The following is a 57,183-nucleotide window of genomic DNA, read 5'->3' as shown; positions in this document are numbered from 1 at the left end:
CGTCTTCGAATTCGGCATGGACAACGATGCGCTGCCCGCGACCTTGAACTATCGGGGATATACCAAGTCGTCCTGCACCTCGATCAACCACGTCGTCTGCCACGGCATACCGAACGACAAGCCCCTGCGCGACGGCGATATCGTCAACATCGACGTCACCTATGTCGTCGATGGCTGGCATGGCGATTCCAGCCGGATGTACCCGGTCGGCGAGATCAAGCGCGCCGCCGAACGGCTGCTCGAGGTCACGCACGAATGCCTGATGCGCGGTATCGCGGCGGTTCGGCCCGGCGCCCGCACCGGCGCGATCGGCGAGGCCATCCAGATCTATGCGGAATCGGAGCGCTGCTCGGTCGTCAGGGACTTCTGCGGGCACGGCGTCGGCCGCCTGTTCCACGATGCTCCGAACATCCTTCACTACGGCAACGCCATTGAGGGGCCGGAACTCAAGGAGGGCATGATCTTCACCATCGAGCCGATGATCAATCTCGGCCGGCCGCATGTGAAGGTGCTCTCGGACGGCTGGACGGCCGTAACGCGCGACCGGTCGCTTTCGGCACAGTACGAGCACACGGTCGGCGTCACCGCGAACGGCTGCGAAGTGTTCACGCTTTCACCGGCCGGCCTTTTCATGCCCGGTGTCAGCGCATTGGGCAACGCGTGACGAAGCCTCCCCCTTTTCCCGAACCGGACGAGAACGAGACCGCCGACGAGCGGCAGTTCTTCGTGCAGCAGAAGACGCGGAAACTCGACAAGGTGCCGACGCTTGGCGGCAACGGCGAGGCGCACTATCACGGTCACCGCGATCGGCTAAGGGCCCGCTACCGGGAACAGGGCGATGCGGCGCTCGCCGATTACGAGATTCTCGAACTCATCCTGTTCCGCCTCATTCCCCGCCGCGACACGAAACCGATCGCCAAGGAGCTCCTTGCGCGCTTCGGCACGCTTGCCGGGGTCTTCGGCGCGCCGCAACACCTGTTGCAGGAGGTCAAGGGCGTCGGCGAGTCGGTCGCGCTCGACCTGAAGCTGATCGCGACCGCTGCGCAGCGGATGCTGAAAAGCGAACTCCGCAACAAGCAGGTTCTGTCATCCTGGAGCGCCGTGATCGACTACTGTCACGCCGCAATGGCGCATGAAACGAAGGAACAGTTCCGCATCCTCTTTCTCGACAAGCGCAACGCACTGATTGCCGACGAGGTCCAGCAGCAGGGAACGATCGACCATACGCCCGTCTATCCGCGCGAAGTGGTGAAGCGTGCCCTGGAACTCTCCGCGACAGCCTTGATCCTGGCGCATAATCATCCATCGGGCGACCCGACGCCGTCGCGTGCCGATATCGAGATGACCAAGCTGATCGCCGAAGCGGCCAAACCGCTCGGCATCACCGTCCACGACCACGTGATCATCGGCAAGGACGGACACGTCAGCATGAAGGGCCTGCGACTGTTCTAGGCTCGCGCAGACCAGCACCCCTCCCTGACTAAAGCCAGCGCGCCCGCCGGAAGAACCGGTAGAGCGTGCCGCACAGCCCGAAGATCACGGCCAATACGACGAAATAGCCATAGCGAAACCTGAGCTCCGGCATGTCGTCGAAGTTCATGCCGTAGATTCCGGCGATCGCCGTGGGGACTGCCAGAATCGCCGCCCAGGAGGCAAGCTTGCGGGAGATTTCCGTCTGCTCGGACTGGCCGATCATCAGGCTTGCCTCGAAGGTGAAGGCCAGCACTTCGCGGAGTGCGTCGATGTCCTCCTGGACGCGGCGAACGTGATCGGTGACATCGCGGAAAAGCGGCTCCATGGCCGCGTCCATGCCCGGCAGTTCGAGATGCTCGTGGCGGCGGCAGACATCGACCAGCGGAACGACGGCATTGCGCAGCTTGAGCAGATTGCGCCGCATCAGGTAGAGCCGCTCAATATGTGCCTTGTCCAACCTCGAGCGCAGCAGACGATCTTCCAGTTGCTCCACCTCCGCGTGGATCGCCTCCACCACCGGCATGTAGTTGTCGACGATGAAGTCGAGAATCGAATAGAGGATGTAATTCTCGCCATGAGCCAACGCGGCCGGCGACGATTCGCAACGCTGCCTCACCGCCATGTAGGACGTCGAAGCGCCGTGACGAACGGAAACGACGTAGCCGCGCCCGACGAAAAGGTGCGTTTCTCCGAAGGCGATCTCCTCCTCGACCATATGGGCGGTGCGGGCGACGACGAAGATCGCGTCGCCGTAGATTTCGAGCTTCGGACGCTGATGCGCCTTGCCGGCATCCTCGATCGCCAGGTCGTGCAGGTCGAATTGCTTCTGCACCTGCCGCAGCAATTGCTGTTCCGGCTCGTGCAGGCCGATCCAAACGACAACGTTCTCTTGATTGCGCCACTCTCCGGCCTCTTCGATCTCGATGTCTCGAACTCGACGGCCATTCTGATAGACGGCGGCAGCCACGACTCCGGGCCGATTGCTCGCCGTCCCTTCGGCCGCATGGCCGACGCCTTGCTGCGAGCCTTCCACCGGACCATTCATCCACTCGAGCGCCATGCCTTTCCTTCCTCGCTTTCCGAACGCGGGCAGCATAGCGATATTTGGCATCGGACGCATCCAGGACAGATCGTTGCGGCCTTGCCACTTCATCAAACCGTCCGATTGACGATATAGATGTCCCTGCGCAATTTTTGCCGCATCGCAAAACGAGTCTCGCTTGGCTCAAGGGAACGTTCATGAACCAATTCGATCTTATTGTCGTCGGCAGCGGTCCGGCCGGACGCAGAGGCGCAATTCAGGCGGCCAAGCTCGGCAAGAAAGTGCTCGTCATCGAGCAGGGCAAACGCGTCGGTGGCGTATCCGTCCACACCGGTACGATTCCCTCGAAGACGCTGCGCGAGACGGCGCTCAACCTCTCCGGCTGGCGCGAGCGCGGCTTCTACGGGCGTTCCTACCGGGTGAAGCAGGAGATCAGCGCCGAGGATCTGCGCCAGCGCCTGATCATCACGCTGAACCATGAAGTCGAGGTGTTGGAACACCAGTTCGCGCGAAACCGGGTGCAGCACATCCGCGGCAAGGCGAGCTTCGTCGATCCGACCACGCTCGAAGTCATCAAGGACGATGGCGAGAGCGTGCATGTTTCCGGCACCAGCGTCCTGCTTGCCGTCGGCACGAAACCCTTTCGGCCGGATTATATTCCGTTCGACGGGAAGACCGTTCTCGACAGCGACGAGCTCCTCGAAATCGGGGGTCTGCCGCGCTCGCTGGTGGTCATCGGCGCCGGGGTTGTCGGCATCGAGTATGCAACCATCTTCAGCGCGCTCGACACACAGGTGACGGTGATCGATCCCAAGGCGACCATGCTCGACTTCATCGACAAGGAGATCGTCGAGGACTTCACCTATCAGCTGCGAGACCGCAACATGAAGCTCAATCTCGGCCAGAAAGCCGAGAAGGTGGAGCGGCTCGATGATGGTAAGGTTATGCTTACACTCGACAATGGCCGCAAGATCACGACGGATATGGTGCTGTTTGCCGCCGGCCGCATGGGAGCCACCGAAGCGCTCAATCTCCCGGCTGCCGGTCTTGAAGCGGACAGCCGCGGGCGCCTGAGCGTCAATCCGGAAACATTCCAGACGACCGTTCCGAACATCTATGCCGCTGGCGACGTGGTGGGCTTTCCGAGCCTCGCCTCGACCTCGATGGAACAGGGCCGTGTCGCAGCGCGCGTCGCCGTCGGAGCCATCGCCAAGGAGCCGCAGAAGTACTTCCCCTACGGCATTTATGCGGTACCTGAAATCTCCACCTGCGGGCTTTCCGAAGAGGAAGTGAAGGAACGCGGCATCCCCTATGAGTGCGGCATCGCCCGGTTCCGCGAAACGTCGCGCGGCCACATCATGGGGCTCGATGCCGGGCTCCTGAAGATGATCTTCTCGCTGAAGACCCGGCGCCTGCTTGGTGTGCACATCATCGGCGAAGGCGCCACCGAACTCGTCCATATCGGCCAGGCGGTCCTGAACCTGAAGGGGACGGTCGAATATTTCGTCGAGAACACGTTCAACTATCCGACGCTTGCAGAGGCCTACAAGATTGCCGGGCTCGACGCCTGGAACCGGATGGGCGAGCTCAAAGCCGTGTAGTTGTGGCGCAAGCGCTGGTGGGGGACCACCTTTCGGCACTGAGTTCGAGCCAAGACGCCGGCATGGATCAAACGCGATCTAGGAACTCGAGCACTCGGATGGTGAGTAGTGCGGTTGCATCCGCGTCATACGACGGGAGCGAGCTATCGGCGAAGTAGTGCTGATCGCCGGGGTACAGGAAAAGCTCCGCGTCCTCGACCTTCTCCACGATCTCGCGGGCGGCGTCGATGTCGCCCTCGCCGACGAAGATCGGGTCGTTGTCCATGCCGTGAATCTGGACCGCGATGCCGTCTGGCCAGGGTCCGAAGGCCCACTCGCCGCTGATCGGCAGACACGAGTAGAAGAGCAGGGCCCCGCGGGCTCCGGGCCGTGTCTGTGCCAGCTTCTGCGCCGGCAGCACACCGAACGAGAACCCGGCATAGACGAGCTCGGGAGGCAGTTCGTCGGCGACGCGGACGCCGCGCTCCCGCATGTCGTCGAATCCGATCTCACCGATGTAGGCGAGCCCCTCATCAATGCTCTGGAATGTGCGTCCGTCGAACAGGTCCGGCGTGTGCACAATGTGACCGGTGGCCCGCAAGTCGTCGGCGAACGCGCGCACACCCGGGGTCAGCCCCTGTGCGTGGTGGAACAACAAGACCTCGGCCATACGGAGCCTCCGGGTGGGATGGTCGGGCGCACGTTCGGCCACCCTACAGCGTCATCGCCTCGCCGGGAAGAGTGCGGACACGTTACAGAAATGAAGAACCGGAAGATGGGGTCAGACCAGCGCTTGCGTTCTGGCCGCCGCCTTGCGATCCGGGCCGCCATTCGGCGGCCTTCCTTTTGCTGATATGAAAAGGCCGCCCGTAGGCGGCCTTGAAGGTATGGAGAGTGCCGATTACTCGGCGCTCTCGTCCGCGGCCTTCTTCTTGGCCGGAGCCTTCTTCTTCGGAGCTGCGGCTTCTTCGCCTTCGCCAGCTTCGGCCTTCGCAGCCGCCTTCTTCTTGGCCGGCGTCTTCTTTGCCGGCTTGTCTTCGGCTTCGTCCTCGGCCATCAGCTCGTCCTTGGAAACCGTCTTGTCGGTCACCGCAACTTCCGAAAGCAGGTGGTCGACGACCTTCTCCTCGAAGAGCGGGGCGCGCAGCGAAGCGGCCGCGCCCGGCGTATTCTTGAAGTAGTCGAGGATCTGCTTTTCCTGGCCGGGGAACTGACGCAGCTGCTCGAACAGCGAGCGCTGCATTTCGTCATCGCTCACCTGGACGCCGGCCTTCTCGCCGATTTCGGAGAGTACGAGGCCGAGACGAACGCGACGCTCAGCGAGCTTGCGGTACTCGGTGCGGGCTTCTTCTTCCGTCGTATCCTCATCGGCGAAGGTCTTGCCGGCCTGCTCGAGGTCGGTGTTGATCTGGCGCCAGATGTTCTCGAATTCGGCGTTGACGAGGCGCTCGGGCGTTTCGAACTGATAGAGCTCGTCGAGTTGGTCGAGAAGCTGGCGCTTGACCTTCTGGCGGGTGACCGAACCGTACTGGCTTTCGATCTGACCGCGGACGATTTCCTTCAGCTTGTCGGCCGATTCGAGGCCGAGCTTTGTTGCGAGCTCGTCGTTGATCTCGATCGGAGCGGCGGCAGCGACATCCTTGACGGTGATGTCGAAGGTCGCTTCCTTGCCGGCGAGGTTGGCGGCCGGGTAGTCGGCCGGGAAGGTGACCGTGATGGTCTTCTCGTCGCCGGCCTTGACGCCGACGAGCTGCTCTTCGAAGCCGGGAATGAAGCGGTTGGAGCCGAGAACCAGTTCGGCGTCCTCGTCCTTGCCGCCGTCGAAGGCTTCGCCGTCGACCTTGCCGAGATAGTCGATGGTGACGCGATCGCCGTCGGCAGCCTTGCCCTTCTTCGATTCATAGGTCCGGGCGCTTTCGGCGATGCGCAGGATCTGCGCGTTGACTTCGTCTTCGCCGATCTCGACGACTTCGCGGGTCACCTTGATGCCGGTCGCATCCTTGAGCTCGATCGCCGGGATGATCTCGTAGGCGAGCGTGAATTCGAAATCGGCTTCGGCCTTGAGGATCTTGTCGGCTTCGGCCTCATCCTCGGTCATGGCGACTTCAGGCTGCGTGGCGGACTTCTCGCCGCGGCCCGTCAGAATTTCGGTCGGCTTATCGCGAACGATCTCGTTGACGAGTTCGGCCATGATCGACTTGCCGTAGACCTTCTTCAGATGGGCAACCGGCACCTTGCCGGGGCGGAAGCCGTTGATGCGGACGCGGTCCTTCACCTCGGCCAGACGCTCGTTCATCCGAGTTTGCATTTCATCGGCCGGGATTACGACCTTGAGTTCGCGCTTCAGCCCTTCAGCGAGCGTTTCGATAACCTGCATGTTCAAACCTTCACTTCACGTTGACAGTGCTCTTGCCCCGAAAGGCCTGGCGAGCACTTGAGCCGATCCATTTGCCGGGAGTGGCTTTACGCAATTCCGCAACCGTTTTGCAAGCAAAATGGCATTTTGCCTGCCCTCCTCACCGTCGAATACCGACATGTGGCCGCGATATCGGTCCGATCCAACTGGCGAGACTTCCAGCTTCTCGCCTCGCCGCACCAGCGCCAATTCATCGCCACGCAATGTCGGTCCACCAGAGGACAGTGAATTCAATCACTTAATCGCGACCGCCACGTCGCTGTCGACAAGGCGTCACGAAGTCATGGCACATTTCGCGGTGTGTCACGGGCGCCAAATACACCCGATAACCGCCGAATGGCAAGTATTTCCGGTGCGAGAGCCGCTAGGAGTTCCATGCTGCACCGGCAGCGTCACATATCGACAAGGCGCCAGAGCCGCGCCTGCTCCGAGCCGCTCGCCGCCTCTCCACGCAAGACTTGCCAAAATGCCCGTCATTGTTCTACAGGCATCGCAAGCCCATCCGTTGCCCGGTTGGTGGAATTGGTAGACACACTTGGTTTAGGTCCAAGCGCGAGAGCATGGGGGTTCGAGTCCCTCACCGGGCACCATTCATTGACATATCCGCGAACACTTGCGTCATCGATGCCGCCGTCCCCCGCGCACGACCTCCCTAAACCGACTCCTTCAGATGATCCGCAGCCTTCTCGCCGATCATGATGCACACCGCATTGGGATTTCCGGAGATGAGGGTCGGCATGATCGAAGCATCCGCCACCCGGAGACCTGAGACGCCGCGAACCCGAAGCTGCGGATCGACAACTGCCGTTTCATCCTGCCCGACCCGACAAGTTCCGGCCGGGTGCAGCGCCGCGTGAGCCTCGCGTTGGCAGAAGTCTCGGATCTCCTGACGGGAAGAAACAGAAGCGGGAACATGCCGACCGGCGAGATACCGACGGATCGCCGGCTGATCCATGATGTCCATGGCGAACATGGTGCCGTCCGTCAAAGCATCCAGGTCTTCCGGCTCGGCGAAGTAGTTTGGAGCGATTCGAGGCGGTTCGACCGGATTGGCGCTGTTGAGACTTACTTCGCCTCGCGAACGGGGGCGTATCTGTCCGAGATTGATCGTGCAACCGTTGCCTCCCGGCACGGCGTCCACGCCTTCCTCGATTCCGGCGCCCACGACCATGAAGTACTGGATATCCGGAACCGGCTCATCTCTATTGCCCCACCAGAAGGCGCCACCTTCGATCAGGTTTGACGACGCTGGCCCTCCTCTGAACAGGAGATAGTTCAGGCCTGCGAGCGCCTTCCAATGCGGCTTTTTATATTTGTCGTAGCTGTGGGGCCCGGTAAGCTGATAGATCAGGGATATCTCGATATGATCCTGGAGGTTCTGGCCGACACCGGGGAGATCGGCGTGCACTTTGATGCCGTGCTTCTCGAGATGCCGAGCCGGTCCAATGCCGGACAACATCAAGAGCTTCGGGGAGTTTATGGCCCCGGCCGACAGGATGACCTCCCGGTCGGCGCGCAGGACCTGGGTTCGCCCGCCTTTCACGTATTCGACCCCGACTGCCCTTCCCTTTTCGATGATAATTCGTGTGACGCGGGCGCCGGTCTCGACCCGCAAGTTACGTCTCTTGCGCGCCGGCCCGATGTAGGCGACAGCAGCGCTGCTCCGCCTGCCGTTCCTCGCGGTGATCTGATACAGGCCGCAGCCCGCTTGGTTGCCCGAATTGAAGTCCGGATTGTAGGGAAGACCCGCCTGCTGGCAGGCCAGCAGCCATGCTCGCGTCAAGGGATGAATATATTCGATGTCCGAGACGCCCAACGGACCGCCAACCGCGTGGCTCTCATTGCAGAACCGGTTGTTATCCTCGGCCTTCAGGAAATAGGGAAGAACGTCACTGTAGCTCCAACCCGTCGCGCCGAGGTCGACCCATCGATCGTAGTCGGAGGGAACGCCCCTGATATAAATCATGGCGTTGACGGAGCTCCCTCCCCCGAGAACGCTTGCCTGCACCATTGTCGGGTCCTCGGATCGACCCTGTTCCGGCCTCGGGATCCATGGCATGCGCTTCAGCAAAGAGCCTTGTGCGGTCTTGTAGTAGGCGCCAGGTATGTGAATGTACGGATTTATATCTCTGGGCCCCTCTTCCAAAAGCACCACAGACCTGTCGGGATCTTCGGACAGGCGAGAAGCAACCACGCAGCCGGTGGAACCGCCGCCAATGACGATGTAGTCAACCATTCAAGTCCTCCCGACCGTCGAACCTTGCCCTGATCGACTGCCCCGCCTTGATCGCGAGCGCCGCGATCGTCAGAGCCGGATTGACCGCAGCAGATGTCGGCAGCACCGAAGCATCGGTGACATAGAGATTGTCGAGATCATGTGCGCGGCAGTCGAGCGACACGACCGAGCTCTTGGGATCATCGCCCAGCCTGGCTGTGCCGCATTGGTGAGAAGTCGTCTTCCGACCGAAAGTGCGCGTCAGGACGATGGGAAAGCCGGCCCTGCGCATGACGTCGCGGGTTCTTTTGATCAGCGTTTCATGGGCCCGCATGTTGGAGCGCACCCAGTGCATCACGATCTTGCCGTCCCGCACCATGACGCGGCTTTCGGGACTCGGCAGATCCTCGCTTGTCAGGAACCAGCCATAGGCATAACGCGCCATGAGCCCCGCCATCCATGCGGGCACCGTCGGCGTTTGAGCCTTCAGGATGTTGCCGGTGATGTGGCCGAGCAGTTGAACATTGCCCAGCGGAAAGCCCGTGTCCGGATCCTTGTTGTAGAAATCGTTGAAGGCCAAGGTCTTCTGATAGACGGCGGTGTTGCGAGACCTTGGGTCGATTGTCAGCATCGCGGTCGTGTTGTGATTCATGAAGTTGCGGCCAAGCTGATCGGAGCCGTTGGCGAGACCCCGAGGATGCGCCTCATTGGCGGACCTCAGCAGCAGCGCGGCGGACTGAACCGCACCGGCAGCGACCGCGAAAGTGTCGGCGCCGATCCGCTGCTCTCTACCGTCTTTGATAAACACGGCGGCCGTCACTTTCGTGCCGGAGGGGTCCGTTTCCAGTCGCACCACGTTGGCGCCCGTGATGACGCTTACGTTCGGGTGCGCCAAGGCACTGGCCAGCGGGCCGACCTCCGCGTCGATCTTGCCACGTCCGGTGTTCGGGAAAGCGTCCCAACCCGTCTTCGCGCGCCGGAGCCATTCCTCGATATCGATCGCCAGCGGTAGGCTTGCCGGGTGGACGCCGGCCTTGCGCAACCGGTCACGAACTGCGGCAATGGCCGGCTCATCGGGAACAGCCGGGAAGCGGTACGGATGCGATCGGGGCGGCTCCGTCGGATCCTGCTCCCCCGTACCGCGGACGCTGTAGATTTCCTCAGCCCTCTCGTACCAGGGCTCCATGTCGGCGTAGCTCAACGGCCAGCCAGGCGACCTGCCTTGCATGTGCGGCCGCGGCTCAAAGTCCTCGGCCCTGTAGCGGTACATCACCGCCCCGAAGAACTTCGAATTGCCTCCGACATAATAGTAGTTGCCGGGCAGGAACGACTGGCCATCGGTACCGAGCCATTCTTCAGTCGACCTGAAGAAGCCCTTCTGGAAAATCGCCACGTCATCCCGAGCCTCGGGCGTGTCCTTGAGATACTCCCCGCGTTCGAGAATGACGATGCGCTTTCCGCAGCCCGCAAGACTGTAGGCGAGAGAGCTGCCGCCGATGCCCGACCCGATGATGACGATGTCCGCTACCTGCTGCATGGAATATCCTGTCAATTGATCAGTTCTTCGCTGTCCGGATCGAAGAGAACGACTTTCGAAGTATCGACGGAGAGCGTCGCCGGGGTGCGTGCACTCACCTGCTTGGGCGGCAATCGGGCCGTGACCTCCACACCGCCAAGCTGGAACACGGCGAGCGTATCGGGCCCGGTGGGCTCCACCACATCGACGTCCACGGAGACTGCCCCCTCGGTCTGGCCATTGCCGACGCTGAACATTTCGGGCCGGATGCCGATGAGGACTTTTCGGTTGGCATATTTGGACGCCGCCTGGCTGGACAGATTGATTCCCGAAACGCGCGCAGCCTGCCGGTTCGCGACTTCGATGACGGCGGTTGCGGACCCTCCCTCGATTTCGATCTTGCCTGGAATGATGTTCATGGCAGGCGAACCGACGAACCTGGCGACGTAAACGTTCGCCGGCCGGTCGTACACCGTCTGGGGTTCGTCGAGCTGCTGGACCACGCCGCCCTTCATGACGGCGACGCGGGTAGCCAGGGTCATCGCTTCGATCTGGTCGTGCGTGACATAGACGATCGTCGTGCCGAGCCGCGCGTGCAGACGCTTTATTTCCGTGCGCATGTCGACCCTGAGCTTCGCGTCGAGGTTCGACAACGGCTCATCGAACAGGAAGAGCTTGGGTTGGCGCACGATGGCGCGTCCCATCGCAACACGCTGGCGCTGACCGCCCGACAGTTGCGAGGGTTTGCGATCCAGAAGGTGCGTGATCTGCAACAGCTCCGCGGCAGCTCGAACGGCCTTCTCGCGGTGAGCCGGCGGTATGCCGCGGATCTTCATGCCGAACTCGATGTTCTGTCGAACGGTCATCGTCGGATAAAGCGCGTAGGACTGGAAGACCATCGCGATGTCGCGATCTTTCGGCGACAGCTCGTTCACCACCTTGCCGGCAATCCGGACCTCTCCGCCTGAGATGTTTTCCAGACCGGCAATCATGTTCAGAAGGGTGGACTTGCCACATCCGGACGGACCGAGAAGGACAAGGAAGTCTCCCGTTCCGATTGAGATGCTCACCTCCTTGAGGACTTCGAGGTTGCCGTAGGTTTTGCGAACGCGATCGATTTCAAGAGTGGACATTGGATCAGCCTTTCACGGCGCCGGCCGTCAGTCCGCGGACGAAGTAGCGTCCTGCGACGATGTAGACGAAGAGTGTGGGGATGGCGGCGATCATGGCTGCGGCCATGTCGACGTTGTACTGTTTGCGCCCAGTGGTCACGTTGACGATGTTGTTCAGCGCGACCGTTATCGGGCTGTTGCCACCGGACGTGAACGAGACTCCGAACAGGAAGTCGTTCCAGATCTGCGTGAACTGCCAGATACAGGAGACAACGATGATCGGAATCGATGTGGGCAGGATGACGCTCCAGAAGATCCTGAAAAAGCCTGCTCCGTCGACCATGGCGGCCTTGGTGAGTTCGTCCGGCAACGAGACAAAATAGTTGCGGAAAAACAGCGTGGTAAAGCATATGCCGTACGCGACATGGACGAATATAAGGCCCGGAATGCTGCCCGCGAGACCGAGCAGGCCGAGGGTACGCGCCATCGGAATCAGGATCGCCTGATACGGCAGGAAGCAGCCGAAGAGCAGCAAGCCGAAGACGAAGTTCGCGCCCGGAAACCGCCATTTCGTCAGGATGTAGCCATTGATGGCCCCGATGCCGGTCGAAAGGACGACCGCCGGAATCACCATGAGCAGCGAGTTCACGAAATAGGGCTTCAGACCGGTGCATTCCGTGCCGATGCAGGCCTGTGACCAGGCTGCACGCCAAGCGTCGAGGGTGACGGTCTGCGGCGGGCCGATGAAGGAGCCGCCGTAGATTTCATCGAGCGGCTTGAGCGATGTCACGACCATAACCCATAGGGGCATCAGGTAGAGAACTGCCATGACAGCGAGCGGGCAATAGATGAACAGACGACCTAGTCGCATCCGATTTTTCTGCAAGAGGGCGTCACCGATTTGCGTCTGCTGCGAGAGGGCGTTAGCCATTGTTGCGCTCCCGAAGTTCGGAATAGAGATAGGGGATGATGATTGCCGCGACGGTCATGAGCATCATGATTGCGCTCGCCGCCCCGACCCCCATCTGGTTTCTGCGGAACGTCGCCGAGAACATGAAGGTCGACGGAAGTTCCGTTGCGGATCCGGGGCCGCCGTTGGTCAGCGCCAGCACGAGGTCGAAGCTCTTGATCGCGATATAGCTCAAAAGAACAATCACGCTGAGCATCGCCGGCCGCAGCATCGGGATGATGATCTGCCGATAGATAAGCGGGAGGCTTGCGCCTTCGATCTGCGCGGCCTTGATCACCGAATTGTCGATTCCTCGCAAACCGGCCAGGAAAATCGCCATGGCGAAACCCGAGGATTGCCAGACGCCAGCAATCACGACTGTGTAGATCGCCATGTTCGGATCGGTGATCCAGTCGAACGTGAAGCCGGTCCAGCCGAGTTCGTTGACGACCTTCTGGATGCCAAGGCCGGGGTTCATGATCCACTTCCATGCCGTCCCGGTGACGATGAACGACAGGGCCATCGGATAGAGGTAGACCGCCCTCAAGAGCCCTTCCGAGCGGATGTTTTGGTCGAGGAGGATCGCCATCAGCAGGCCGATGCCGGTCGAGAGCACCAGGAAGAGGGCGGAAAAGATAAACAGGTTCGCAACGGCAGTGTGCCACCGCGGCGTCGCCCACAGCCGAACAAATTGCTCGAGACCCACGAAGTCGTAGACCGGCACGAACTTCGAGGAGGTGAAGGAGATCACGCCGGTCCAAAGGATGAACAGGTAGACCGTGACGATGACGACGAGCAGGCTGGGAGCAACGACAATGCGTGGAAGCCAGCCTGCCAATCGTGATGAAAAACTCTTGGCGGCGTTCATGAGCTAGCTCCGATGACCAATCCATTGAGGGGGCCGGGTGCTGGGCACCCGGCCGTTGAGTCAGCGGGCGTTGTCGATGCCTTCGACGAGCATCTTGACGGCGTCTTCCGAAGACATTTTGCCGACAAAGAACTGTGCGGCCACATCGCCGAACACCGATGCGAATTCCGGCTTGGCGGCAAAGCCGTGCGTCATCGCTCCCAACATGCTACCCGCCTCGATGGCTTCGGCCCGTTCATTGAAACCGAGTTTCGCGCAATCATCGAAGTCGTCCACGGAGACGTCCGTTCGAGCCGGGATGGAACCCTTGATCAGGTTGAAGCCCTTCTGGACCTTGGGATCCATGATCGTCTCGGCCAGAGCCACCTGGGCTTTCTGGACGGTCTCGTCCTTCACGGTGAACATGCCGAAGCTGTCGATGACGTACTGGAACGAGGTCACCTTGGCCGGCGTCGCGAAGCAGTAGAAGTCCGTATTCGGCTTCAGTCCCTTGGCGAGGAACTCGCCCTTCGCCCAGTCACCCATGAACTGCATCGCAGCTTCGCCGTTGATGACCATGCCGGTGGCGACAGCCCAATCGCGGCCAACGAAATTGTCGTCGACGAGACCACGGACCTCACGCAGCGCGTCGAATACCTTGACCATTTCCGGGCTGTTCAACGCCGCCGGATCGAGGTCGATGGCTGCCTTCTTGTAGAATTCCGGGCCGTTCAGGTCCGACAGCAGCGCATCGAAGATGATCCCGATCTGCCATGGTTCGTCGCCCATCGCGACTGGTGTGACGCCTTTTTCCTTGAGCTTCTTGCCGGCTGCGATCAGGTCCGCCCACGTCTTGGGAACCGCGATACCGGCCTCGTCGAAGATCTTCTTGTTGGCCCATACCCAGTTCTGACGATGCATATTGATCGGCGCCGCAATGAACGCGTCTCCGGAGGTTACGAAAGCAAGCAACTGCGGGGGAAGCGCCTCACGCCAGCCGCCGGCCTTGGCAAGGTCGTTCAGATCGCGCACGACGCCCTGCTCCGCCCACTGGGGACCTTCCCAGCCCAGGAACTGCATTGCCCCCGGCGGGTCACCCGACGTCAGGCGAGACCTCAGGGCCTGCTGCGCGTTTGCGCCGCTCATGCCCCCAACGGCGGAATCCTTCCACTGGAAGCCCTTTGTTTCTAGGTCCTTGCGGATGACGTTCAAGGCGTCAACCTCGCTCTGGGAAACCCAGTGGTGGAGAACCTCGATCGTGCCTTCCGCACGCGCGGCCGCTGGCACCAACATCGTGGCAGCGACAAGACTTGCAAGAAACTTTGACATCTATGTATTCCTCTCTGGTTGCGGTTGATCGCGGGCCCTTGGCAGGCTCTTTGCGCGAAATTGTTAGTTGGGGTCCGCCGGCATCGCGTAGCCGACGTTCTTGCGGCCGTACCGGCGAACACGGATGTTCGATTGCTCTGCGTGGCCGGCAAATCCTTCCATGAGGCAAAGTCGCGAGCCGTATTGCCCGATCAAAGCGGATGCCTCGTCCGTCTCGATACGCTGATAGGTGCAGGTCTTGAGGAACTTGCCGACCCAGAGACCGCCGGTGTAGCGGGCGGCTTTGTTGGTCGGCAGCGTGTGATTGGTACCGATGACCTTGTCTCCGAACGAGACGTTGGTGCGGGCACCCAGGAAGAGCGCGCCGTAATTCCTCATATTGTTGAGGAAGTAGTCGGGATCGCGGGTCAGCACCTGAACGTGCTCGGAGGCAACCCGGTCGCCTTCGGCGACCATCTCGTCGACCGTGTCGCACAGGATGATTTCCCCGAAGTCTTCCCATGCCTTTGCGGCAATCGCCGCAGTCGGCAGGATCTTCAGGAGGCGATCGATCTCGCTGAGGGTATCACGAGCGAGCTTTTCCGAGTTCGTGATCAGGACCGCAGGCGAGTTCACGCCATGCTCTGCCTGTCCCAGAAGATCCGTCGCGACCAGTTCGCCATCAACGCTATCGTCGGCAATGACAAGGGTTTCGGTCGGACCGGCGAAGAGATCGATGCCGACCTTCCCGAAGAGCAAGCGCTTGGCCTCGGCGACATAGGCGTTGCCGGGACCCGCCAGCATGTCGACCGGTGCGATCGTTTCCGTCCCATAGGCCATCGCCGCGATCGCCTGGACACCACCCAGGCAATAGATCTCGTCGGCGCCCGCCAGCGCCTGGGCCGCGACGATCTTCTCGGAAATCCTGCCCTGGAAAGGCGGCGCGCAGGTGATGACACGCTCGCAGCCGGCAACGCGGGCGGTCAGGACGGTCATGTGCGCCGAAGCCAGCAACGGATACTTGCCGCCCGGCACATAGCAGCCGACATTCTGAATCGGGACATTGCGATGACCCAGGATCACCCCAGGAAGGGTCTCAACCTCGAGATCGGTCAGTGTTGCCTTCTGCGCTTCCGCAAACCTGCGAACCTGGTCCTGCGCGAAGTCGAGGTCTTCCCGCTCCTGTTTGGTGAGGGAATTGATCGCCCGATCGATTTCCTCCTTCGAAAGACGATAGGATTCGCGATCGAATTTATCGAACTGGATCGACAGTTCGCGAACGGCCTTGTCCCTGCCATTTCGGACTTTTGCGAGAAGCGCTTCGACTGCTTTGGTCACCGCGCTGTGGGTACCGCCTTCTTCTACCGGGGCCCGCGCTGTTTTAATGTGCCGTATCATGACAAAGACTCTTCGTTTACGGACGCCGCAAGCGCCGCACTCTCAACGTGATGGATGGTGAGGTGCGAGGGTGGCCTGCCGCCCCCTCGCGAAGTTCTGCCTAGAGGTGCTGCTCGCGTGCACGCATCTCGGCGTAGGCAGCCTGTTCCTTCTCGTAGTAGGCCGGCGACGGGAAGTCCCACCAGCCGGTGGCGAACGGGCCTGCCGCATCGCGCGATACGATGACTTCAACCAGGGCCGGACCGCCGCATTCCAGCGCCGCCTTCAGGCTGCTTTCGAGGTCCTCGTCCTTCTCGACCTTCCAGGCCTCCAGGCCGAAGGCGCGCGCCGAGGCCGCAATGTCGGCCGAGTAGGGCTGACCATTGCCGGCGTGACGGTTGAACTCCGATGCAATGTGACGCCCCATGAACTTGCGCTGGCCGCCGCGGATCGACATGTAGCCCTGGTTGTTCAGCACCAGGAACACCACGTTGATGCCGTTCATCGCTGCCGTACCCATTTCCGGCAGGGACATCATGAAGTCGCCGTCGCCGACGATCGCCACGACCTGACGGTCGGGGCAAGCGAGCTTCGCGCCAAGTGCGGCCGGGACTGCCCAGCCCATCGGGGAATAGGAACCCGATGTAAGATGCGTGCGCGGTTCATAGACCGGGAAGCTCTGCTTGACGGAGCCTTGCGTGTTGCCGGACCCGACAACGACGATGCCATTGCGGTCCAGAACCCTGCGAAGGGCCATGAGCGGACGTTGGGAGGTGAAGGGCGTTTCGCGGCTGTTTTCACGCGGCTCAACTTGGGCGCGCCAGTCGTCCTTTGCTTTTTGAACGTCGGCAAGGAACGTCTCGCGACGTGACAGCATCTTCTTAGAATCGGCGTCGGAGATCATCGCCAGCAGCGCTTCCAGCGCGACCTTCGCATCCGAAACGATGCCGACTTCGGTCTCGTAGTTCTTGCCGATCTCGCGCGGATCAAGGTCGATGTGGATCAGCTTGGCCGAGGGGATCGAGAACGAGACGCCCTTGGCGTAGGACGATGCCGACCAATCGGTGAAGCGGCAACCGACCGAGACGACGACGTCAGCCGAGGCGGTGATCTTGTTGCCGCAGGTCGTGCCGGTCTGACCGACTGCGCCGATGAACAGCGCGTGATCTTCCGAGATCGCTCCCTTGCCGTTCCAGGTGATCGACACGGCCGCGCCGAGCTTTTCGGCAAGGCGGGTCAGCTCAGTCGAGGCGTTTGCGGTGATCGCGCCGCCACCTGCGACGATGACCGGACGCTCGGCATTCAGCAGCACTTTGATGGCCGCCTCGATCGCCTTCGGGTCCGGATAGGCAACGCCGATCGGCAAGCGCCTCTCCAGCGGGTGAATGGTGACATCTGCCGCCTCAACCTGCACATCCATCGGCACTTCGACATGGACGGGGCCCGGACGGCCCGTCATCATCGCGTTGAAGGCACGATGCATGATGCTCGGCAGGACCTGAACCGAGTTCGCCTGCCAGGCGCGCTTCGTCACCTGCTCGGTAATACGTGGGAAGGCGTTGTCCTGCTGGCGCTCCAGCTCCTGCATGGTGCCGTGACCATGCATGTAGGTCTGCGGCGAACCGGAGACATAGAAGAGCGAAGTGGAGTCGCAATAGGCCGTTGCCAGACCGATGATCGTGTTCGCGGCACCCGGACCCACTGAGGTCGAGCAGGCCATCGGGCGTCCCGAGGCACGGAAATAGCCATCCGCCATATGCACGGCGCTCTGCTCATGCATGACCTGGATGAATGGAATCTCAGAGCCTTCTTCAAGAAAGGCGTCAAAAAGCGACCAGATGCCGTGGCCCGGAACACCGGCCACATATTCCACTCCGTATTCCTTAAGCGCTTTCGCGACGACTTGACCGCCCGTGAGCTTCATCTGATCTACCCTCCTCGGTGTGTTCCTGCCTGCGAGCCTTCATCAGCGCGGCTCTTCCGACTATGGGAGAAACAGTCCGTCTTTCGGGTAGGTCTTACAAGTTCGCAGCACACGATTAGCTGACGCAGACTGACGCAAGACCTGCTGAGGTCTGCATCACACGCATGGCGCCTTCCGCATGATAATCTTAGATCAGTATGAGCCCCTGGTGGGTCTGGGACCTGTGCGCCGCTCGGCGGCGGGTTCAAGGGGATTCGCAACTAGACGCACTGTGCGCGTATACTTGCGTGGCAAATCAGAGTCCCGCGCAATAGGCATTTCGTTCCTGTCGTGGCTTCCTTTGAGGAAAGTAGCCTTTGCAGGAGGAGTTCGCCGTGGAGAACAAAATCAGAGATCTCGCGTTTGCCGACGAGTTCATTTACGCGAAGCTCATCGAGAACGTTGTTGACTATGAGGTCGACGACGCGATCGTCGTCAACCTCAGCCCGCGGCCGCTTGTAACGGGTGATGAGCATCCGGCGATCGTTCCCGCCTGGAAATCCACCTGGCTGCGCGGCGGGCGCATCAAGAGCGCCGAGCGGGTTGCACTGCTGAAGGTGCAGCGTGCGACCAATCTTGGAGGAGCTATGTTCCGGGGCTGGGACTGGCTCGGCAACCGGATCCGCAGTTTTCCGAGAGACACTCCCCTCTTTATCTCGAAGCAGGACGAGGTCGGCTCGGTCACGACGGATCCCCGTGTCTTCACGAACGAGCGCGCTGAACACGAGGCGCCGCAGTCGTTCACATTGAAGCTAAATCTCTGGTGGGCACCCGGCGACACGGACTGCTTCATTCACCATGAGCACCCATTCCTGGAGACGCATACGCAGATCCATGGCTCCGGCCGAATGCAGAAGTTCAAGCAACGTGACCCGTCGACCTTGTATGAGGACGTGGTGATGCCCGTCGGCTATTCGCATGATCCGTTCTGCAGGGTGACGGGGAAAAACGAGTGGACCTATCCCTGGCACCGCTACTACGCCGACACCGACTCCGTCTGGTTGGCGGTGGAGTTGCATCCCTGACGACTCTGCGGCGTCATGCGTCTCGTCAGAGCAATTAAAGGAAACATGCAGGCCCGGCCATGCGGTCGGGCTTCAGCCCATCTGGATCATGTCGGACCCGTCACCCAGATATTGCAAGGCTTCCCGTGGTATGGACGGGTCATTCCGATCCATCACCGTCAGGTTGTTGAGGTGCTCGCGCTTCAATAGCCCCGGTCCACGGTAGTGGAGCGCCACTTTCGTGGAATATGGCGACCTGAACATGTTCGCGGCAATCCCGCTCGCGATGCCGAACATGAAGTTCTTGGAATTTCGCTTGACCTGAGCATAGACCCCGAAGGTCAGCTCGTTGCGCTGGATTCCCTCAAAATCGGCCGTGAAGATGCGATCGGCGACGGGAAAACAGAAGCCGTAATATTTGAACACATACTCCGTTTTCTTTGGATCGTCGAAGCTCGGGAACCGCTCGACATAATAGTGCTGAAGGAACTCCTTGTTGCGATAGATGCAGAAGGCGGACCTGAGAACGAAGCCCTTGTAGATGGAGGAAAACTGATACCTGTCATAGACACCCAGAATGTCGCTATCGAGCGAATTGTTCTCGACGATCATGTTCGACACGAAGCGCGAAAACTCCGGTAGCTGGCGAGCGGTGGACATCGCATGGAAGAAATTGCCGTCGACGAGCGTGCGAAATTCGTCCGGATCCGAAAACAATATAGAGACGCTTAGGCCGAAATAGTTCGCGATCATCCTCAGATTGGATGCCGAGGGGACGTGAGCGCCCGAAAGATATTTATTGAATTGCTGCCGATTGACGTTGATCTTTCGACAGACCGCCGCGATCGATCCATGCCCTTCGCAAAGGGTTCTGAGATTGGCCGCCAGAGCCGCTGCATTTCCCCCGAACTGATCCATCAGTCCATGTCCCAAAACTGAAGCAACGAGAAGCACACTCTACTTCTTTTCGCGAAGGACATCAATGGGATGCGAAATTGCCGCGTGAGCGGCCATGCCTCACACTGCGTCAAAAGCTGACATGCGAGGCACCATGGCAGTGCGACAGAACGCCGACGAAGGGTGGTCCGTTATGGGCACCGGGACAATCGCAACCGAGCACATGGTTGCAGGCATCCGTGCGATGGGGCACTCGCCGCTTTGGGTGGTGAGCCAAAGCCGAGCAGACGCCCTCCATTTCTCCAATGACTTGGGTATTCCCCAGGCGACGACCGATCTGCAGCGGGTGTGGTCCGATCCGGCAGTCAAGTTCGTCTACATCAGCGCCACTCTCAAGCGTCGGCCACATTACGTTCTCGCGGCGGCCGATGCCGGAAAGCACATCCTCTGCGATGGCCCGCTATCGCAAGACAGCAATACCGCAAAAAGACTCGTCAAGCACTGCGCGGACGGTGGAGTGCTGCTCGCAGTCAACCAGCCCCTTCGAGCCTCCGCTATTCACCAGACGATGCGCCGGTTAATTCTCGAAGGAGAGATCGGGTCGGTCCAGTCCCTATCGATCTTGCGCGGCGGCCCCTTTCAGTCCCCTCCAAATCGGAGGAGGGAGATGCCCCACAATGGCGGAAACGTCTATCTCGACGTCTGCGCCGAGGACATCGATCTCGCGCGCTTTCTTACCGGTGCTGAGCCGGTCGAGGCGATTGCCTTCGCAAAGGAATCGAACGGCTCGCCCAACCATCTCGCTTATACAATCCGTATGGATGATGGTGGCCTTCTCCAGGCGCATGAGAGTTTTGGCACAGCCGACATCGAAAGCATGGTGGTGGCAGCCGGCACCGACGGCGTGCTGATTGCAAGCGGTACATTGAGCTCGCGCGGCTCCGGTGTTCTGGTGCGTCGGCTCGCAGGCCGTAACGAGCTCGTTCCCGTGCGTGAACGAGATCTGCACACCGCCACATTGGAAGAGTTTGTCGGCGCGGCGAGAAATGAAGCTTCCCCGCTGGCGACTGGCATGGACAGTTTCGCGGCGCTGGTCGCTACCGAAGCAGTGGCTTTGGCGGCGAGAACCGGCCGAGCGACGGCGATCCGACCAGATGCGAGCTCATGAACACACAGCGCGCGTGTCGGTCCTACCCTGGCGGCAACTGCACATCTGGAAAGATTGATGACCATGACCAAAACGAACCAGCTCCTGCTGCACTCCCTTGTCGCAAAACATTCTACGCTCGCGACCGATCTCGACATCGCTGAAAAGGTCGGATTCGATGGGATAGAAGCGTCCGCGGCTAAGCTAAGGGGATTTCTGGAAGCAGGGTTTTCGGAGGCAGAGCTGGCGGAGCTGCTCCGGGGCGTGAACGTACCGGGGATGGGCTTCCTGATAGACATAGAGCGCCAGGGCGAAGCGAAGAAAGAGCTCATGCAAGAAGCGGAGGAGCTCTTTCGTCTCGCTTCCGTGGCCGGCGCCAAAGGGGTTCAGGTGCTGACTGGCCCCGTCAATGTGGAGGCGGTGCTGCGCCACGAAGCCGGCCGTCCAGCGAACCTTTACAGCGGGTTGCTCGGCCTAACTCTGGAGGAGCAAATCGCCCTCACCGCGAGGAATCTATCCGAGATCGCCGACCTCGCTCGCAGCTATGGGCTTCTCGTTTACCTCGAGGCGCTTTCCTGGACGCCGCTGAACACGATTGAAAAGCAACTGATGATCATCGAGACCGCCGCCCGCGACAATATCCGAATGGTCATCGATTTCTGGCACTGCTTTACGTCCGGCGATACTCCCGACGACGTCGCCCGGCTCGACAAGGACATCATTTACGGCGTCCACGTGTGCGACTCGTTGGCGTTTTCCGGCGGAGTTCCCAATGAAGTGGTCTTGAGAGACGTCCCGACCGGCGCCGGAGTGATCGACCTGAAGCTCTGGGCTGACGCTGTCAAAGCCACCGGTTACGACGGGTGGTGGAGTTGCGAGCTCTTCTGCCGGAAACAACAGCAGCAGAACAGCTACGAAGTGGCGCGAGGACTGCACGCATTGATGTCGAAGCTCGTCCTTGGCTGATTTCCCTCGGGTATCACAGGCGACCCTTCGAGCCATCATTCGCAACTGACGGAACAATGTGCGTCACATTGCTTCATGTATTTTAGACGTGAGAAAGCGACCTCCGGCGCCCGTTGTCTTATCCTCGAGTGGTGTTTAGCGGAGGGAGGGGAACTTGACGCTGCATAAAATCACCGTGCTAGCCACCGTGGCTATCCCCACCGCACTCTGCTTGTGGTGGTCGGGACTGCTTGTGGGCCAGTTTTTTGCCCAGATCGCTTCCCTTTACGAGATTCAGGCCATGCTAAAGAGAGATGCAGTGTTGACCATCCTGCAGGGAATCTAGCTACGAGCTTGCCACCCGCTGTACGTTACCAAAATTGCAAAGGGTGGCAGGCGGCGGTGGTTCTCCCCACCGCCGCCAACTTTTTGTCTGACCGCCTTCTGCAGTTACACTGAGACGCAGTCCCCCAACTGAGCGAAGCTCGGACGGGCATATGATCAAACTTCCGATTGTGCCGATCAGTGACGCCCTCGCCTGCCCCGCCTGAAGAGCAGCTTTGCGATCCAACTGCCGAGCCAGAGAGGTCCGCCTCAACGATGTGCCCTGTGTCTAGCCGCTACTGTGCGGCTTGGCGCGCGCCAGGTGCGGCTCGGTGTTGACATCGACTACGGCCGGCTTTGACACGTCGATGCCACCGTCCCAACCACCGCCAAGCGCCTTGTTCAGGGCGATGAAATAGATGGCGATATCGGCGCGGCTCCTGATCAGTGCCTCTTCGGCGGTATAGAGCGACCGTTCCGCATCGAGCACGTCGAGGAAATCGACGGCGCCAGCCGCGTTGAGGGTGCGCGACAGTTCGGCGGCGCGGCGGTAGGAGGCGGCCGAGGACGAGAGCTTCGCATAGCGTGTCCTTGTCTGCGACAGTGACACGATGGCGTTCTCGACATCCTCCATCGCGCTGAGCACTGCCGCTTGATAGGCGACGTAATATTGGTCGCGCTGGGCCTTGGCGACGTCGACGGCGGCCTTGAGCCGTCCGCCCTCAAAGATCGGCACGGTAAGGGTTGGCCCGAAGCTCCAGCCGATCGTCGACTTCTTGCCGAGGTCGCTCGTGCTCAGCGCCGAGGTCGCGATATTTCCCGTCAGGCTGATCGACGGATAGCGGTTCGCCTCGGCCTGGCCGATCTTCGCTGTGGATTGCGCAAGCTGCCGCTCGGCGAGCCGCACATCCGGGCGGTTCACGAGGAGCTCGGCCGGGATCCCGGTCGAGACAGGTGCTTTCGGCAGCGGCACCGCGCCGCCCTTCTTCAGCCGTCCCTCCAGTGCCGCTGGTGGTTGGCCGAGCAGAATGCTCAGGCGATGAATGGTCTGGGCGTAGGAGATCTGATAGGTCGGGATATCAGCCTCTGTCGACGTCGCCTGCGCGTCCGCCTTCGCGTCGTCGACGCCTGTTGCCTCGCCGGCCGTGAATTGCTCTTGGGTGAGCTTCGCCGTCTCGCGCTGCGACGCGGCCGAGCGCCGGGCGAGCGCAAGAAGCGACTGGTATTCGCGCGCCTGGATATAGTAGGAGGCAACATCGCCGACGAGCGTGACGAGGGTGTCGCGCAGTTCCTCCTCGGCCGCCTCCGCCCCGTACCGGGCAGCCTCCAGACCGCGCCTGTTGCCGCCGAAGAGGTCGAGCTCCCAGCTTGCATCGAAGCCGCCCTGATATTGGCTGTAGACGCTCGGCTGCGAACCGGCGACCGACGACGTCGAGCGCGTCCGCGTTGCCGAGACTGAACCGTCGACGGAGGGAAAAAGCGTTCCCTGCTGCTCGCGATAGGTCGCACGCGCCTCGCGGATCTTCGCCTTGGCAAGGGCGACGTCGAGGTTACCCTCGACTGCCTCGGCAACAAGCGAGTTGAGCAACGGATCGCGAAGCTGCAGCCACCATTGTGACAGCTCGGGCGGCTTGGCGGGCTTCTGTTCCTCTTTGCTTCCCCAACGGGTCGGGAGCGCGAGCCGGGGTTGCTCGTAATCCGGCCCGACGACGCAGCCCGCAAGCAACGAGATGCTCAAGAGACTGAGCGCAAGCTTCGTCGTTCCGGTTCTGGAGGACGGCACCTTTCGTCTGGCGGGGAGGATCGTCATGTCGGTTTCTCGGTCAGGGAGCATTGGAGAGATTCGGTTGTTGTTCCGCGGCACCGCGACCGCCGTGGGACGCTTCCCTCCCCCGCGCCTTTTGCGACTCGACGCGTCATTTCCAATCGCTCAGGTGAGGACGTTGCATCTAGGGAGGAAAGTGACAGCCTGAACTGTCAGGCCAAGGGCTTTGCTTCATCGCTTCCACTTAGCTGAAAGGGGAATAGCAAAGTCTTCGCGGCCCTTCGTAGGGCTGGTAGGTATTGTCGTATGCCCTGTAGCTGCGGTAGCGGTGCGCGCACCAGTCCGAGTGCCTCGGATCATATCGGCGGGCGTAGTCGGGCTCCGGCGGAGGCGGCGCGACAATCGGTGGCGGGCCAGGTAGCAATGGTGGAGGAAGCAGCACGGGAGGCGGGACTTGCGCCACGGCGGCCGACTGACCCAACAGTATAAACGACACCGAGACGATCATCGCTGCGTATTTCATCGAAGTACCTCATTTCGCTTTCACGCGTGAAGCGGCACCAATACTTCCGAGAATTTCGGTCGGATTGTCCGATTGGCACACCCTGGGAATTGTTCGGGATCTGTCTCTAACGGCTGAACTTCAGGTCGGGCTTGTCGCCGTCCCAGCCCTGAAGCCCTCCGGCAACCTCGTTAAAGCGAAGGCACCTGGTGCCCATTTTGCCGTTGATGCACACCCCATCCCCCTTGACCGTCCAGGTGACGGACAGCGTAAACGGCAGAGGGCCGCGGATGCTTCCGGTGCCGTCTTTCTTAAGGGTGACCTTGAGGGTCTTGCCGTCCGGCGCAAGCGCCGACCAGGGCTGTCCGTCGGCGAGGACGGCGGCGGCCTGCTCCGGCGGGAGGAAAGCCTGCCCCTCCGCGGCGATGCTGGGGCCTGCTGCAACAATCGTGGCGCACGTGACCGCAAGCCGGAGATTTGTCTTCATGTCAATTATCCTTTATTCGCTCGATCTGCTTGATTTACTTGTGGATACCCAAGAGCGAGTCGTCCGCATCCTCGGTCGCCGAACGAGTGCTATTTGGGAGCTGACGCGCCCTTGTCGGTCCAGCCAGGCGGCAGGCCGAACTGACCGGCGACCACACCTTTGATGCCAGGAGCCGAGCCGAACGCCCTGCATGCGTCGTATTTCGGATCGCCGCCGAGCGACGTCTTCATCTTTTGCATAGACGGCATCGCCATCATCCCCTTGAACGGGTCTCGGCCGGTGACCAGCATGCGGCTGAAGTCGGTGCCGAAGGCGGACGAGCGCGCCGCGCGACCAGACCATCGCCGCCTTTTGCGATCCGTCCTGGCCGACCGCCTCGGCTTCGACGGACAAGCCGCCGAGCCCGATCGGCAGCCTCGGAACTGGAACCGGGAGCATCGCTGCGACGCCGAGCGAGGCGACCGTGGAGGTCGCCGCGGCCGCCCGGTTCGTCGCGACGATGTCGGTGACCGTCGCGCGGACGACGAGGTCTGCCGGCTGGTTTGGAGCCACGACCTTGAAGCGGTCGCTGAGACCGGTACAGAGCGCCCGGTCGATGGTGTTGGTGACGAGCGCCAAGTCTTTGGGGTCGAAGGCGGTGCCGCTGCCGATTTGCGCCGACGTCGGCACGATTCTCACTGTCTGCGCGGCGAGAACCGGTGCCGGATCCACCCGCAGTTTCGCCTTTGTCAGAGTGCCGCCCGAGGCGGTCATTCCCGCGTAGGAACCGAGCGTCGCGCCCTGATGCAAGGGTACGTTTGCGCAGGAGGAGACCGTTAACAGCAGGAACACGCAGAGCACTGCCTGCGGACGTATTTCGGGTAGCTGGAAGCTAAAGAGCATTTGCGAAATCTCTGAACCGGGATCGTGGTTCAGGTTCTAGCGATGCCAGCGTTAATGGCGGTAAAGGCAGTGTAAAGTTGGGTAAAATCCAAAAGCCGGCATCTGTCGCCAGCCGGGGTCTCCATTCGGATTCAGGCTTGATCGTCCGATGCACGATGTGCAGTCGGCTTGCGCGGAAGTTCGAGAGTGATGGCGAGACCGCCGCCGTCCGGCAGCGATGCGTAGACTCGCCCGCCATGGCGTTCGACGGCCTGCCGGGCGATCGCCAGGCCGAGTCTATATCCGCCGCGTGGGACCGCGTCTTTCCCGCGGGAGAACGGCTGGAAAATTCGTTCGAGTTCGTCTCGTATCACGCCCGGTCCCTGATCTGTAACGCGGATCTTGAGAAGGTCGGCCGTCGTCTCGCAAATCACTGATATTCGTGAATGCTCGGCCGTGTACTTGACGGCATTGCGGACGACGTTTTCAAGCGCCCTGTAGATCAGCTCACCTTCGACGTCGGCGAGGAAGACGCCGTCGACACTCGTGGTGATCGAGACATCCCGCGCCTGGGCTTCGAACGCCGCGTCGCCGAGGATTTCGTTGAGGAGCTCTACGACGTCCAGAGTCTGCGTTGTCAGCGGCAGGCCGGATCTGGCCGTCAGCCTGGCCAGCGTCAGGACTTCGCCCACCAGCGCATCGAGCCGTTCAACTTCGCGGTCGATGCGGTCCAGCATGGCATTGAGCTTTGCCGGGCTCTGCCGAAGCACGCCCACGACTGCCTGCAGACGAGACAAGGGCGAACGTAGTTCATGGGAGACGTCGTGGAAGAGCCGCTGCTGTGCATCCTGAAGCTCCTTGAGCCGCGCGGCACTGGAATCGAAATCATGCGCAAGCGCGGTAACCTCGTCCCTGCGCCCAGCCATCTTGTCCCCGATACGGACGTCGAAGCGGCCGTGGGCGAGGGCACTCAAGCCATCGCGGAGATGTACGACGGGACGAATGAGGTACCGCGCGAGTGCTGCCGCTGATATCGTGCTCGAGACGAATATGGCGATCCACGGCATCAACAGGGCGAGGTAGTCGAGAATGGCGCTGGCCCCTTTGGAAACGGAGATCCGGTAGCAAATTCCGTCTTTCACGATGGATCTTACCTCTGCCCTGCCCTCGTCCGCACAAGCACCAGATGCCGTAGTCTCCGATATCGTCAGGCCGAGCGGTAGCGTTTCCTCGCTGACGCGGACGAACCGCGCGGCGGCATCCCCGCCATCCCTCGTCAGCACGTTCGCGGTCAGGTTCAGAATGACCGTTTGCTCCCGGTGTTCCTGTTCGCGCGCGGGAGGCGGGATCTCAAAGATGTTGATCATGAGGATGATGATCGCGACCGTTGTTGCGAGCGTCAGCCAGATTGTCGCGAAAAACTTCCAGAAGAGCCGAGGCATGGTTAGTCCAGCAGAAGTTGGTAGCCCTGGCCACGGACGGACTGGATCCAGGACTGTCCGTCCTCTCTGAGCCCGAGCTTCTGGCGAACGCTGCTGATATGGACGTCGATGCGGCGATCGAATGGGGCCAGCGGCTTTCCAAAGGCCCGCTTCGAGATGTCCTGCTTCGACACCAGTTGGCCGGCATTGCGGGCGAGAACCTCGAGCAGGCTGAATTCCGTGCCGGTAAGCTCCAAAGGCTCTCCGAGCCATTCGGCGGTTCTGTTGCCGGGGTGCATGGCGAGCCGGCCCGCTTTCAGCGTATCGGTGGAGGTGCCGACCACGGACTGGCTCGCGCGACGAAGGATTGCGCGCAGCCTCGCCGCGAGTTCCCCCGGCGAACAGGGCTTCGGTACGTAGTCGTCAGCGCCGAGATTGAGACCCGATATCCGATCGACGTCATCGCCTCGCGCAGTGAGCATCAACACCGGTACCTGGCTGATCTTTCTGATCCTCTGCAGCACCTCGATCCCGTTCATTCGAGGCATCATGATATCGAGCACGATGATATCTACAGAATTGCCGGCGGCAGCAGCGATGGCCGCGCGACCGTCCGTGTCCGTCGCGACATCATATCCTTCTTCGGCCAGGTATTCCTGCAGAAGTGTCGTCAGTTCGACGTCGTCGTCGATGAGGAGAACCTTGTTCATCTGCTTTCGTCCGTCATTCATCTCAGCCACCCATACAGCACAAACGCGCGCGAACGACCGGATTTTACCCAGCTTAACACTAACTTGACCGCACTTAACGTCGTCCGGCTACTCGTGGAGCACGCGACATCGGTCGTGGGCCTGGAACGACCCGCCACCGATGCCGTGAAGTATGAGGAATACCGTTGAGAAGATCGTTTATCCCACTCGCCGCCGCCCTTGTCGGGGCAGCGCTTTTGCTTCCCTTCCATAGCGCCATGGCGGATCAGACCGCCGCGCCTGCCCTCACCGTCTCGCTGGCGAGCCCGGCGCAACGGGCGTGGCCCGAAACGGTTCCCGCAAGCGGCTGGCTGAAACCATGGCAGGAAGCGATCATCGCCTCCGAGACGAGCGGCCTACGCATAACAGACGTTCTGGTCGATGTCGGATCCGTTGTGACCAAGGGGCAGACGCTGGTCCGGCTTTCCCAGGACAGTGTGCTGGCGGACCTTCGAAAGCAGGCGGCGGCCGTCGAGACCGCCAAGGCAAATCTGGCCAAGGCCAAGGCAGATGCGGACCGAGCCCGGCAGCTTCGTACTTCGGGCGCTCTTTCCGCCCAGAACATCACCGAACGGCTGACCGATGAGCAGACGGCAAAGGCAAGCCTTGAATCGGAAGAAGCGGCGCTCGAAAGTCAGAAGATCAAGCTCGCCCAGACGACAATCACGGCCGTTGACGACGGCCTCATAACGTCGCGCTCGGCCGAACTCGGCGCCGTTGTCTCCTCTGGCACCGAGCTGTTCCATCTGGTCCGCCAACAGCGCGTCGAGTGGCAGGCTGAAGTTTCGGCGCGCTACCTTTCGCGCATTTCGGAAGGACTGACGGCCCATATCAACGGGCCGGATGAGCGCCCCATTCAGGGCAAGGTGAGGCTTGTCGGACCTTCCGTCAGCACGGGTACAGGCCGTGCGATCGTCTACGTCGCGCTTCCCGTCGACGTCCATCCGCCCGTCGGCCTGTATGTCACCGGCAGCATCGAGCTTACGACCACACCAGCGCTCACGGTTCCAGAGGCGGCGATCGTCTACCGTGACGGGATCAATTACGTCTTCACAGCCGAGGAAAACAGACGCGTGCGAAGGATCCGAGTCGAGACCGGCCGCCGCAACAACGGCGAAGTCGAGATTATCTCCGGCATAGACCAGTCCGCAAAGGTCGTGACGTCTGGCGGAGCATTTCTGTCCGACAACGACCTCGTGAATATTGCGGGGTAAGGCAGATGAACTTTTCCGCCTGGTCGATCCGCAATCCTGTACCTTCGATACTGCTGTTCGCAATGCTTACCGTCGGTGGGCTCCTGGCGTTCAAGCGCCTGCCGATCCAGAACTTCCCCGATATGGACCTCCCGACCATCAGCATCACGGCGACGCTTGAAGGCGCGGCGCCGACGCAGCTCGAGACGGAGGTTGCCCGCATCATCGAGGACCAGCTCGCCTCGCTCAGCTATCTTGACCACATCACCACGACGATCACCGACGGGACCGTCTCGCTCAAAGTCTCCTTCAAGCTGGAGAAGGACAGCGAAGAAGCCCTCAACGAGGTTCGGAATGCCGTGGACAGCGCAAAGGCCGATCTGCCGGCGCAGATGGAGTCGCCGAGCGTCACCAAGGTGACGCTACAGAGCGCCGCACTGGTCACCTATGCAATCCGCTCGACCCACCTTAACGAGACCGAGCTTTCCTGGTTCATCGACAACGATATGACAAGGGCGCTCCTGTCGGTACCGGGAGTAGGAAAGGTCAGCCGCGTCGGCGGGATCGACCGCGAGGTTCATGTCGACCTCGATCCCGCAACGATGGCGTCGCTCGGGGTCACGGCGGCCACTGTCTCGGCGCAGTTGAAGTCGGTCCAGGCGGACACTTCGGGTGGCCTTGGGGAAATCGGCGGCACCCGGCAGACCCTGCGGACGCTCGGCGCCGTCGCGTCGGTCGACGCCTTGAAGGGGCTCCGTATTCCGCTCGCCAACGGGCAGCAGGTTCGTCTCGACGATATCGCTTCCGTCACGGACAGCTTCGCCGACCGGTCGTCGCTGGCCTATCTCGACGGCCAGCCCGTGATGGCGGTCGAGGTCAAACGCTCGAACGGCTTCTCGGATACCGGCGTCGCTGCCGACGTCGAGAAGGCCATGCAGCAGTTCGCCGCCGCACATCCGGACGTGCAGATCGATGAAGCCTACAGCACCGTCGGGCCGATCCTCGACAACTACGACGGTTCGATGCACATGCTGTTCGAGGGAGCGATCCTCGCGGTCGTCGTCGTCTGGCTCTTCCTTCGGGATTGGCGCGCGACAATCTTGTCGGCTGTGGCGCTGCCCTTGTCGGTCATACCGACCTTCCTCGCCATGTACCTCGCCGACTTCAGCCTGAATATCATCACGCTGCTGGCACTGTCGCTGATCGTCGGCATCCTCGTCGACGATGCCATCGTCGAGGTCGAGAACATCGCCCGCCACCTGCAGATGGGCAAGCGGCCGATCGACGCCGCGCTCGAAGCGGCCGACGAGATCGGATTGGCGGTCATCGCCACGACGCTCACGCTCGTCGCGGTCTTCCTGCCGACGGCTTTCATGAGCGGCATACCGGGGCTTCTCTTCCGCCAGTTCGGCGTCACCGCCGCGGTCGCCGTGCTCGCCTCGCTCGTCGTCGCCCGACTGCTGACGCCGATGATGGCGGCCTATTTCATGAAGGCCCATCCGATCGAGGAAAAGGATGGCCGCATCATGCGTGCCTACATGGCGGTCGTGAAGGCATCCCTGAGCTACAGAAAGACCACCGTCTTCGTGACGGCCGTCTTCGTCGCCGTTTCGCTTTCCACCATCCCTTTCCTGAAATCGGGCTTTCTGCCCGCCGCCGACGACGCGCGGACGCAGGTGACGCTGGCCCTGCAGCCCGGCGCCACCATCGATCAGATGGACGCAACGACCAGGAAGGCGGCGGATATCGTCGGCAAGCTTCCCGACGTGACGCATGTCTTCTCCGCGGTCGGTTCCGCATCGTCGGGCGGCGGTCCCGATGTCACCAACACCAGCAGCGTCGGAACGGCCACGCTCGTCGTCACGCTGACGGCTATTGACGAGCGGGACCGGAAGCAGTCGGAGATCGAAAGCGACATCCGCTCGGCCCTCTCGGCCCTCCCCGGCGTGCGCGTTGCGGTCGGAAGCGGCGGCAATGGAACGCAGCTCGATATCACCCTTGCCAGTGACGATCCCGGTGCCCTCGATGGTGCAAGCACGGCGCTGGAGGAGCAGCTCCGCACGCTCAGTGGTATCGGAGCGGTGACGTCGAGTGCCGCCAAGCAGGCCCCCGAGGTTCAGATCACCCCCGATTTTGCGCGCGCAGCCGCACTTGGCGTGACGTCCAGCGACATCGCCGAAGCCGTGCGCGTGGCGACAGACGGGGAATATTCCTCTGCCTTGCCAAAGCTCAATCTGCCGCAACGGCAGGTCCCGATCGTCGTTCGGTTCACGCCTGAGGCGCGCACCAATCTCGACGACATCCGGAACATGAGGGTGGCCGGAACGACTGGCAGCGTCGATCTCGGGTCGATCGCCGACATCCGTATCGGCGGCAGTCCTTCCGAAATCGACCGCATCGATCGAATGCGCAATATCACTCTTTCCGTCGAGCTCAACGGCCGCATCCTGAACGACGTCTATCGTGAGGCAAAGGCGCTGCCGGCTCTTCAGCATCTGCCGCCGGGCGTCACCCTCGTCGAGCAAGGTGAACTTCAACGCAGTTCGGAGCTGTTCCAGAGCTTCGCTCTTGCAATGGCAATCGGCGTGTTCTGCATCTATGCGGTTCTCGTCGTGCTGTTCCACGACTTCCTGCAGCCGTTCACCATCCTGATGGCCCTGCCGCTCTCGCTCGGCGGCGCGCTGCTGCCGCTGGTGGTGACCGGAACGAGCTTCTCGATGCCGGCCGTTATCGGGTTGCTGATGCTGATGGGTGTTGTGACAAAGAACTCGATCCTTCTCGTCGAATACGCGATCATGTCGCGCCGCCAGGGAATGTCGAGGTTCGATGCGCTCGTCGATGCCTGTCACAAGCGCGCGCGGCCGATCGTCATGACCACCATCGCCATGGGATCGGGCATGCTTCCGGCCGCTCTCAGCCTGACGGGGGGCGATTCAAGTTTCCGACAGCCAATGGCGATCGTCGTGATCGGCGGGGTGATAACGTCGACGCTGCTCAGCCTCATTGTCATCCCGGTCATCTTCACCTTCGTCGATGACCTGCTCGCGGCACTGAAGGGGCTCGTGAACCGGACCGGGCCACACCACGACATCGCCGGCGAGGAAACGCATGTCCCGAATGATCGCGAGCCGATCGACTTCGAGCGCAGGCCCGCGAAGCGAGGTCATGGCCAGAGATGACCGTGTCCCAGCAGGAAATTCATGACAGCCGGCGCGGCCGCCTCGTGACGAGCTTTGCCCAGGCCCTGACCAGAGCGCTCGTGGCTTTGGTTCCAATCGTATTTATCCTGTCAGGCTGCATGCAGACGTTCGACAGGGCGCTTGACGCGCAGGAGGCAGACAGGGCCTCGATCACCGGCTATGGCGATATCCGAAGCTATCTGGACGCCCGGCTCGACGAATTTCCGCGCAACGCCGGGGATTGGGCGCCGGCGACCAAGTCCAGTGGCCTTGATGTCCTGATGATCTCAGGCGGCGGTTCGGCCGGCGCCTTCAGTGTCGGTGTACTCTCGGCGTGGAGCGCGTCGCAGACCCGCCCTGAGTTCGATGTCGTCACCGGCGTCAGCACGGGAGCACTGATCGCACCTCTGGCATTCCTCGGATCGGCTTACGACGATACCCTGGTGCATCTCTACACGAGCGGCGTCGCCAAAGACCTTGCGCGAAGCAAGAGCCTTGGCGGATTGTTGGGCTCGAGCTTGCTGAGCGCCGAACCATTGTCACGGATGGTCGAGCGCTTCATCACGCCCGAGGTCCTTGAGCAAGTTGCTGCCGAGCACCGAAAAGGCCGTCGCCTCTTCGTCCTGACCACCAACCTCGACACCCAGCGTGCCGTTATCTGGAACATGGGCGCCATTGCCGGCAGCAATCGCCCGAACGCGCTGAAGCTGTTCCGGAACATTCTCGTGGCGTCAGCCAGCATCCCAGGCGTTTATCCGGCAGTAATGATCGAGGCCGAGGCGGGCGGGCGCCACTTTAAGGAGATGCATTCGGATGGAGGGTCCGCGTCGCAGGTCCTGATGCTTCCGCAGACTCTGCTGGCAAGCGGCGAAAGCCTCGTGCCCGCCAAACGGCAGAACGTCAATTTCTATGTAATCGTCAACAACGCACTGATGCCGGAGTTTGCCTCCACGCCGGATAGAACGCTGTCCGTGATCGCACGGGCATACTCGATCTTCGTCAAGTCGCAGACGCAGAGCGCGCTGACGGCCCTCTATAACTATTCCAAGCTGACCAGGGCACGGTTCCAGCTTGCGTCAATCGACGTCCAACTCCCCTATTCGATGTCCGATCCGTTCAACACCGACTACATGCGGGCCGTCTATAATCTCGGCTACGCGGAGCTCTCCGCTGGAACGCTATGGAAAGACAGCCCGGTCTTTCGGTGAGAGACTGTTGTAACTGGCATCCGATGAGGCGTTTAATGTCGTCCCGGTGCGTATGTCGTACACCGCTTCACCTTGTCGACTGCACTTCATTGAACGATCCTGACGGGGCCTCACCGCACTTGGGCCGCGACGCGTCCTCATTCACCGATCTGATTCTTGGCGACGGCGATCTTCCCGCAACAGCCGATTTGCGCGGGATGCACATCATCCATGCCAACATCGCACTGCACAAATCCGCGCAGCCGCACTATATTCAAGATATCAAGCGGCGTCGGCGGTGAAGAACCAAAGAGCCCGCGGATTGGTCCCCGCCCGGCCTTCCGGATAGACCCGAGCCGAAAGCTCGACGGAATTCGAAACAGCGTACTCCTCCTCCCAGCGCTGTTTCGATAGGGTTGGCAACACTCCTCCTCCCGGTTGCCAATCATTCTCATGACGCCCGCTGGATCTCCTCCCCCAGCGGGCGTCGTTCGTTTTCGCAGGTGCGAGAAACACTTTCCAAGTCCCTTGAGCCGTGCTGCGCAAATTGCCCAGTATCGAAGCAATTCTGTTAGCGAGCGCCCTCAGCCATGCAGTAGGCGCATATGTGCCATTCCACAGTATCCCTACACAAATTAGGGGTCCGGGCCTATCTTCAGATCATCGGTCGGCAGCGCACTCCTCCTCCCAGCGCTCCCGATACGGATTGGCAACACTCCTCCTCCCAGTTGCCAATCAGAACAGGCAACGCCCGCTGGATCTCCTCCCCCAGCGGGCGTTGTTTTTTGCGCTGTTCGAACAACATTTCAATCCCTGCCGCTCACCCCTTGGGCCGGTTCGTTGTCCACCGCCAGCCCAATAGATTAAGGCGGGGTTAGCGGCCGACGGAGGATTGCAAGACTTGCATGGGTGCGATGCAGCATCGTCTCTGTTTTCGGCGCTCAAAACGATTATATTCAGATCCATAAGATGACGGCCAGCAAGAGAGATAGAGCGCTGGCAAACGACCCTGAAAGGAATAGGATCATGAACCTCGCACGTTCTTTCAACAACTGGCGCAAGTATCGTCAGACCTGCAGCGAACTCGGCCGCATGAGCGACCGCGAACTGAACGACCTTGGCATCGGCCGCTCCGATATCCCCTACGTCGCTCGCCAGGCAGTCAAGTAAGCGACACAATAGGTACTGTTTCGAAACGCCCGCCGGCCCCCCGGCGGGCGTTTTTCGTTGCAGGGTTCCACTGATTTTGAAGAGAGGGCGACGCTGCTTTTTTGCAAGTGCGAAATCCCTTACAAAGCTGTCTCGCCAGCGTTCCGCTTCGCCAAAGCGGCGGCGGCGGAAAACCGCGACGAAACAAGACCCTGCACTGCGTATGTCGCCCTTGCTCCGCCTTTGTGGCGTTGACGCATTTTCGGGCTTCCTCACCCCGCTGCCCAGCAAATCATCGATGCAGTGCACAAATGCATAGCAGATGCATTTTCTTTGCACTCCACCTTCCAATTAGACAAGCGTATAAGAACCTCAACGACGCAGACAAATCACTGTCGCGCTCAACTGATCTGAGGAAACGACCATGAACCCCATTCGCCTTGCAAAGAGCTGGATCAACTACCGCCGCACTGTCGCCGAACTCGGCGGCCTTTCGAACCACGCGCTGAGCGATATCGGCATCACCCGCTACGATATCCGCAACATTGCGGCCCGCTCCTTCCGTTAATCGGAACGAAGCCTGGACTTCAAAGACGGCGCCCAAGGGCGCCGTTTTTGTTGGAAGCGCGAGATGGCTGTGGTAGGAAGCCGCGCATGAACAAGACTACCTCTCGCTATTCACCCATTCACGTCATCGGCGGCGGGCTTGCCGGCTCGGAAGCCGCCTGGCAGATCGCTGAGGCCGGCGTGCCGGTCATCCTGCATGAAATGCGCGGCGTGCGCGGCACGGACGCCCACAAGACCGACGGTCTCGCCGAACTCGTCTGCTCCAACTCCTTCCGCTCCGACGATGCGACCAGCAATGCGGTTGGCGTGCTGCATGCGGAAATGCGCCTTGCAGGCTCGCTGATCATGCGGGCCGCCGATCGCAACCAGGTGCCGGCCGGTGGCGCGCTTGCCGTCGACCGGGACGGCTTCTCGCAGGCGGTCAGCACTCAGATCGAAAGCCACCCGCTGATCTCGGTCGTCCGCGAGGAAATCAGCGACCTGCCGCCGCGGGAGTGGGACCTGGCGATCGTCGCCACCGGCCCGCTCACCGCCCCCGCTCTCGCCGAAGCGATCCGCCGCGAAACCGGCGCCGACGCGCTTGCCTTCTTCGATGCCATCGCGCCGATCGTCTACACCGAGACGATCGACATGGACGTATGCTGGCACCAGTCGCGCTACGACAAGGTCGGTCCCGGCGGGACGGGCAAGGACTACATCAACTGCCCGATGACTGAGGAGCAGTACAACGCGTTTGTCGATGCGCTGATCGCCAGCGACAAGACCGGCTTCAAGGAATGGGAAGGCACGCCCTATTTCGATGGCTGCCTGCCGATCGAGGTGATGGCGGAACGCGGCCGCGAGACGCTGCGCCACGGCCCGATGAAGCCGATGGGGCTCACCAATGCCCATAATCCTTCGGTCAAGCCCTATGCCGTCGTCCAACTGCGCCAGGACAATGCGCTGGGCACGCTCTACAACATGGTGGGCTTTCAGACCAAACTGAAATACGGCGCCCAGACGGACGTCTTCCGGATGATCCCGGGCCTCGAAGACGCCGAATTCGCAAGGCTCGGCGGCCTACACCGCAACACCTACATCAACTCGCCGATCCTGCTCGACGGTTCGCTGACGCTGAAATCCCGACCCGGCCTGCGCTTTGCCGGGCAGATCACTGGCTGTGAGGGCTATGTGGAAAGTGCCAGCATCGGCCTTCTCGCCGGACGATTCGCCGCTGCCGAGCGCAAGGGTGAAAAACCGTCGCTGCCGCCGGCCACGACCGCCTTTGGCGCGCTCCTCAATCACATCACCGGTGGGCACATCGTTTCCGACGACGAGCCCGGCAAGCGCTCGTTCCAGCCGATGAACATCAATTTCGGGCTGTTTCCGCCACTGGAGGCGGGCGCCCTCACCAGGCCGGAAGGTGCCAAGCGCTTCCGCGGCAAGGAAAAGGCACTGGCCAAGAAGCAGGCGACGGCAGGGCGGGCGCTCGAGGACTGCGCCAAGTGGCTGGCTCACGAAACATCATAAATCAGCCCTCTACCGGAACCGAGCCCTTCTTGTTGGTCGAATCGATGCGCGCCGCCTGCTTCCGGCCGAGAGAATTGACGACGATTACCCCTGACAGAATCAGCAGACCGCCGATCACCGTCACAAGAGCCGGCGTTTCCCCGGCGATGGCCCAAGCGATCAGCATTGCGAGAGGTGCGACCAGATAGAGCAAATTGCCTGAGTGGGCGACACCGAAGTATCCGAGCGCATAGACCCAGCATGCAAGGCCGATCGCCGTGGGGAAGACCCCGAGAAAGACGGCCCATCCGATCGTCGCGGTGGATGCCGCTTGCATCTGCGTCACCGCCTGCGGCAGCCACGGAGACAGGGCGAGCGCCGCCACGATGAAGGTGACGGCCGCTACGTGCAACGCGCCATGACGCAGTGCCAATCCGCGTTGCAGGGTGAAGCCCGCCGCCGAGCACAAGGCTGCGGCCAGAACCAGGGGTGCTCCTGTGCCCAGCGTGATTCCGCCGGGCTGGGCGGCAGCAATCAGGCCGACGCCGACGACGCAGGCCAGCATGCCGGCCCATGCCCATCCGGTGAATCGCTCCTTGAGCAAGAACACTGCGAACGCGGCCATCCAAAGCGACTCCGTCTTGACAAGGAAGCTGGCTGCTCCGGCGGAGACGGTCTCCTGGCCGAGATTGAGAAACACGCTGTAGCCCACGCCCGAGACGATGCCGCAGACGATGCACCAGGCGAGATCGGCCAGCGGCATCATGCGCGGACGCGCCCATGCGAGCCAGATCATGGCAAACGACGCCGCGATGGCGAACCGCACCGCCGCCAGCGGCAAGGGATCGATCTCCTTGAGGGTCAAGGTAATCGCCGGAAAGGCGGCCGCCCAGACGAAAATCGTCGTAGCAACCGAAAGGATGGGAATAAGGGGAGAAGCGGACTTGTTCATAGCGACTGAATAGAACAACGCCATGCCTTGACATAGACCACCGCACAGACATGAAGTGTGAAAATGGATCACAGCTCATATTGGCGTAATCTTCCATCCCTGGATGCTCTGCGCGCTGTTCTGGCTGCCGAGCGCACCGGCTCGTTCTCCCGCGCCGCCGATGACCTCGACATCACCCACGGCGCCGTCAGCCGCAGGGTTGCCGCCGTCGAACAGTGGGCCGGGATGCCCCTGTTCGAGCGGCACGGGAGAGGTGTTCGTCTCACGACACAGGGCCAGCATCTTGTACGCCTGCTGCAACAGGGGCTCGATACGATCGGTAGCGGCGGCGCAGAATGGCGGGAAAGCAAACTGCCCGAGGCGATTCGTGTCAGCGTGTTGCCGTCCTTCGCGCGGCTGTGCCTGCTCCCTAACCTCGCCGTGCTGGAAGGCTCGCCACCCGATCTGCGCATCGATCTCGACCTCGACCATCGATTCGTCCCGCTGGACGAGATTGACGTCGCCATTCGCTACGGCCGGGGACCATGGAAGGATGGGTCGGCGACGGCGCTGTTCGAGGAAAGGCTCTTTCCCGTGGCATCGCCTGGGATTGCCGCTGCATTGGGAGACTGCTTTTCGGTCGACGACCTTATGGCGCTGCCGCTTATCCACGATGCCTATCCGGACGCATGGCGGCTGTGGCTCGCGGAGCACGGGTGCCGCTATCATCTTCGTCCCCAGGACCGGTGCTTTCCCGATTACGATCTCGGCCTTCAAGCCGCGGCAGCCGGGAGCGGCGTCGCACTCATGCGCGAGCCCTATGGAGCCTCGTTTCTGAAGTGCGGCAGCCTTGCGAGGCTGGCCGGGCATACGGTCGCCAGCCCACTGCATTTCTGGGTGGTGACCGGATTTGGAGCCAGACGGCGCGGGGTGCAGTCGTTCATCGCGCGTCTCTTGGAGTTGCCGCGGTCAGGCAGGCTGACGCTACCGAGTATGAAGGACAGTGCATAAACGGCCAGCTTGCAGGCCGTCACGCAGAGCATCGCGATCAAGACAACACTCGGTACAGGGCGAGACTTGGTCTGACTGCCGCCTTCAGTCGATCGTCTGCGCCGCTGCTCTCCCTGCGAGCGGTGCGTCGATTTCGGATTTCGGGCTGAAGCTACCGAGCAGCCACAGCGAGACCTCGGCCGCCTCGGCCGCGGTTTGGAATTCGAAATTGTTGTCCAGATAAGCGAAATCGGGGAAATGGACGATGAGCCCCTGCCCGCTTTCGGAACTGTTCACCCGAAGCTTTCCCGGATGAATGACATGGCACACATAGTGCGTGCCGTGGGATTGAATGAAGCCGGCCTTGCCGTCATGCAGGCGAAGAAAAATGGCCTTGCCATCGATCGTCGAATGCAACGCCCGTATAGCCTCGTCGGGAAAGGCTCGGCCAAACTCGACCATCGCCGATCCGGTGTCGGGATTGCTGGCGTCGTGCTCGGCGCGCGCGTTCATCCGGACATAAAATGCACCGACGACGGCAATCACAGCGATGAGAATCAACCAGAGCATATATCCGTCCCTTTCGGACGACAGGATTCCGTGAGGCCCAACCTCTATCGCTCGAGGCTTGCGCCAGCTTGAACAACGAGACGCGTCAAAAGCGGCGGCGACGGCTTGCGCGCCACATCCGCCATTGCCGCTGCCACTGGGGCGGCTGGATCGAGTGCCGCAGAATCCGAGCTCCGGCGGCTTCGGCACGCGCGAACACCGGCTCCGCAAGAGCGACGGGAATGAAGGCGGAGAAATTCTGCGCAGAGATCGAATCCAGACTGTTGCGAGCCTTGACGAGGTGATCCCGGCCGAGCCCGCAGAACGCGTGAACGGCCCTGCCGATCGCCAGCTCGTCGCGCCCGTCCAGCAGCATCTCCCTGTCGAGCCCGGTCGCCCGCAGCAGGTCGGCAGGGAAATAAACCTGACCCCGCCGGGAGTGGATCGGCAGAAGAAGCAGCAGGCCGGCGATCGTCTGCGCAACGCCGGCATGCCCTGCAGCGTCCGCCGATTTCGCGGCATTCGTCGGGTCGAGAACCAGCGAGGCAAGCTGAATGAGTGCCGACGCCGTTTCGCCGGCATATCCTTCCAGCGCCGTCGTGTCCTCGATCGGGTCGTCATAAAGGTCGAAGATGCGGGCGTCGATCATGTTCTGCAGAACGGCGACGGGCAGGCGATGCTCGTCAATGCAGCTGAGGAGCGCCTGCGCCAGCGGGTGGCCCTCGCCCCCCGATCGGCTCTCCAGCAGGTCACGCCACCATTGCAGCCGGATCTCGCCCGGCAGCGGCTCATGTATCACGTCGCGGATGCGGGCAATCTCGGCATGGAAGGCATAGAGACAGGCAAGCGAATGCCGCCTTTCCGGCGGGGCGAGCAGGCATGCAAGGTATCGATCGCGATCGGTATCCCGCAGAATCGCAAGGATCTGGGCATCGGGCTCTTGCACGCTGGGATTCCTTCGATACTCGGTCACACCGCAATCAATGCGGCAGCGACGGCGCGCGATTCCGCCAGCATGACGTTGTAGGTGCGAACCGCTGCGCCGGTATTCATCGGATCGGACGAAATATCAGCCGCTTTAAGTGTTGCCTTCAGATCTGCCGGCAAAGGTCTGATTTCGCGCCCGGTCCCGACGAGCAGGACCTCGATCTCTTGAGCCTCGTCCAGCACGCGCCGGAATTTTTCGATCGCCAACGGGTCGCCCTCGACCACGTCCCAGGCGTAGACGCCGGAGGGCAACAGCAGCACCGAGCCGCGGTGCGACATGTCGGCGAAGCGAAAACCGCCATTGCCATAGGCGTCGATCGGCGCACGTCCGGGAAAGTGCGCTTCGCGCATTTCGATACCCTTTGCCATCAGGCTGCACCCGTTGCTTTGTCGTGCCGGATCGTACCGCGTCCTCCCAACGTCCCGTCGAGGCGATTGTTTCGGCGGTTGAAGAGAATGAGGACCGGCCCGGCGATATAGATCGACGAAATCGTCCCGATAACCACTCCGAAGAGGAGCGTCGCGCTGAAGGACTGCACGACGCGGCTCTCGCCGAAGAGGTAGAGTGCAACGAGGGCCAATGCAGTCGTTATCGCCGTCAGGACGGTACGCGAAAGGGTCTGGTTGATCGACGCGTCGATCAAGACCGACAGCGGCATCCGCCGATAGCGCGCCAGGTTCTCCCGGACGCGGTCGTAGATCACCATTGTGTCGTTCAGCGAATAGCAGACGATCGTCAGCAGCGCAGCGAGGCTGGCAAGGTTGAACTCGATGCCGGTCACCACGAGAAAGCCCATGGTCAACAGCACGTCGTGAAGTGTGGTGATGACCGCACCGGCGGCAAACTTCCAGTCGAAGCGCACCCAGACATAGAAGATAATGGCGAGTATCGCCGCCGCGACGGCGAGCGTTCCGGCCCGCGTCAGCTCTCCGGAAACGGCCGGGCCGACCACCTCGACGCGCCGGAAGCTATAGTCATCTTCGAGTTCGGCGCGAACCAATCCCATCGCAGTCTGGTCCGCATTGTCGCCGGCTTCCTGCGACGGGATGCGCAAGAGGATATCCCGTGCCGAGCCAAGTTCCTGAATCTGGACCTCCGCCAGGTTCAGCTCGTCGAGGCGGGCGCGGAGATCCGCGACATCGGCGGCGCCTGCCTTCGACCGGAGCTCCAGGAGAGAACCGCCCTTGAAATCGGCGCCCATGTTGAGGCCGAGGCTCACCAGCAAGACAAGCGAAGCAAGCGAGAGAGAGGCCATCACGATGAAAACGGGGTTGCGGAGGGCCATGAACCGGATATCGGCCTCGGCAAAGAAACCTGTGCGAATGCCCCTCGGCAGATGTTTCGGCCGGCGACGGCGATACCATCCGCGGATCAGCCGGCGCGTCAGGCTGTGCGCCGTCAGGATGGTTGTGATGCTGCCGATCGCAAGCGTCGCCGCAAACCCTCGAATGGCCCCGGTGCCGAGAAGGAAAAGCATGGCGCCCGCAATCAGCATCGTCAGATTCGCATCGAAGATGCTTGTCAGGACGCGCGAGAAGCCGTTGTCGAGAGCTTTGCGCAGGGGTTCGCTGCTGCTGCGCACCTCCTCTCGCAGCCGTTCGTAGATGAGCACGTTCGAATCGACCGCGACCCCGATCGTGAGAATGATCCCCGCGATCCCCGGCAAGGTCAGCGTGATCCCAAGAAGTGACAGCACGGCGATGATGAGCACGACATTGACAATCACGGCAATCACCGCGACGAGGCCGAAGAAGCCGTAGAACCCGATCATGCAGGCGGCGACCGCGGCTGCCGCGACCAGTCCGGCTGTCAGGCCGTTGGCGATGGCATCCGTTCCGACTTCCGGACCAACGGTGCGCTCTTCGATAACCGTCAGCGAGACGGGAAGCGGCCCGGCTCTGAGCAATGCGGCAAAATTCTCTGCCCCCTCCTCCGACAAGTCGGCGGAAAGCCGGGCCGTATCGCCTTCGATGACGTCCCCAAGCGCAGGTGTCGAGACCACTTGTCCATCGAGCACGATGGCGAATTGTCGCCGAGACGCGGATTGCAACAGCGACGTGAGCCGCTCGGATGCATCTGTCCTCAGCTTGATGTCGACGACGGGCTCGCCGGTCTTCGGATCGAGCCCGGGTTGCGCATCGGCAAAGTCCGGGGTGGAGACGAAGGCCTGCCTTTCGACGAGGTAGGGAACCGGCGGATCGTCCAGCGAATAGAGAACCTCCGACGCGGCAGGTGGCCGCGTGTCGAGGGCCTGCTGCGGCGGCATCGATGTATCGAGCCACCGGAAGGCGAGGTCGCCGCGCTGGCCCAGGAGATCCTTGAGCCGCTGCGGATCCTCCAATCCGGGTATCTGGATGCTCAACCGGTCTGTGCCACGGCGTCGGATCACCGGCTCCACGGCCACGACCTCGCCGACGCGGCGGCGCACGGCTTCGACCGCCTGAGTGAGCGCTGCGGACAGCCGGAAATCGATCCCCTCATCCGTCAAGCGAAGCCTTAACGGCTCCTGCCCCGAGGCCCCGTCAGCGATCAACTCCCGGATCGGGCTTCCAGTGTGGTCAGGCGCTTCGACGGGCGCGGTCAATGCGCTGAGCGCCTCGCGGGCTGCCGCCGCCTTCGATGCGTCGCGGAGCCGGAACTGAATTTCCTGGCCACTGCCGGAAAGACCCGTATAGCCGATGTCGGCATCCCTCAGCGCCTGGGCAATTCGCGCGATCGTGGTCTCAAGCCGCTCGGCGACGAGGTTGTCGCGGTCGATTTTCAGGACGATGTCGGAGCCGCCCTGCAGATCGAGGCCGAGCGGCACCTGCCGATGCGGAAGCCACACCGGCCATCCGGCCAGGTGCTCCCTGGGAACGATGTTCGGCAAAGCAAAGGCAAAACCGGCCAGAACGACCAGCCAGATCAGGATGTTCTTCAACGGCGAGAATTTCGGCATGCCTCGAAATGCTCCATCGCCAGACCCGGGTGGTCGTGGCTGGTTTATTCCTTGACAGGCTCACCCTTCACGCGAACTTCGGAAACGCCGCTGCGAACGACGCGGACCTTGATCCCTTCGGCAATCTCCACTTCGAGTTCCGAATCGTCGACGACCTTCGTCACCTTGCCGACAATACCGCCACCGGTAACGACCTGATCGCCGCGGCGGATGTTCTTCAAGAGCTCTTCGCGACGCTTCATCTGCGCACGCTGTGGGCGAATGATCAGGAAGTACATGACGACGAAGATCAGGATGAACGGCAGGATAGACATCAAAATGTCGGCCCCGCCGGTAGCGGGAGCGGCAGTCTGCGCAAAAGCTTCGGTAATGAACATCGATCACTCCTTGAGTTCAACCCACGCGGTTACCTGCCCGCGCGAAATCCGTCGGGAATATAGGGACGCAATCCCACGACACAACTGGTCGGCACCCTTCTCCGTTGCTCCTGCCTCTGACATAATTTCCGCAACAGGAGAACCCCTTGAGGGCGGAGAGCCGGGCTTTTCCAGCGCAAACCACCGTGCTACCGACAAAATCGTCACGGCCGGAGGCGAAGCGGCCCGCAAATCAAGCAATTGCAGCGGCTCCGCACGCTCCGCCACGGCTGCAGACCAAGACTCCTGGAGATATACAGATGCGTGAAAGCAAGCTCGACATTCTGATCAATGAAATGCAGAAGCTTTCGGCTGCGCTCGACCGCATTGCCGGACCGGCGGCTGCGGACAACGACTGGAACGTAGCCGATTGCTTCGTCTGGGCTCCCGCCGCCCGCCATTTGCAACCCGTGGCCAGGCCGAATCGCATCGATCTGTCGCTGATCACCGGTGTCGACCATGTCCGCGACATTCTCTTCGACAACACGCTTCGTTTCGCCGACGGCTACCCCGCGAACAATGTGCTCCTCTGGGGCGCCCGCGGCATGGGCAAGTCGTCGCTGGTCAAGGCGGTCCACGCGAAGGTGGCGCGCGATAGCGGCAGCGGCCTGAAGCTCGTCGAGGTGCATCGCGAGGACATCGCCTCGCTGCCTGCCCTGATGGACATCCTGCGGCAAGCGCCGATGCCGGTCATCATCTTCTGTGACGACCTTTCCTTCGACCACGACGATACGTCCTACAAATCGCTCAAGGCCGTTCTCGACGGCGGCGTCGAGGGCCGCCCGGCGAATGTGGTGCTCTATGCGACCTCGAACCGCCGGCATCTTCTGCCGCGGGATATGATGGAGAACGAACAGTCGACCGCCATCAACCCTTCGGAGGCCGTGGAGGAAAAGGTCTCCCTTTCGGACCGTTTCGGGTTATGGCTCGGCTTCTACAAGTGCAGCCAAGACGACTATCTGGCCATGGTCGACGGATATGCGCGCTATTTCCGCCTGCCCGTCGAGCCCGAGACCTTTCATGCGGACGCCCTCGAATGGGCGACGACGCGGGGATCGAGATCCGGCCGCGTCGCCTGGCAATTCATTCAGGATCTGGCCGGTCGTCTACGCCGTCAACTGGACGCAACGGCCTGATCGGGCGCGCAGACAGCGGCGCGCTATGACGATTACTCGAGGAATGTCGCCGGGTTCACCGGCGTCGCATTCTTGCGCACTTCGAAGTGCACCTGCGGCTGGCTCGCCTTGCCGGTCATGCCGGAAGCGGCAAGCGTCTGGCCGCGCTGAACCTTCTCGCCGCGCTGAACCTTGAGCTGCGAGGCATTGCCATAGACCGTGACCGTCCCGTCATCGTGGCGGACCAGAACGGCATTGCCCAGTTCTTTCAGGCTGCTGCCGGAATAGATGACGACGCCGTTCTCGGCCGCCTTGATCGGCGTGCCTTCCGGCACCGAGATGTTGATGCCGTCATTGCGATTGCCATCCACATTCGCGCCATAGCTGGCGACGACTGCACCGCGGACCGGCCAGCGATATTTGCCGATGCCGGTCGACTTCGGCGACTCCTCATCGATATCGGTCTTGATGGCGACATCGGAGACGCTTTCCTTGGCGACAGGCGGCTTGTACTCTGCGGGCTTGCCCTGATCGAGCGATGCCACCTTCGTTTCCTTCTTCGCCGGAACGGAGGCCGTGACGACCGCATCGGTCGCCGATGCAGCGGCACCAGGCATCTTCAGCTTCTGGCCGATGCGAATGGATTCCGCCGTCAGGCCGTTTGCCTGCTTCAGGGCCGCAACCGACACGCCGTTGGCCTTCGCAATCTTGTTCAGCGAATCCCCCGGCTTGACGGTGTAGGCACCATCCGAGCCGTCACCCGCACCGGCGTTATTGAGTTTGCCCGCAGCCACGTCGCTGCGACCTTCGTTCTTCTCGCGAGACTGAGACTGACCGGGAAGGATTGCCATTTCGCGCTGGCCGTCCGGCAACGGCGAAGGCTGCCTCTTGCCGCCTTCGAAGTCGGCGATCGAACCAGACGCCGCAGCCTTCGCGGCACTGCTCGCACCGCCGAAGGTCGGCACGACGAGACGCTGCCCCGGTTCCACCTGGCTCGCGGATTTCAAGCCGTTCGCCTTGAGGATTTCCTTTTCAGGAACGCCGAAGCGGCGAGCCAATACGGCAACCGTATCACCCGGGCGAACCATGATCGTAGGCGCATTCGCGGTCGTCCAGCCACCCTTGCCAGAAGTCCCGCCAGAAGACGAAGACAGAGGCTCAGCCTTCGCAAGTGTCGGCTGCGGCTGACGGGCAGCAGGAAGCGGCTGCGGCTCCGGCTGACGCGGCAGCGCGGGTGCCGGCTCCGCCAAGGCGGTGCGCTGAACGCTGACCGGGGTCGAAGCGGCCCGGGCGCTGGAGACCGGCGTGCTTGCAGTGCTCATCGGATCGTAGGATCCGCTCTGACCGCCACTTGGGAAAGTCTGACCGTAGGACCCGCCGCCAGCGCCGGCGGACGAAGCCAGTTGGCCGCCAGAGACATCGCCGCGCGGCACGTTCCCCGGAATGGAACTGGTGGTTATATCGTCGGAACTCGAAAAGAGCCCGTTAAAGCGGCTTACGTCGGAGCTGCAACCGGTCGCAACGCTTGCCAGCAGGACCGCCCCGCTGAGGCGGACCAATGATTTCCCTGCACTGGGAGATGAAAACTTACGCATGACGCTTACCCACTCCGAACGCAACTCGCTGTGGAATGATTAAAGCGCATTAGAGTTACCGGCCGGTTAAGGGCGGTATTGATTTGACGGAATGCTAACCATATGGCGCCCGCCCGTCGGTGAGGCGGAAATGGCTTTGCATGAAAAGGCGCAGCGGCGGAAGCTCAAAGGAGCTCGGAGTAGAGGCGCTCGATTTCCGACAGCGCCCGCGATTCAGGCGGTTGCTCCTCATAGCTGATGCTGCCGACATCCCAGCCGACGAACGGGGCTTCCCGCGTCGGCAAGTCAGCAGAGCCTCCTGAAGACACAGCCTTATCCTGCTCCAGGAAGACGCTGACGAGCCTTTCGAAATTTCCGCTGGTGTCCAATCCGCTTTCGGCATCGTATTCAAGTGACCGCAGGCCTGCCACGGCCGCGTCACGCGTACCGAAGTAGCGCAGACTGTTCTGGTCCTCCGGGCGGAGATTGTCGTAATAGTCGATGAAGGAACTATAATAGGCCCTGTAGTCGCCAGTCTCGGCATGCTTCCCAAAGGCCTGATACTCGCGCGCCGCCAGTTGCGGCGACAGCACGTTGTTCCATTCGTCCCCGGTCAACGGCGGCAGTTTCTCGGGCGCCTTTCTTGTCCGGCTGAGATAGAGCAGCGCGTCCACCGACAGCGAAATGCGCGGCGTCGGATCGAAGAAGCCTGCCGGCGTCGCTTGGCCCACGCCGTCGTCCTTGCTTCCGGAGACAACCTGCCCGGCGGGACGGCCGGCGAGATTGCCCAAACCGTCACCGGTTGTTGCCGCAGTCAGCCTGTTTGCAATCTCCATCCACCGTCTCCGTCGCTGACACGATGGAGCGGATCAACGCTCAAGCGCGACGCAAACGCGCCTTCAGCCATCGTGCCTGTCCGGGCTACGGGCACAAGCTTGCGCGAAACTGGATTTCGTTAAGAATTGGTTAAAACGACATCCTAAAAGGAGGCCGCATCAGAGAAACGAGGCGAGCTGCGGGACGATCGGAAGATAGGGTGCGTCGAACAGGTCCTCGCGATCGAAACGGCTACCGGTGCGGCTGACCCGTACGATGCGGCACTGCGTTTCGCTCATCATGATCGGCACCAGCAGAGTACCACCGGAGACGAGGTGGTCGGAAAACATGCGAGGCAGGCTGTTGAAGGCGGCGGTGATGAGAATTCGGTCGAAGGTCCCCTCGCCCGGCACCCCGGAACTGCCGTCCGCGTGCCTGACCACGACATTGCGGATGCCGGCCTTTTCGAGGTTCTTCTGCGCCGAATTCACCAATGTCTGATACCGGTCTATCGTCAGGATGCGTTCGGCAATGCGCCCCATCACTGCAGCGGTGAAGCCGCTGCCTGTGCCGACTTCCAGGATACGCTGGCCCGGCTTGATGTTGAGACAGTGCAGCAGGCGAACGGCGAAGTCGCAGCCTTCCATGAACGAACCGCAATCAAGCGGTATCAGCCGCTTGGAATAGACGTCGTCCTGATGCTGCGGCGGACAAAAAATGCTGCGCGGGCCCTGCTCGACGGCCTTCAGCAAATCGTGATTGACCACGCCGGCCGAACGAAGGCGCAGCGCCATCGCTGCAAACCCCTCCTGCTGCGAAACGCGTCCGTTCAAGCGCCAGTCCCTTCCCGCAGTGCGCGCGCTAGGCGCTCCTGGACGGTATAGTCGGTCAAGTCCAGTTTAAGCGGGGTTACCGAAATCCTGTTTTCGCGCACGGCATGAATGTCCGTTCCGGAGCGGAAGTCGCCGGATCGCTCGCCGAAGCGGAGCCAGAAATAGGGAAAGCCACGGCCGTCGATACGTTCGTCGATGCTGAGGCCGAATTCGAGCTTGCCTTGGGAGGTCACCTCCACGCCCGCCACGGCGTCGGCCGCACAGTTGGGGAAATTCACATTGAGGAAGGTTCCATCCGGAAGCTCGACATTCATCAAGGTGCGGATCAAAGCGGGCGCATGAGTTTCGGCCACGTCCCAGGAAACGGCGCCGCCGACGGCATGCTGGTAAGCCTGGCTGACGGCGATCGACCGGATTCCCTGCAGCGTGCCCTCTATGGCGCCGGCTACCGTGCCGGAATAGGTAACGTCGTCCGCAAGGTTGGCGCCGATATTGACGCCGGAAAGAACGAGATCCGGCTTGCGGTCGAGGATCTTCCGCGCCGCCATGATCACGCAGTCCGTCGGCGTTCCCCGGAGCGCGAAATGCCTCTCCGAAACTTGCCGCAGCCGCAGCGGCTCCGAAAGCGTCAGCGAATGGGCAAGGCCGCTCTGGTCCACTTCCGGCGCGACGACCCAGACGTCGTCGGAGATCGTCAGCGCGATCCGCTCGAGGACGGACAGCCCTTCGGCATGAATGCCATCGTCGTTGGTCAGCAAAATGCGCATTGCGGTTTCTTTCGCTTGCCTGGCTTCAGGCCGCTTTCTCGACGCGTCGCAGGCCGCCCATATAGGGAAGGAGAACTTCCGGCACGGAGACCGAGCCATCCTCGTTCAGATAGTTCTCGATGACGGCGATCAGCGCCCGGCCGACGGCGACGCCGGAACCGTTCAGCGTATGGACGAACTTCGTACCCTTCCCTTCCTTGCTGCGATAGCGGGCATTCATGCGCCGCGCCTGGAAGTCGCCGCAGACCGAGCAGGACGAGATTTCGCGGTAGGTGTCCTGTCCCGGCAGCCAGACTTCGAGGTCGTAGGTCTTGCGCGCGCCGAAACCCATGTCGCCGGTGCAGAGCGTCATGATGCGGTAATGCAGGCCGAGCCGCTTCAGAACCTCTTCGGCGCAGGCCGTCATCCGCTCATGCTCATCGATCGAGGCCTCGGCGTCGGTGATCGACACCAGTTCGACCTTGTTGAACTGGTGCTGGCGCAGCATGCCGCGCGTGTCGCGCCCGGCCGAACCCGCTTCCGAGCGGAAGCACGGCGTCAGAGCCGTGAACCGCAGCGGCAGCTTCTCGCCCTCGAGGATCTGCTCGCGCACCATATTCGTCAGCGGAACCTCCGCGGTCGGAATCAGCCAGCGATCGTCCGTCGTACGGAAGAGATCTTCCGCGAATTTCGGCAACTGGCCGGTCCCGTACATCGCATCGTCGCGAACAAGCAGCGGCGGCTGCACCTCGATATAGCCGTGCTCCTGAGTATGCAGATCCAGCATGAACTGGCCAAGCGCGCGCTCCAGTCGGGCAAGCTGCCCCTTAAGAATGGTGAAACGCGAGCCGGCAATGCGTGCGGCCCCCTCGAAGTCCATGAACCCCAGGCCCTCGCCGATCTCGAAATGCTCGCGGGGCTTGTGGTTCCAGGTCGGCTTGGTGCCGACGAGCCGCTTGACGACATTGCCGCTCTCGTCCCGACCGACTGGGACGTCCTCGAGCGGAACGTTCGGAATGCGCGACAGGATATCAGTGAGTTCGGCTTCGATCCGCCGGCTTTCTTCCTCGGCCGCCGGCAGAGCGTCCTTCAGCTCGGCAACCTCGGCCTTGAGTTTTTCGGCCAGTTCGCTGTTCTTCTGCGCCATGGCCGCGCCGATTTCCTTCGAGGCGGCGTTGCGGCGCGACTGCATCTCCTGGAGCGACTGCAAGATCGTGCGGCGGCGCTCGTCAAGCGCGATCAGCGATGCGGATAGCGGCTCCGCGCCCCGTTTGGCCAGGGCCTTGTCGAGCACGCCAGCATTCTCACGAATCCATTTGATATCGAGCATAGTCGTCCCACGCGTTGGTCAGGTCACGGCGCGAGAACGTTAGCCCTGGGCGGGCCCGACCGTCCCCGAAGAACCTTCCTGCGAAGACGCAGACTCGCCCGCAAGTGCCTCAGCTTCCCGCCGTCTTTCAACGAGTCGCGCCGTATAGATTGAAATCTCGTAGAGAAGGATGGCTGGCAGCGCAAGACCGATCTGGGAGACCGGATCCGGCGGTGTCAGCACGGCGGCGACGATGAAAGCGATGACGATCGCATATTTGCGCTTCTCGGCGAGCCCCTGCGAGGTGACGAAACCGACGCGCGCCAACAGCGTCGTGACGACGGGCAGCTGGAAGACCAGGCCGAAGGCGAACACCAGCGACATGATCAGGCTCAGATATTCCGAAACCTTCGGCAGCAGCTGGATCGCCACCTGCCCCTCTCCGCCGCCCTGCTCCATGGCCAGGAAGAACCACATGACCATCGGGGTGAAGAAGAAATAGACGAGGGCACCGCCAAGGAGGAAAAGGAGCGGCGAGGCAATCAGGAACGGCAGAAAGGCGGCTCGCTCGTTCTTGTAGAGACCGGGCGCGACGAATTTGTAGACCTGCGAAGCGATGACCGGAAAGGCGATCACCAGCGCGCCAAACATCGCCACCTTGATCTGGGTGAAGAAGAATTCCTGCGGGGCGGTGTAGATCAGTTCGACGTTGCGATGGCTGAGGCCAGCCCAGCTCACCGCCCACTTGAACGGCAGGACGAGCAGGTTGAACAGCTGTTTGGCGAAATAGAAGCAGACAAGGAAGGCGACGAAGAACGCGCCGACCGCCCACATCAGCCGGGCGCGGAGCTCGATCAGGTGCTCGATCAACGGCTGCGGCTTATCCTCGATGTCGCCGCTCATGCGTCACCCTTTTTCTTACGCGAAGACGCGCTTGTCTTCTCGGTCTTGACAGCAATCGAGCCTTCGCCTGCTGCGATCTTCCTGGCGGCTGCTTTCTTCGGCGCCGACGTAGACGCGGCCCTCTTCGGAGCTACCCCTTTCGTGGCTTCTTTTACCCGCGGCGTCTTCTGCGCAGCAGTTCCTGCCCTGGGCTTGGCGGCGCGTTTCGGCGTCACCTCGGTGGCCGCCGCCACCCTTACCTCATTCGCCTCAGCACGTTCCATCTGCCGGGAGGCAGACCCGACCGCCGCGGCTGCCACCGCGTCGACGGACTTCACAGGCGCCGTGGCGGGCGCGCTCGCCGTTTCGACCTGGGGCTCAGGCGTCACAGGCGGCTCCGGCGTTACGGGTTGAGCCGGCGCGTCGGGCGTCGTGGCCTTCTGCAGATCCGATTTGATCTCGTTGCCGAGCTGCCGCAGCGGATTCATGGCGTCGCGCAAAGCCGTGGTCGGATTGAGACTTTGCGCGTCGCTGATCGTCTTGCGGACCTCGTCGAGATCGGCCTCCCTGAGCGCGTCATCGAACTGACGACGAAAATCGGAAGCCATGCCGCGCATCCGCGCCGTCATTCGCCCGAAAGCCCGCAGCATGGGCGGCAGGTCCTTCGGTCCAACGACGACGATCAAGACGACTGCAATAACAACAAGCTCGGTCCAGCCGATATCAAGCATCCGACGCGCCCTACAATCCCGTAATGCGGCTCACCGGCGCGCACCTATGTCGCACCGGTTTCGCCATCTTTCGATCGTCAGCGGACTTCGTCGGACTTGTGCTCGACGGTCTTGCCGTCGATCGTCTTGTCAGCCGAGGCGGCGTCGTCGTCGGTCATGCCCTTCTTGAAGTTCTTGATGCCCTTGGCAACGTCGCCCATCAGTTCCGGAATCTTGCCGCGGCCAAACAACAGCAGCACGACCACCAGGACGATCAGCCAATGCCAGATGCTAAACGAACCCATCCACTTACTCCCTCGAGGCTTTATCGATTTAAAGCCATCACGTTGTCATTTTTCAGGCGCGGCTCGAAGGCGCGCCGTCATTCTGACCGAACCTAAGATGTCGAGGCGTCTTTTTCAAACACCAATATGTCGCGCTCGTTAACGGAAAGCGTGACGTCACGCAATCCTTGCGGCAACAGATCGGCGCGGATGCGGGCCCGGACCGGCCGTTCCGACTGCGGAACGGCGAGTTCAAGGAGTTCGACCACGCCCAGAAAACGCCGCGACAGGATGCGCGCCGGGATGTCGCCGCCTTCCGGCTTCAACTGAACACCGGAGAGCCGCACCGCCACACTCAAGGGCTGCCCCTCCTTGTACTCTCCGGCCGGCACGCCGCCGAGCGGCGTTTCGACGCGGCCGCCGCGCACGCGCGCATCGAAGACGTTGATCTCGGAAAAGAACCCGGCAGCAAAAAGATTGCGGGGCTTGCGATAGAGCTCGTCGGCCGTGCCGACCTGAACCAGGCAGCCATCCTTCAGCAGCGCGATCCGGTCGGCCATGCGCATCGCCTCTTCCGCGTCATGGGTCACGACTATCGCCGTTGCGCGCGTCTCGCGCAGGATGGCCAGCGTGTCGGCACGGATGGAGTCCTTCAGGCGGGAATCAAGACCGGAGAATGGCTCGTCCATCAACAGCACCGCCGGCCGCGGGGCGAGCGCCCGGGCAAGCGCCACTCGTTGCTGCTCGCCGCCGGAAAGCACATGCGGATAGCGATCCGCGTAATGAAATAGGCCCACCCGGTCCAGCGCCGCATCAGCCTGGATCAAAGCCTCCTTCTTCGGCAAGTCTGTCAGCCCGAAGCAGACATTCTCCCGGATGGTCATGTGCGGAAAGAGCGCGAAATCCTGGAACATCAGCCCGACGCCACGCCTTTCCGGCGGCAAAAACACGGACGGGCCCGATATTTCCCGGCCATTCAGCAGAAGTCGGCCGCCGGTCTGCATCTCGATACCGGCGGCGATGCGCAGCAAGGTGGTCTTGCCGGAGCCCGAGGGGCCGAGCAGACACAGAACCTCGCCGGCTTCGGCGGTCAGCGAGACATTCCTGATCGTCTCCTTGGAATGATAGCGGTGGCTGATGTCTTCGAATGCGAGGCTTGCCGCAAACGACACGCCGGGCCGTCTCGTCGTCTGAACGGCGCCGTTGAGCGTGTCTGAAACCATACCTGCATTCCTCGAACCGAAGGCGCTCGGCGGGCATAGCGGCGTTAAAGCCGATACACCCACTCAGGATTTCTAATCCTCTTCTTCAGCCTTCGGAGTCAAGAGGCCCAGTTCCTCGAGATCCATCGGGGTGATGGGATCCTCGTTGTCGGAAAGCTCGTCCTCGCCGACGGGCACCGGGATATGCAGATTGGAGGGAACGCGGCCGGAAAGGAGGCCGGCGCCTTTCAGTTCCTCGATGCCCGGAAGATCGCGGATTTCCTCCAGCCCGAATTGGTCGAGGAAATCGCGCGTCGTGCCGAAGGTCACCGGCCGCCCCGGCGTGCGTCTGCGGCCACGAAAACGCACCCAGCCCGCCTCCATCAGCACATCGAGCGTGCCTTTCGAGGTCTGTACGCCGCGAATGTCCTCAATCTCCGCACGGGTCACCGGCTGGTGATAGGCGATGATCGCCAGCACTTCGAGAGCGGCGCGGGAGAGCTTCTTGACTTCCTGCTCATCCGTTTCAACGACGAAGGAAAGATCGGCCGCGGTACGGAAGGCCCAATGGTCGGCGACCTGGACGAGATTGACGCCGCGGCTCGCATAGGAAGCCTTGAGCCGCGACATGATCCTTCCGACATCGATCCCGCGCGGAATCCGGCTGGCGATATAGGTCTCGGAAATCGGCTGTGCCGATGCGAAGACCAGTGCTTCGGCAATCCTCTCTGCTTCCTCCTCGAGCCCCGGATCGATGAAAACCTCCTCGAACGCGTCCTCACCGGGTAACCCGGGCAGGTATTTTTGCGCCTCAGCCACGCGCCGCCTCCATTTCCGCCAAGCTTGCGGCATCGATCGGTTTCGGTCCGCGCCGCAAGTAGATCGGCGCGAAGGCGCTTTCCTGCCGGATCTCCAGCCTCCCCTCCCGCACCAGTTCAAGCGATGCGGCAAACGAACTCGCGATGGCGGTTGCGCGCTCCTTCGGGCTTGTCATGTAACGAATGAGGAAATGATCGAGCGCGGTCCAGTCTTCGAGGCTCCCTACCATTCTGGCAAGGATCAGGCGCGCATCGGCGAGCGACCAGACATGGCGCTTCTCGATCGTCACCTGCGTTATCGCCTGCCGTTGCCGGAGCGAGGCATAGGCTGTCAGCAAGTCGTAAAGCGAAGCGTCGTAGTCGGATTTTCTCTCCGATACGAGATGCTCTGGCGCCCCCCGCGCGAAGACGTCGCGACCCAGCCTGTTGCGGTTGACCAGCCGCGTCGCGGCATCGCGCATCGCCTCGAGGCGCTTCAGCCGGAATGCGAGGGCGGAAGCCATCTCCTCACCGGAGGGGCCTTCGTCCTTCGACGGCTGGGGGATCAGCAGGCGCGATTTCAGATAGGCAAGCCACGCCGCCATGACGAGATAATCGGCGGCAAGTTCTATGCGGATGGAGCGCGCCCGTTCGATGAAGGCGATGTATTGCTCGGCAAGCGCGAGAACCGAGATGCGGGAAAGATCGACACGCTGGCTGCGGGCAAGATGGAGGAGCAGATCGAGCGGCCCCTCGAAGCCGCCAATGTCGACGACAAGCTCTTCCTCGTGCAGGCCGCGATCGGCGGATTCATCCTGCCACAAAGGCTCCATCGGCGCCTTTGCCACAGGCTTTCCCTGCCTTTCGTCGGAACCCATCGCCACCATGCCCTTCGGCGCGGCCAGAGCCGCCTTTTCCTCATCCCGCTTTAGAGCGCCGCGCGTTCATACGGAACGCGCAAAGGACGCCCTAGCACTTTGAATCTAGAACACCTTTTCTGCTTTCAGTGATTTCATCTGAAAGCGGGATGCCCTAGGCGAGCGCGAACATCGCATTGAACTCCGCTCGCAATGTGTCTTCATTCGAACCATCCGGCTGCCGGAAGGCCGCCTCCGCCGCCCTGGCTCGCCGGAACCGATCGCCCGAAAGAACCGGCACCACATCGGCGACGGCCTTCATTTCTTCCATAATGCCATGACAATGCAAGACGAGATCGAGCCCTGCCCCGATAATCGCACGGGCGCGGGTGGTCATATCCCCTGCAAGGGCGTTCATGGAAACATCGTCGGACATCAACAAGCCGTCGAAGCCGATATAGTCGCGGATGATTTCCCGCACGACCCTTGGAGATGTCGTCGCCGGATTGTCCGGGTCGATTTCCGTGAAGACCATATGCGCCGACATGGCCATCGCCTCGTCCTTCATGGCGGCGAAAGGCTGGAAGTCGACGCGCTTCAGTTCCTCCAGCGAGGCGTCGACCACCGGCAGATTGTGATGCGAATCGACGAAAGTGCGGCCGTGGCCCGGCATGTGCTTCATCACCGGCAGCATGCCGCCTGCTTTCAGGCCCTCGCTCACCGCGCGGCCGATCGCCGTCACGGTCACCGGATCGTGTCCATAGGCACGGTTGCCGATGACGTCATGGCTGCCGGGCACCGGCACGTCGAGCACCGGCAGGCAATCCACCGTGATGCCGAAGCGCATGAGATCAAACGCATGGAGGCGCCCAAGCAGCCAAGCGGCGCGCAACCCCATCTGATCGTCGCGACGGTAAATCTCGCCGATCGCCGCACCGCTCGGATATTGTTGCACGAGCGGCGGGCGAATGCGCTGGACACGGCCGCCCTCCTGATCGATCAGGACCGGTGCTTTCGGATTATCGACGCTGTCCCGCAAGGCCGCGACGAGATCGCAGATCTGCTCTTTCTCACCGATGTTGCGGCCGAAGAGAATGAAGCCCCAGGGGCGTTCGCCGGCGAAGAAGCTGCGCTCTTCCACCGTCAGGGAAAGGCCTTTGCAGCCCGAGATGAATGCCTTTGATTCGTTCATGACTGGATCATAGTGTCCTGCGGTCAAACCGCGAAGCCGCAAACCAACGCCCGGCCTCTCCATGCACAGGCAAACGCCTGGTAAAAAAGATACGGGCGCGACATTCCTGCCGCGCCCGTTTCTTTTACCTGAAGCTGCCTCGACTACTTCGTCACGAGGCAGCTACCGCCGGCGCTCTTGTAGCGCGAGCAAAGCGCGTTCGCTTCATCCCGCGAGCCGGCCGGTATCCTCACCCGGTAATAGGTACCCTTGCCGGCAATCTCCGCCTTGCGGATATCCACGCCCCGACCGCCGATGACGCCCGCAAACTTGGCCGCGAGGCTGTTGTAGCTCTTCTGCGCCTCGGCCTCGGAAGGCAGAGAGGCAATCTGGACAACGTAGCTGCCGGCCGGAACGGATGCAGTCGCGAGCGGCGCTGTGGGCTGTGCGGCCGCCGTTTCCGTTGCAACCTGGCCTTCCGGCGCCGCGCTCGGTGCCGCGGCTGCCGGCGTTTCGGCCGCAGGGCGCGCCTGCGGGACAGGTTCGCCGCCAACGGCCGTCGTCTTGACGCTGCGGACGGGAGCAACTTCGTCTTGGGTCGGTTCGCTGGGTGCCGCGAGCGCGACCCTCCCGGCAGGCGAGCCCGGCTGTTCGGCGGGGCGCAGCTCGCCTGCGGCAATAGCGGCGGCGGCCTCCCCTTGAGAGCCGGCAGCGCCCGCTTCCGCCGAAGCACTGGCCGGGATGGGTTGACCCGCAGCAGCATCCGAGTTGCCGACTTCGGCCGCCGGCTCGTCACGAGGCACGAGCGTGCCATCCGGCTTGACGATCATGGTCCGGACTTTGCGCGGCGCAACAGCCGGCGCACTTTCCTGCTCGGCAGCGGCATCGTCCGCAGACGCATCGGGCGTCAGGCGCGCGACTTCTTCCTCTTCCGGAGGAGATACGCCAGGCAAAGCATCCCCATTGTCACTGCCTTCAAGCGGCAGGGTTTCGGGTGTCAGCGTTTTCTGCACCACGTCCATCGGCTCTTCCGTCGAGGAGACCAGGGCCTCCTGACGCGGCGCGTTGCTCTGGTCGCCCGCGACGCGATCGTAGACGGCCTTGTTCTGGTTCGGCACCAACTTGCCGCCCTTCTGTTCGGGAACGACCTTGACCGGATCCTTGTCGGCAAGGATGATCCTGGGGCCGTCGCCGGACAGGACTGCGCTGCTGCCGCCCATCCAGGCGTAGACGGCGGCACCGCCGAGGATGATCACACCGGCAACACTTGCGGCCAGCAGCATCGTCCGCTGCGAGCGGCGGCCATAGCCCTGCTCGGGAAAGTCGTCGGTCTCTGCCCGGACTGCCGCCGGTCGCTCGACGTCTTGCGCCGCGCTTCGGCGCTCCGACATGGAACGCTGGAAGTCCTCTTC

The 57,183-nt window shown here is 61.8% G+C and carries 52 protein-coding genes, 1 tRNA gene and 1 pseudogene (2 of these 54 only partly in view); 17 read left to right on the top strand and 37 right to left on the bottom strand.

What is annotated here, in order from left to right:
* Both map and radC read left to right on the top strand, forming a co-directional pair.
* On the top strand, positions 1 to 664 hold the 3' portion of the coding sequence (gene map, locus N181_RS29840) for a type I methionyl aminopeptidase (protein ID WP_014328270.1). Its footprint begins 176 nt before the window's first position; the window shows 664 of its 840 coding nt (coding positions 177–840); its start codon lies beyond the left edge, outside the window; it ends in the stop codon at positions 662 to 664.
* Complete coding sequence (radC, locus tag N181_RS29835) at positions 661 to 1,452, top strand: RadC family protein (RefSeq protein WP_014328269.1); 792 nt, start codon at positions 661 to 663, stop codon at positions 1,450 to 1,452. The genes map and radC overlap by 4 nt, the downstream gene beginning before the upstream one ends.
* A 28-nt stretch (positions 1,453 to 1,480) precedes the next feature.
* On the opposite strand, the gene N181_RS29830 is transcribed toward radC, so the two are convergent.
* Entirely contained in the window at positions 1,481 to 2,533 is a 1,053-nt protein-coding gene (locus N181_RS29830) for a magnesium and cobalt transport protein CorA (RefSeq protein ID WP_037393400.1), read from the bottom strand.
* Between the two features lie 179 nt (positions 2,534 to 2,712).
* Between N181_RS29830 and sthA the strand changes: the two genes are divergently transcribed.
* Positions 2,713 to 4,116, top strand: a complete 1,404-nt coding sequence (sthA, locus tag N181_RS29825) for a Si-specific NAD(P)(+) transhydrogenase (protein ID WP_037393365.1) — start codon at positions 2,713 to 2,715, stop codon at positions 4,114 to 4,116.
* Positions 4,117 to 4,183: 67 nt separating this feature from the next.
* On the opposite strand, the gene N181_RS29820 is transcribed toward sthA, so the two are convergent.
* On the bottom strand, positions 4,184 to 4,765 hold the full coding sequence (locus tag N181_RS29820) for a dienelactone hydrolase family protein (protein ID WP_014328266.1): 582 nt from the start codon (positions 4,763 to 4,765) through the stop codon (positions 4,184 to 4,186).
* Positions 4,766 to 4,996: 231 nt separating this feature from the next.
* Positions 4,997 to 6,472 carry a trigger factor gene (gene tig, locus N181_RS29815; RefSeq protein ID WP_014328265.1) on the bottom strand — a complete coding sequence of 492 codons (1,476 nt, stop codon included), beginning with the start codon at positions 6,470 to 6,472 and terminating at the stop codon, positions 4,997 to 4,999.
* Between the two features lie 546 nt (positions 6,473 to 7,018).
* Here tig and N181_RS29810 point away from each other — a divergent pair.
* Positions 7,019 to 7,101: transfer RNA gene (locus N181_RS29810), tRNA-Leu, on the top strand.
* A 62-nt stretch (positions 7,102 to 7,163) separates the two neighbouring features.
* Here N181_RS29810 and N181_RS29805 read toward each other — a convergent pair.
* From N181_RS29805 to N181_RS29770, 8 genes are all read right to left on the bottom strand, one after another.
* The gene (locus tag N181_RS29805) at positions 7,164 to 8,747 is read right to left on the bottom strand and encodes a GMC family oxidoreductase (RefSeq protein ID WP_014328264.1); all 1,584 of its coding nucleotides are present in this window, start codon (positions 8,745 to 8,747) and stop codon (positions 7,164 to 7,166) included.
* Positions 8,740 to 10,263 (bottom strand): GMC oxidoreductase, encoded by a 1,524-nt coding sequence (locus N181_RS29800; RefSeq protein WP_037393367.1) that lies wholly within the window; start codon positions 10,261 to 10,263, stop codon positions 8,740 to 8,742. Before N181_RS29800 ends, N181_RS29805 begins: the two co-directional genes overlap by 8 nt.
* A gap of 11 nt (positions 10,264 to 10,274) precedes the next feature.
* A complete protein-coding gene (locus N181_RS29795; protein ID WP_014328262.1) occupies positions 10,275 to 11,375 on the bottom strand; it encodes an ABC transporter ATP-binding protein in 1,101 nt (366 codons plus the stop codon).
* 4 nt (positions 11,376 to 11,379) lie between these two features.
* Complete coding sequence (locus N181_RS29790; RefSeq protein WP_014328261.1) at positions 11,380 to 12,285, bottom strand: carbohydrate ABC transporter permease; 906 nt, start codon at positions 12,283 to 12,285, stop codon at positions 11,380 to 11,382.
* Positions 12,278 to 13,171 carry a carbohydrate ABC transporter permease gene (locus N181_RS29785; RefSeq protein WP_014328260.1) on the bottom strand — a complete coding sequence of 298 codons (894 nt, stop codon included), beginning with the start codon at positions 13,169 to 13,171 and terminating at the stop codon, positions 12,278 to 12,280. Before N181_RS29785 ends, N181_RS29790 begins: the two co-directional genes overlap by 8 nt.
* A gap of 60 nt (positions 13,172 to 13,231) precedes the next feature.
* Positions 13,232 to 14,479: an ABC transporter substrate-binding protein gene (locus tag N181_RS29780; protein ID WP_014328259.1), complete on the bottom strand. Its 1,248-nt coding sequence runs from the start codon at positions 14,477 to 14,479 to the stop codon at positions 13,232 to 13,234.
* Positions 14,480 to 14,542: 63 nt separating this feature from the next.
* A complete protein-coding gene (gene hisD, locus N181_RS29775) occupies positions 14,543 to 15,856 on the bottom strand; it encodes a histidinol dehydrogenase (RefSeq protein ID WP_014328258.1) in 1,314 nt (437 codons plus the stop codon).
* Between the two features lie 100 nt (positions 15,857 to 15,956).
* Positions 15,957 to 17,759, bottom strand: coding sequence for a thiamine pyrophosphate-binding protein (locus N181_RS29770; protein ID WP_037393370.1), 1,803 nt, complete (start codon positions 17,757 to 17,759; stop codon positions 15,957 to 15,959).
* Positions 17,760 to 18,133: 374 nt separating this feature from the next.
* Between N181_RS29770 and N181_RS29765 the strand changes: the two genes are divergently transcribed.
* Positions 18,134 to 18,823: a hypothetical protein gene (locus tag N181_RS29765; protein ID WP_037393402.1), complete on the top strand. Its 690-nt coding sequence runs from the start codon at positions 18,134 to 18,136 to the stop codon at positions 18,821 to 18,823.
* 72 nt (positions 18,824 to 18,895) lie between these two features.
* Here N181_RS29765 and N181_RS29760 read toward each other — a convergent pair whose 3' ends face one another.
* Entirely contained in the window at positions 18,896 to 19,720 is an 825-nt protein-coding gene (locus N181_RS29760; RefSeq protein WP_037393372.1) for a helix-turn-helix domain-containing protein, read from the bottom strand.
* 133 nt (positions 19,721 to 19,853) lie between these two features.
* Between N181_RS29760 and N181_RS29755 the strand changes: the two genes are divergently transcribed.
* From N181_RS29755 to N181_RS33865, 3 genes are all read left to right on the top strand, one after another.
* Positions 19,854 to 20,867 (top strand): Gfo/Idh/MocA family protein, encoded by a 1,014-nt coding sequence (locus N181_RS29755; RefSeq protein ID WP_080577349.1) that lies wholly within the window; start codon positions 19,854 to 19,856, stop codon positions 20,865 to 20,867.
* 57 nt (positions 20,868 to 20,924) lie between these two features.
* The gene (locus N181_RS29750) at positions 20,925 to 21,812 is read left to right on the top strand and encodes a sugar phosphate isomerase/epimerase family protein (protein WP_037393373.1); all 888 of its coding nucleotides are present in this window, start codon (positions 20,925 to 20,927) and stop codon (positions 21,810 to 21,812) included.
* Positions 21,813 to 21,966: 154 nt separating this feature from the next.
* Complete coding sequence (locus tag N181_RS33865) at positions 21,967 to 22,137, top strand: hypothetical protein (RefSeq protein ID WP_162129797.1); 171 nt, start codon at positions 21,967 to 21,969, stop codon at positions 22,135 to 22,137.
* A gap of 267 nt (positions 22,138 to 22,404) precedes the next feature.
* Here the strand turns inward: N181_RS33865 and N181_RS29745 are convergent, their stop codons facing one another.
* The 6 genes and pseudogenes from N181_RS29745 to N181_RS29725 form a co-directional block, all read right to left on the bottom strand.
* Positions 22,405 to 23,925 carry an efflux transporter outer membrane subunit gene (locus N181_RS29745; protein WP_037393375.1) on the bottom strand — a complete coding sequence of 507 codons (1,521 nt, stop codon included), beginning with the start codon at positions 23,923 to 23,925 and terminating at the stop codon, positions 22,405 to 22,407.
* 199 nt (positions 23,926 to 24,124) lie between these two features.
* Positions 24,125 to 24,388 carry a BA14K family protein gene (locus tag N181_RS32675; protein ID WP_370040038.1) on the bottom strand — a complete coding sequence of 88 codons (264 nt, stop codon included), beginning with the start codon at positions 24,386 to 24,388 and terminating at the stop codon, positions 24,125 to 24,127.
* A 121-nt stretch (positions 24,389 to 24,509) separates the two neighbouring features.
* Positions 24,510 to 24,869, bottom strand: a complete 360-nt coding sequence (locus tag N181_RS29740) for a hypothetical protein (protein WP_014328250.1) — start codon at positions 24,867 to 24,869, stop codon at positions 24,510 to 24,512.
* A gap of 89 nt (positions 24,870 to 24,958) precedes the next feature.
* Positions 24,959 to 25,751 (bottom strand): annotated as a pseudogene (locus N181_RS29735) (DUF3313 domain-containing protein).
* A gap of 131 nt (positions 25,752 to 25,882) precedes the next feature.
* The gene (locus tag N181_RS29730; protein WP_060564116.1) at positions 25,883 to 27,172 is read right to left on the bottom strand and encodes a HAMP domain-containing sensor histidine kinase; all 1,290 of its coding nucleotides are present in this window, start codon (positions 27,170 to 27,172) and stop codon (positions 25,883 to 25,885) included.
* 2 nt (positions 27,173 to 27,174) lie between these two features.
* Positions 27,175 to 27,861 (bottom strand): response regulator, encoded by a 687-nt coding sequence (locus N181_RS29725; protein WP_037393381.1) that lies wholly within the window; start codon positions 27,859 to 27,861, stop codon positions 27,175 to 27,177.
* 257 nt (positions 27,862 to 28,118) lie between these two features.
* On the opposite strand from N181_RS29725, the gene N181_RS29720 reads away from it, so the two are divergent.
* The 7 genes from N181_RS29720 to trmFO all read left to right on the top strand — a co-directional run bounded on the left by N181_RS29720 (position 28,119) and on the right by trmFO (position 36,684).
* Positions 28,119 to 29,114 carry an efflux RND transporter periplasmic adaptor subunit gene (locus N181_RS29720; RefSeq protein ID WP_369986496.1) on the top strand — a complete coding sequence of 332 codons (996 nt, stop codon included), beginning with the start codon at positions 28,119 to 28,121 and terminating at the stop codon, positions 29,112 to 29,114.
* Positions 29,115 to 29,119: 5 nt separating this feature from the next.
* On the top strand, positions 29,120 to 32,272 hold the full coding sequence (locus N181_RS29715) for an efflux RND transporter permease subunit (RefSeq protein ID WP_014328246.1): 3,153 nt from the start codon (positions 29,120 to 29,122) through the stop codon (positions 32,270 to 32,272).
* On the top strand, positions 32,269 to 33,480 hold the full coding sequence (locus N181_RS29710) for a patatin-like phospholipase family protein (protein ID WP_050984011.1): 1,212 nt from the start codon (positions 32,269 to 32,271) through the stop codon (positions 33,478 to 33,480). The genes N181_RS29715 and N181_RS29710 overlap by 4 nt, the downstream gene beginning before the upstream one ends.
* An 89-nt stretch (positions 33,481 to 33,569) precedes the next feature.
* Positions 33,570 to 33,761, top strand: coding sequence for a hypothetical protein (locus N181_RS33545; protein WP_141321938.1), 192 nt, complete (start codon positions 33,570 to 33,572; stop codon positions 33,759 to 33,761).
* 724 nt (positions 33,762 to 34,485) lie between these two features.
* Entirely contained in the window at positions 34,486 to 34,629 is a 144-nt protein-coding gene (locus tag N181_RS32665) for a DUF1127 domain-containing protein (RefSeq protein ID WP_014328243.1), read from the top strand.
* Between the two features lie 403 nt (positions 34,630 to 35,032).
* A complete protein-coding gene (locus tag N181_RS35625) occupies positions 35,033 to 35,176 on the top strand; it encodes a DUF1127 domain-containing protein (RefSeq protein WP_014328242.1) in 144 nt (47 codons plus the stop codon).
* Between the two features lie 86 nt (positions 35,177 to 35,262).
* The gene (trmFO, locus tag N181_RS29705; protein WP_014328241.1) at positions 35,263 to 36,684 is read left to right on the top strand and encodes a methylenetetrahydrofolate--tRNA-(uracil(54)-C(5))-methyltransferase (FADH(2)-oxidizing) TrmFO; all 1,422 of its coding nucleotides are present in this window, start codon (positions 35,263 to 35,265) and stop codon (positions 36,682 to 36,684) included.
* Between the two features lies 1 nt (position 36,685).
* Here trmFO and N181_RS29700 read toward each other — a convergent pair whose 3' ends face one another.
* Positions 36,686 to 37,615: a DMT family transporter gene (locus N181_RS29700; RefSeq protein WP_037393383.1), complete on the bottom strand. Its 930-nt coding sequence runs from the start codon at positions 37,613 to 37,615 to the stop codon at positions 36,686 to 36,688.
* A 63-nt stretch (positions 37,616 to 37,678) separates the two neighbouring features.
* On the opposite strand from N181_RS29700, the gene N181_RS29695 reads away from it, so the two are divergent.
* The gene (locus N181_RS29695; protein ID WP_037393385.1) at positions 37,679 to 38,605 is read left to right on the top strand and encodes a LysR substrate-binding domain-containing protein; all 927 of its coding nucleotides are present in this window, start codon (positions 37,679 to 37,681) and stop codon (positions 38,603 to 38,605) included.
* A gap of 84 nt (positions 38,606 to 38,689) precedes the next feature.
* Here N181_RS29695 and N181_RS29690 read toward each other — a convergent pair whose 3' ends face one another.
* The 5 genes from N181_RS29690 to yajC all read right to left on the bottom strand — a co-directional run bounded on the left by N181_RS29690 (position 38,690) and on the right by yajC (position 43,436).
* The gene (locus tag N181_RS29690; protein ID WP_014328238.1) at positions 38,690 to 39,154 is read right to left on the bottom strand and encodes a hypothetical protein; all 465 of its coding nucleotides are present in this window, start codon (positions 39,152 to 39,154) and stop codon (positions 38,690 to 38,692) included.
* A gap of 85 nt (positions 39,155 to 39,239) precedes the next feature.
* A complete protein-coding gene (locus N181_RS29685) occupies positions 39,240 to 40,079 on the bottom strand; it encodes a phytoene/squalene synthase family protein (protein ID WP_037393387.1) in 840 nt (279 codons plus the stop codon).
* A 23-nt stretch (positions 40,080 to 40,102) separates the two neighbouring features.
* Entirely contained in the window at positions 40,103 to 40,489 is a 387-nt protein-coding gene (locus N181_RS29680; protein WP_037393388.1) for an Mth938-like domain-containing protein, read from the bottom strand.
* The gene (gene secDF, locus N181_RS29675) at positions 40,489 to 43,059 is read right to left on the bottom strand and encodes a protein translocase subunit SecDF (RefSeq protein ID WP_037393390.1); all 2,571 of its coding nucleotides are present in this window, start codon (positions 43,057 to 43,059) and stop codon (positions 40,489 to 40,491) included. The genes N181_RS29680 and secDF overlap by 1 nt, the downstream gene beginning before the upstream one ends.
* A 44-nt stretch (positions 43,060 to 43,103) precedes the next feature.
* The gene (yajC, locus tag N181_RS29670; protein ID WP_037435264.1) at positions 43,104 to 43,436 is read right to left on the bottom strand and encodes a preprotein translocase subunit YajC; all 333 of its coding nucleotides are present in this window, start codon (positions 43,434 to 43,436) and stop codon (positions 43,104 to 43,106) included.
* A gap of 299 nt (positions 43,437 to 43,735) precedes the next feature.
* Between yajC and N181_RS29665 the strand changes: the two genes are divergently transcribed.
* Complete coding sequence (locus N181_RS29665; RefSeq protein ID WP_037393410.1) at positions 43,736 to 44,611, top strand: ATP-binding protein; 876 nt, start codon at positions 43,736 to 43,738, stop codon at positions 44,609 to 44,611.
* Between the two features lie 32 nt (positions 44,612 to 44,643).
* Here the strand turns inward: N181_RS29665 and N181_RS29660 are convergent, their stop codons facing one another.
* The 13 genes from N181_RS29660 to N181_RS29600 form a co-directional block, all read right to left on the bottom strand.
* A complete protein-coding gene (locus tag N181_RS29660; protein WP_037393411.1) occupies positions 44,644 to 46,185 on the bottom strand; it encodes a LysM peptidoglycan-binding domain-containing protein in 1,542 nt (513 codons plus the stop codon).
* 164 nt (positions 46,186 to 46,349) lie between these two features.
* The gene (locus N181_RS29655) at positions 46,350 to 47,000 is read right to left on the bottom strand and encodes a hypothetical protein (RefSeq protein ID WP_014328231.1); all 651 of its coding nucleotides are present in this window, start codon (positions 46,998 to 47,000) and stop codon (positions 46,350 to 46,352) included.
* A gap of 159 nt (positions 47,001 to 47,159) precedes the next feature.
* The gene (locus N181_RS29650) at positions 47,160 to 47,813 is read right to left on the bottom strand and encodes a protein-L-isoaspartate(D-aspartate) O-methyltransferase (RefSeq protein ID WP_037393412.1); all 654 of its coding nucleotides are present in this window, start codon (positions 47,811 to 47,813) and stop codon (positions 47,160 to 47,162) included.
* Positions 47,810 to 48,580: a 5'/3'-nucleotidase SurE gene (gene surE / locus N181_RS29645; RefSeq protein WP_037393414.1), complete on the bottom strand. Its 771-nt coding sequence runs from the start codon at positions 48,578 to 48,580 to the stop codon at positions 47,810 to 47,812. The genes N181_RS29650 and surE overlap by 4 nt, the downstream gene beginning before the upstream one ends.
* Before the next feature lie 25 nt (positions 48,581 to 48,605).
* On the bottom strand, positions 48,606 to 49,889 hold the full coding sequence (gene serS / locus N181_RS29640; protein WP_037393416.1) for a serine--tRNA ligase: 1,284 nt from the start codon (positions 49,887 to 49,889) through the stop codon (positions 48,606 to 48,608).
* A 39-nt stretch (positions 49,890 to 49,928) separates the two neighbouring features.
* Positions 49,929 to 50,771: a twin-arginine translocase subunit TatC gene (gene tatC / locus N181_RS29635; protein ID WP_014328227.1), complete on the bottom strand. Its 843-nt coding sequence runs from the start codon at positions 50,769 to 50,771 to the stop codon at positions 49,929 to 49,931.
* Positions 50,768 to 51,481: a Sec-independent protein translocase protein TatB gene (gene tatB / locus N181_RS29630; RefSeq protein ID WP_014328226.1), complete on the bottom strand. Its 714-nt coding sequence runs from the start codon at positions 51,479 to 51,481 to the stop codon at positions 50,768 to 50,770. The genes tatC and tatB overlap by 4 nt, the downstream gene beginning before the upstream one ends.
* Positions 51,482 to 51,558: 77 nt before the next feature.
* Entirely contained in the window at positions 51,559 to 51,765 is a 207-nt protein-coding gene (locus N181_RS29625) for a twin-arginine translocase TatA/TatE family subunit (protein ID WP_014328225.1), read from the bottom strand.
* A 92-nt stretch (positions 51,766 to 51,857) separates the two neighbouring features.
* A complete protein-coding gene (locus N181_RS29620) occupies positions 51,858 to 52,967 on the bottom strand; it encodes an ABC transporter ATP-binding protein (RefSeq protein ID WP_014328224.1) in 1,110 nt (369 codons plus the stop codon).
* A 72-nt stretch (positions 52,968 to 53,039) separates the two neighbouring features.
* Positions 53,040 to 53,765 (bottom strand): SMC-Scp complex subunit ScpB, encoded by a 726-nt coding sequence (gene scpB, locus N181_RS29615; RefSeq protein ID WP_014328223.1) that lies wholly within the window; start codon positions 53,763 to 53,765, stop codon positions 53,040 to 53,042.
* Positions 53,758 to 54,621 (bottom strand): segregation and condensation protein A, encoded by an 864-nt coding sequence (locus tag N181_RS29610; RefSeq protein WP_162129796.1) that lies wholly within the window; start codon positions 54,619 to 54,621, stop codon positions 53,758 to 53,760. Before N181_RS29610 ends, scpB begins: the two co-directional genes overlap by 8 nt.
* A 154-nt stretch (positions 54,622 to 54,775) precedes the next feature.
* Entirely contained in the window at positions 54,776 to 55,792 is a 1,017-nt protein-coding gene (gene nagZ / locus N181_RS29605; RefSeq protein ID WP_037393421.1) for a beta-N-acetylhexosaminidase, read from the bottom strand.
* Positions 55,793 to 55,935: 143 nt separating this feature from the next.
* Positions 55,936 to 57,183 carry the end of an SPOR domain-containing protein gene (locus tag N181_RS29600; protein ID WP_037435262.1) on the bottom strand. 1,662 nt of this gene lie beyond the right edge of the window, so only the last 1,248 of its 2,910 coding nucleotides appear in the window; its start codon lies off the right edge, out of view — the gene reads right to left on this strand; it ends in the stop codon at positions 55,936 to 55,938.

Source organism: Sinorhizobium fredii USDA 205 (assembly GCF_001461695.1).
Taxonomy (GTDB): Bacteria; Pseudomonadota; Alphaproteobacteria; order Rhizobiales; family Rhizobiaceae; genus Sinorhizobium; species Sinorhizobium fredii.
This window is presented reverse-complemented; position numbering and strand designations above follow the sequence as displayed.

Excerpts from the sequence above, each read along its gene's own strand:
- N181_RS29750 (WP_037393373.1), top strand. The coding sequence starts at position 20,925 with ATGACCATGACCAAAACGAACCAGCTCCTGCTGCACTCCCTTGTCGCA.
- tig (WP_014328265.1), bottom strand. The coding sequence starts at position 6,472 with ATGCAGGTTATCGAAACGCTCGCTGAAGGGCTGAAGCGCGAACTCAAG.
- N181_RS29785 (WP_014328260.1), bottom strand. The coding sequence starts at position 13,171 with ATGAACGCCGCCAAGAGTTTTTCATCACGATTGGCAGGCTGGCTTCCA.
- N181_RS32665 (WP_014328243.1), top strand. The coding sequence starts at position 34,486 with ATGAACCTCGCACGTTCTTTCAACAACTGGCGCAAGTATCGTCAGACC.
- N181_RS29715 (WP_014328246.1), top strand. The coding sequence starts at position 29,120 with ATGAACTTTTCCGCCTGGTCGATCCGCAATCCTGTACCTTCGATACTG.
- N181_RS29730 (WP_060564116.1), bottom strand. The coding sequence starts at position 27,172 with ATGCCTCGGCTCTTCTGGAAGTTTTTCGCGACAATCTGGCTGACGCTC.
- N181_RS29770 (WP_037393370.1), bottom strand. The coding sequence starts at position 17,759 with ATGAAGCTCACGGGCGGTCAAGTCGTCGCGAAAGCGCTTAAGGAATAC.
- serS (WP_037393416.1), bottom strand. The coding sequence starts at position 49,889 with ATGCTCGATATCAAATGGATTCGTGAGAATGCTGGCGTGCTCGACAAG.
- N181_RS29725 (WP_037393381.1), bottom strand. The coding sequence starts at position 27,861 with ATGAACAAGGTTCTCCTCATCGACGACGACGTCGAACTGACGACACTT.
- N181_RS29695 (WP_037393385.1), top strand. The coding sequence starts at position 37,679 with ATGGATCACAGCTCATATTGGCGTAATCTTCCATCCCTGGATGCTCTG.
- N181_RS35625 (WP_014328242.1), top strand. The coding sequence starts at position 35,033 with ATGAACCCCATTCGCCTTGCAAAGAGCTGGATCAACTACCGCCGCACT.
- N181_RS29690 (WP_014328238.1), bottom strand. The coding sequence starts at position 39,154 with ATGCTCTGGTTGATTCTCATCGCTGTGATTGCCGTCGTCGGTGCATTT.
- N181_RS29710 (WP_050984011.1), top strand. The coding sequence starts at position 32,269 with ATGACCGTGTCCCAGCAGGAAATTCATGACAGCCGGCGCGGCCGCCTC.
- tatC (WP_014328227.1), bottom strand. The coding sequence starts at position 50,771 with ATGAGCGGCGACATCGAGGATAAGCCGCAGCCGTTGATCGAGCACCTG.
- N181_RS29740 (WP_014328250.1), bottom strand. The coding sequence starts at position 24,869 with ATGAAGACAAATCTCCGGCTTGCGGTCACGTGCGCCACGATTGTTGCA.
- N181_RS29660 (WP_037393411.1), bottom strand. The coding sequence starts at position 46,185 with ATGCGTAAGTTTTCATCTCCCAGTGCAGGGAAATCATTGGTCCGCCTC.
- surE (WP_037393414.1), bottom strand. The coding sequence starts at position 48,580 with ATGCGCATTTTGCTGACCAACGACGATGGCATTCATGCCGAAGGGCTG.
- N181_RS29610 (WP_162129796.1), bottom strand. The coding sequence starts at position 54,621 with ATGGGTTCCGACGAAAGGCAGGGAAAGCCTGTGGCAAAGGCGCCGATG.
- nagZ (WP_037393421.1), bottom strand. The coding sequence starts at position 55,792 with ATGAACGAATCAAAGGCATTCATCTCGGGCTGCAAAGGCCTTTCCCTG.
- N181_RS29800 (WP_037393367.1), bottom strand. The coding sequence starts at position 10,263 with ATGCAGCAGGTAGCGGACATCGTCATCATCGGGTCGGGCATCGGCGGC.
- N181_RS29720 (WP_369986496.1), top strand. The coding sequence starts at position 28,119 with ATGGCGGATCAGACCGCCGCGCCTGCCCTCACCGTCTCGCTGGCGAGC.
- N181_RS29680 (WP_037393388.1), bottom strand. The coding sequence starts at position 40,489 with ATGGCAAAGGGTATCGAAATGCGCGAAGCGCACTTTCCCGGACGTGCG.
- N181_RS29760 (WP_037393372.1), bottom strand. The coding sequence starts at position 19,720 with ATGGATCAGTTCGGGGGAAATGCAGCGGCTCTGGCGGCCAATCTCAGA.
- sthA (WP_037393365.1), top strand. The coding sequence starts at position 2,713 with ATGAACCAATTCGATCTTATTGTCGTCGGCAGCGGTCCGGCCGGACGC.
- N181_RS29790 (WP_014328261.1), bottom strand. The coding sequence starts at position 12,285 with ATGGCTAACGCCCTCTCGCAGCAGACGCAAATCGGTGACGCCCTCTTG.
- N181_RS29820 (WP_014328266.1), bottom strand. The coding sequence starts at position 4,765 with ATGGCCGAGGTCTTGTTGTTCCACCACGCACAGGGGCTGACCCCGGGT.
- tatB (WP_014328226.1), bottom strand. The coding sequence starts at position 51,481 with ATGCTTGATATCGGCTGGACCGAGCTTGTTGTTATTGCAGTCGTCTTG.
- yajC (WP_037435264.1), bottom strand. The coding sequence starts at position 43,436 with ATGTTCATTACCGAAGCTTTTGCGCAGACTGCCGCTCCCGCTACCGGC.
- N181_RS29620 (WP_014328224.1), bottom strand. The coding sequence starts at position 52,967 with ATGGTTTCAGACACGCTCAACGGCGCCGTTCAGACGACGAGACGGCCC.
- N181_RS29665 (WP_037393410.1), top strand. The coding sequence starts at position 43,736 with ATGCGTGAAAGCAAGCTCGACATTCTGATCAATGAAATGCAGAAGCTT.
- N181_RS29700 (WP_037393383.1), bottom strand. The coding sequence starts at position 37,615 with ATGAACAAGTCCGCTTCTCCCCTTATTCCCATCCTTTCGGTTGCTACG.
- N181_RS29755 (WP_080577349.1), top strand. The coding sequence starts at position 19,854 with ATGGCAGTGCGACAGAACGCCGACGAAGGGTGGTCCGTTATGGGCACC.
- N181_RS32675 (WP_370040038.1), bottom strand. The coding sequence starts at position 24,388 with ATGATCGTCTCGGTGTCGTTTATACTGTTGGGTCAGTCGGCCGCCGTG.
- secDF (WP_037393390.1), bottom strand. The coding sequence starts at position 43,059 with ATGCCGAAATTCTCGCCGTTGAAGAACATCCTGATCTGGCTGGTCGTT.
- hisD (WP_014328258.1), bottom strand. The coding sequence starts at position 15,856 with ATGATACGGCACATTAAAACAGCGCGGGCCCCGGTAGAAGAAGGCGGT.
- N181_RS29625 (WP_014328225.1), bottom strand. The coding sequence starts at position 51,765 with ATGGGTTCGTTTAGCATCTGGCATTGGCTGATCGTCCTGGTGGTCGTG.
- N181_RS29745 (WP_037393375.1), bottom strand. The coding sequence starts at position 23,925 with ATGACGATCCTCCCCGCCAGACGAAAGGTGCCGTCCTCCAGAACCGGA.
- N181_RS29655 (WP_014328231.1), bottom strand. The coding sequence starts at position 47,000 with ATGGAGATTGCAAACAGGCTGACTGCGGCAACAACCGGTGACGGTTTG.
- N181_RS29830 (WP_037393400.1), bottom strand. The coding sequence starts at position 2,533 with ATGGCGCTCGAGTGGATGAATGGTCCGGTGGAAGGCTCGCAGCAAGGC.
- N181_RS29795 (WP_014328262.1), bottom strand. The coding sequence starts at position 11,375 with ATGTCCACTCTTGAAATCGATCGCGTTCGCAAAACCTACGGCAACCTC.
- N181_RS29805 (WP_014328264.1), bottom strand. The coding sequence starts at position 8,747 with ATGGTTGACTACATCGTCATTGGCGGCGGTTCCACCGGCTGCGTGGTT.
- trmFO (WP_014328241.1), top strand. The coding sequence starts at position 35,263 with ATGAACAAGACTACCTCTCGCTATTCACCCATTCACGTCATCGGCGGC.
- N181_RS29780 (WP_014328259.1), bottom strand. The coding sequence starts at position 14,479 with ATGTCAAAGTTTCTTGCAAGTCTTGTCGCTGCCACGATGTTGGTGCCA.